General features: G+C 71.7%; 53 protein-coding genes. 33 read left to right on the top strand and 20 right to left on the bottom strand.

The window, feature by feature from the left end; genetic code table 11:
• The first annotated feature begins 65 nt into the window (after positions 1 to 65).
• On the top strand, positions 66 to 1,181 hold the full coding sequence (locus RCO28_RS35815; RefSeq protein ID WP_308945547.1) for an alpha/beta hydrolase-fold protein: 1,116 nt from the start codon (positions 66 to 68) through the stop codon (positions 1,179 to 1,181).
• 54 nt (positions 1,182 to 1,235) lie between these two features.
• Here RCO28_RS35815 and RCO28_RS35810 read toward each other — a convergent pair whose 3' ends face one another.
• Positions 1,236 to 2,399, bottom strand: coding sequence for a betaine/proline/choline family ABC transporter ATP-binding protein (locus RCO28_RS35810; protein ID WP_308945546.1), 1,164 nt, complete (start codon positions 2,397 to 2,399; stop codon positions 1,236 to 1,238).
• A 191-nt stretch (positions 2,400 to 2,590) separates the two neighbouring features.
• On the opposite strand from RCO28_RS35810, the gene RCO28_RS35805 reads away from it, so the two are divergent.
• From RCO28_RS35805 to RCO28_RS35790, 4 genes are all read left to right on the top strand, one after another.
• Positions 2,591 to 3,307, top strand: coding sequence for an ABC transporter permease (locus RCO28_RS35805; RefSeq protein ID WP_308945545.1), 717 nt, complete (start codon positions 2,591 to 2,593; stop codon positions 3,305 to 3,307).
• Positions 3,304 to 3,978 carry an ABC transporter permease gene (locus RCO28_RS35800; protein WP_308945544.1) on the top strand — a complete coding sequence of 225 codons (675 nt, stop codon included), beginning with the start codon at positions 3,304 to 3,306 and terminating at the stop codon, positions 3,976 to 3,978. Before RCO28_RS35805 ends, RCO28_RS35800 begins: the two co-directional genes overlap by 4 nt.
• Before the next feature lie 90 nt (positions 3,979 to 4,068).
• Positions 4,069 to 5,043, top strand: coding sequence for an ABC transporter substrate-binding protein (locus RCO28_RS35795; protein ID WP_308945543.1), 975 nt, complete (start codon positions 4,069 to 4,071; stop codon positions 5,041 to 5,043).
• Between the two features lie 143 nt (positions 5,044 to 5,186).
• Positions 5,187 to 6,443: a hypothetical protein gene (locus RCO28_RS35790; protein WP_308945542.1), complete on the top strand. Its 1,257-nt coding sequence runs from the start codon at positions 5,187 to 5,189 to the stop codon at positions 6,441 to 6,443.
• Positions 6,444 to 6,554: 111 nt separating this feature from the next.
• On the opposite strand, the gene RCO28_RS35785 is transcribed toward RCO28_RS35790, so the two are convergent.
• Together RCO28_RS35785 and RCO28_RS35780 are read right to left on the bottom strand one after the other, a co-directional pair.
• Positions 6,555 to 7,883: a PH domain-containing protein gene (locus RCO28_RS35785; RefSeq protein WP_308945565.1), complete on the bottom strand. Its 1,329-nt coding sequence runs from the start codon at positions 7,881 to 7,883 to the stop codon at positions 6,555 to 6,557.
• A gap of 5 nt (positions 7,884 to 7,888) precedes the next feature.
• A complete protein-coding gene (locus tag RCO28_RS35780; RefSeq protein ID WP_308945541.1) occupies positions 7,889 to 8,461 on the bottom strand; it encodes a PH domain-containing protein in 573 nt (190 codons plus the stop codon).
• Between the two features lie 121 nt (positions 8,462 to 8,582).
• Here RCO28_RS35780 and RCO28_RS35775 point away from each other — a divergent pair, with 121 nt between their 5' ends.
• Complete coding sequence (locus RCO28_RS35775) at positions 8,583 to 9,743, top strand: NADH-quinone oxidoreductase subunit D (protein WP_308945540.1); 1,161 nt, start codon at positions 8,583 to 8,585, stop codon at positions 9,741 to 9,743.
• Here RCO28_RS35775 and RCO28_RS35770 read toward each other — a convergent pair.
• On the bottom strand, positions 9,708 to 10,814 hold the full coding sequence (locus RCO28_RS35770; RefSeq protein ID WP_374991314.1) for an SAM-dependent methyltransferase: 1,107 nt from the start codon (positions 10,812 to 10,814) through the stop codon (positions 9,708 to 9,710). The genes RCO28_RS35775 and RCO28_RS35770 overlap by 36 nt on opposite strands.
• Positions 10,815 to 11,015: 201 nt before the next feature.
• Between RCO28_RS35770 and RCO28_RS35765 the strand changes: the two genes are divergently transcribed.
• Positions 11,016 to 12,218: a sensor histidine kinase gene (locus tag RCO28_RS35765; protein ID WP_308945539.1), complete on the top strand. Its 1,203-nt coding sequence runs from the start codon at positions 11,016 to 11,018 to the stop codon at positions 12,216 to 12,218.
• A gap of 51 nt (positions 12,219 to 12,269) precedes the next feature.
• Positions 12,270 to 12,935 (top strand): response regulator transcription factor, encoded by a 666-nt coding sequence (locus RCO28_RS35760; RefSeq protein ID WP_308945538.1) that lies wholly within the window; start codon positions 12,270 to 12,272, stop codon positions 12,933 to 12,935.
• A 93-nt stretch (positions 12,936 to 13,028) separates the two neighbouring features.
• On the opposite strand, the gene RCO28_RS35755 is transcribed toward RCO28_RS35760, so the two are convergent.
• The gene (locus RCO28_RS35755; RefSeq protein WP_308945537.1) at positions 13,029 to 14,135 is read right to left on the bottom strand and encodes a DUF5937 family protein; all 1,107 of its coding nucleotides are present in this window, start codon (positions 14,133 to 14,135) and stop codon (positions 13,029 to 13,031) included.
• A gap of 177 nt (positions 14,136 to 14,312) precedes the next feature.
• Here RCO28_RS35755 and RCO28_RS35750 point away from each other — a divergent pair, with 177 nt between their 5' ends.
• The gene (locus RCO28_RS35750) at positions 14,313 to 14,525 is read left to right on the top strand and encodes a hypothetical protein (RefSeq protein ID WP_308945536.1); all 213 of its coding nucleotides are present in this window, start codon (positions 14,313 to 14,315) and stop codon (positions 14,523 to 14,525) included.
• 60 nt (positions 14,526 to 14,585) lie between these two features.
• Here the strand turns inward: RCO28_RS35750 and RCO28_RS35745 are convergent, their stop codons facing one another.
• Positions 14,586 to 15,854 carry a beta-eliminating lyase-related protein gene (locus tag RCO28_RS35745; protein WP_308945535.1) on the bottom strand — a complete coding sequence of 423 codons (1,269 nt, stop codon included), beginning with the start codon at positions 15,852 to 15,854 and terminating at the stop codon, positions 14,586 to 14,588.
• Positions 15,855 to 16,062: 208 nt separating this feature from the next.
• On the opposite strand from RCO28_RS35745, the gene RCO28_RS35740 reads away from it, so the two are divergent.
• Entirely contained in the window at positions 16,063 to 17,019 is a 957-nt protein-coding gene (locus RCO28_RS35740) for a DUF2520 domain-containing protein (RefSeq protein ID WP_308945534.1), read from the top strand.
• Here the strand turns inward: RCO28_RS35740 and RCO28_RS35735 are convergent.
• Positions 16,980 to 17,240: a hypothetical protein gene (locus RCO28_RS35735; protein ID WP_308945570.1), complete on the bottom strand. Its 261-nt coding sequence runs from the start codon at positions 17,238 to 17,240 to the stop codon at positions 16,980 to 16,982. The two genes, RCO28_RS35740 and RCO28_RS35735, sit on opposite strands and share 40 nt — an antisense overlap.
• Between RCO28_RS35735 and panC the strand changes: the two genes are divergently transcribed.
• From panC to RCO28_RS35690, 9 genes are all read left to right on the top strand, one after another.
• Entirely contained in the window at positions 17,211 to 18,206 is a 996-nt protein-coding gene (gene panC, locus RCO28_RS35730) for a pantoate--beta-alanine ligase (RefSeq protein ID WP_374991313.1), read from the top strand. The two genes, RCO28_RS35735 and panC, sit on opposite strands and share 30 nt — an antisense overlap.
• A complete protein-coding gene (locus RCO28_RS35725; protein WP_308945533.1) occupies positions 18,203 to 19,939 on the top strand; it encodes an L-aspartate oxidase in 1,737 nt (578 codons plus the stop codon). The genes panC and RCO28_RS35725 overlap by 4 nt, the downstream gene beginning before the upstream one ends.
• 5 nt (positions 19,940 to 19,944) lie before the next feature.
• Complete coding sequence (gene nadC, locus RCO28_RS35720; RefSeq protein WP_308945532.1) at positions 19,945 to 20,952, top strand: carboxylating nicotinate-nucleotide diphosphorylase; 1,008 nt, start codon at positions 19,945 to 19,947, stop codon at positions 20,950 to 20,952.
• Positions 20,952 to 21,749: a type III pantothenate kinase gene (locus RCO28_RS35715; RefSeq protein ID WP_308945531.1), complete on the top strand. Its 798-nt coding sequence runs from the start codon at positions 20,952 to 20,954 to the stop codon at positions 21,747 to 21,749. Before nadC ends, RCO28_RS35715 begins: the two co-directional genes overlap by 1 nt.
• 109 nt (positions 21,750 to 21,858) lie before the next feature.
• On the top strand, positions 21,859 to 22,488 hold the full coding sequence (locus tag RCO28_RS35710) for a hypothetical protein (RefSeq protein ID WP_308945530.1): 630 nt from the start codon (positions 21,859 to 21,861) through the stop codon (positions 22,486 to 22,488).
• Between the two features lie 14 nt (positions 22,489 to 22,502).
• Entirely contained in the window at positions 22,503 to 22,694 is a 192-nt protein-coding gene (locus RCO28_RS35705) for a hypothetical protein (RefSeq protein ID WP_308945529.1), read from the top strand.
• Positions 22,695 to 22,793: 99 nt separating this feature from the next.
• Positions 22,794 to 23,192, top strand: a complete 399-nt coding sequence (locus tag RCO28_RS35700; RefSeq protein ID WP_308945528.1) for a BlaI/MecI/CopY family transcriptional regulator — start codon at positions 22,794 to 22,796, stop codon at positions 23,190 to 23,192.
• Positions 23,193 to 23,201: 9 nt separating this feature from the next.
• Positions 23,202 to 23,744, top strand: coding sequence for an amino-acid N-acetyltransferase (locus RCO28_RS35695; protein WP_308945527.1), 543 nt, complete (start codon positions 23,202 to 23,204; stop codon positions 23,742 to 23,744).
• Between the two features lie 232 nt (positions 23,745 to 23,976).
• Complete coding sequence (locus RCO28_RS35690) at positions 23,977 to 24,312, top strand: Lsr2 family protein (RefSeq protein WP_308945526.1); 336 nt, start codon at positions 23,977 to 23,979, stop codon at positions 24,310 to 24,312.
• Here RCO28_RS35690 and RCO28_RS35685 read toward each other — a convergent pair.
• A complete protein-coding gene (locus RCO28_RS35685; protein ID WP_308945525.1) occupies positions 24,291 to 24,866 on the bottom strand; it encodes an SCO3374 family protein in 576 nt (191 codons plus the stop codon). The genes RCO28_RS35690 and RCO28_RS35685 overlap by 22 nt on opposite strands.
• A 441-nt stretch (positions 24,867 to 25,307) precedes the next feature.
• Between RCO28_RS35685 and RCO28_RS35680 the strand changes: the two genes are divergently transcribed.
• Positions 25,308 to 27,830 (top strand): ATP-dependent Clp protease ATP-binding subunit, encoded by a 2,523-nt coding sequence (locus tag RCO28_RS35680; RefSeq protein ID WP_308945524.1) that lies wholly within the window; start codon positions 25,308 to 25,310, stop codon positions 27,828 to 27,830.
• 611 nt (positions 27,831 to 28,441) lie between these two features.
• Positions 28,442 to 29,140: a M23 family metallopeptidase gene (locus RCO28_RS35675; RefSeq protein WP_308945523.1), complete on the top strand. Its 699-nt coding sequence runs from the start codon at positions 28,442 to 28,444 to the stop codon at positions 29,138 to 29,140.
• A 22-nt stretch (positions 29,141 to 29,162) separates the two neighbouring features.
• On the opposite strand, the gene RCO28_RS35670 is transcribed toward RCO28_RS35675, so the two are convergent.
• Positions 29,163 to 29,753 (bottom strand): helix-turn-helix domain-containing protein, encoded by a 591-nt coding sequence (locus RCO28_RS35670; protein ID WP_308945522.1) that lies wholly within the window; start codon positions 29,751 to 29,753, stop codon positions 29,163 to 29,165.
• Between the two features lie 135 nt (positions 29,754 to 29,888).
• Between RCO28_RS35670 and RCO28_RS35665 the strand changes: the two genes are divergently transcribed.
• Positions 29,889 to 31,454: an MDR family MFS transporter gene (locus RCO28_RS35665; RefSeq protein WP_308945521.1), complete on the top strand. Its 1,566-nt coding sequence runs from the start codon at positions 29,889 to 29,891 to the stop codon at positions 31,452 to 31,454.
• Between the two features lie 173 nt (positions 31,455 to 31,627).
• Here the strand turns inward: RCO28_RS35665 and cseC are convergent, their stop codons facing one another.
• The 6 genes from cseC to RCO28_RS35635 all read right to left on the bottom strand — a co-directional run bounded on the left by cseC (position 31,628) and on the right by RCO28_RS35635 (position 36,974).
• Positions 31,628 to 33,016 carry a two-component system sensor histidine kinase CseC gene (cseC, locus tag RCO28_RS35660; protein ID WP_308945520.1) on the bottom strand — a complete coding sequence of 463 codons (1,389 nt, stop codon included), beginning with the start codon at positions 33,014 to 33,016 and terminating at the stop codon, positions 31,628 to 31,630.
• A 10-nt stretch (positions 33,017 to 33,026) separates the two neighbouring features.
• Positions 33,027 to 33,746 carry a two-component system response regulator CseB gene (cseB, locus tag RCO28_RS35655; RefSeq protein WP_308945519.1) on the bottom strand — a complete coding sequence of 240 codons (720 nt, stop codon included), beginning with the start codon at positions 33,744 to 33,746 and terminating at the stop codon, positions 33,027 to 33,029.
• 10 nt (positions 33,747 to 33,756) lie between these two features.
• Complete coding sequence (locus RCO28_RS35650) at positions 33,757 to 34,401, bottom strand: hypothetical protein (RefSeq protein WP_308945518.1); 645 nt, start codon at positions 34,399 to 34,401, stop codon at positions 33,757 to 33,759.
• Entirely contained in the window at positions 34,389 to 34,937 is a 549-nt protein-coding gene (locus RCO28_RS35645; protein ID WP_308945517.1) for a SigE family RNA polymerase sigma factor, read from the bottom strand. The genes RCO28_RS35650 and RCO28_RS35645 overlap by 13 nt, the downstream gene beginning before the upstream one ends.
• A gap of 341 nt (positions 34,938 to 35,278) precedes the next feature.
• Positions 35,279 to 36,199 carry an A/G-specific adenine glycosylase gene (locus RCO28_RS35640; protein ID WP_308945516.1) on the bottom strand — a complete coding sequence of 307 codons (921 nt, stop codon included), beginning with the start codon at positions 36,197 to 36,199 and terminating at the stop codon, positions 35,279 to 35,281.
• A 76-nt stretch (positions 36,200 to 36,275) separates the two neighbouring features.
• On the bottom strand, positions 36,276 to 36,974 hold the full coding sequence (locus tag RCO28_RS35635) for a phosphatase PAP2 family protein (RefSeq protein ID WP_308945515.1): 699 nt from the start codon (positions 36,972 to 36,974) through the stop codon (positions 36,276 to 36,278).
• A 192-nt stretch (positions 36,975 to 37,166) separates the two neighbouring features.
• Here RCO28_RS35635 and RCO28_RS35630 point away from each other — a divergent pair, with 192 nt between their 5' ends.
• Positions 37,167 to 37,973 (top strand): hypothetical protein, encoded by an 807-nt coding sequence (locus RCO28_RS35630; protein ID WP_308945514.1) that lies wholly within the window; start codon positions 37,167 to 37,169, stop codon positions 37,971 to 37,973.
• 117 nt (positions 37,974 to 38,090) lie between these two features.
• Here RCO28_RS35630 and disA read toward each other — a convergent pair whose 3' ends face one another.
• Together disA and radA are read right to left on the bottom strand one after the other, a co-directional pair.
• Positions 38,091 to 39,215 carry a DNA integrity scanning diadenylate cyclase DisA gene (gene disA / locus RCO28_RS35625; RefSeq protein WP_308945513.1) on the bottom strand — a complete coding sequence of 375 codons (1,125 nt, stop codon included), beginning with the start codon at positions 39,213 to 39,215 and terminating at the stop codon, positions 38,091 to 38,093.
• Between the two features lie 236 nt (positions 39,216 to 39,451).
• Positions 39,452 to 40,846, bottom strand: coding sequence for a DNA repair protein RadA (radA, locus tag RCO28_RS35620; protein ID WP_308945512.1), 1,395 nt, complete (start codon positions 40,844 to 40,846; stop codon positions 39,452 to 39,454).
• Positions 40,847 to 41,067: 221 nt separating this feature from the next.
• Here radA and RCO28_RS35615 point away from each other — a divergent pair, with 221 nt between their 5' ends.
• Positions 41,068 to 42,780, top strand: a complete 1,713-nt coding sequence (locus tag RCO28_RS35615; protein ID WP_308945511.1) for a hypothetical protein — start codon at positions 41,068 to 41,070, stop codon at positions 42,778 to 42,780.
• A 78-nt stretch (positions 42,781 to 42,858) separates the two neighbouring features.
• Here RCO28_RS35615 and RCO28_RS35610 read toward each other — a convergent pair whose 3' ends face one another.
• The gene (locus RCO28_RS35610; protein ID WP_308945510.1) at positions 42,859 to 43,716 is read right to left on the bottom strand and encodes a hypothetical protein; all 858 of its coding nucleotides are present in this window, start codon (positions 43,714 to 43,716) and stop codon (positions 42,859 to 42,861) included.
• Positions 43,717 to 43,787: 71 nt separating this feature from the next.
• Here RCO28_RS35610 and RCO28_RS35605 point away from each other — a divergent pair, with 71 nt between their 5' ends.
• From RCO28_RS35605 to RCO28_RS35585, 5 genes are all read left to right on the top strand, one after another.
• On the top strand, positions 43,788 to 44,756 hold the full coding sequence (locus RCO28_RS35605; protein WP_308945509.1) for a Ppx/GppA phosphatase family protein: 969 nt from the start codon (positions 43,788 to 43,790) through the stop codon (positions 44,754 to 44,756).
• A 110-nt stretch (positions 44,757 to 44,866) separates the two neighbouring features.
• Positions 44,867 to 45,715 (top strand): sugar phosphate isomerase/epimerase, encoded by an 849-nt coding sequence (locus RCO28_RS35600; RefSeq protein WP_308945508.1) that lies wholly within the window; start codon positions 44,867 to 44,869, stop codon positions 45,713 to 45,715.
• Positions 45,712 to 46,320, top strand: a complete 609-nt coding sequence (locus tag RCO28_RS35595; protein ID WP_308945507.1) for a TetR family transcriptional regulator — start codon at positions 45,712 to 45,714, stop codon at positions 46,318 to 46,320. The genes RCO28_RS35600 and RCO28_RS35595 overlap by 4 nt, the downstream gene beginning before the upstream one ends.
• Positions 46,321 to 46,523: 203 nt before the next feature.
• A complete protein-coding gene (ilvD, locus tag RCO28_RS35590) occupies positions 46,524 to 48,377 on the top strand; it encodes a dihydroxy-acid dehydratase (RefSeq protein ID WP_308945506.1) in 1,854 nt (617 codons plus the stop codon).
• Between the two features lie 112 nt (positions 48,378 to 48,489).
• Complete coding sequence (locus RCO28_RS35585; RefSeq protein WP_374991312.1) at positions 48,490 to 48,789, top strand: SH3 domain-containing protein; 300 nt, start codon at positions 48,490 to 48,492, stop codon at positions 48,787 to 48,789.
• Between the two features lie 205 nt (positions 48,790 to 48,994).
• On the opposite strand, the gene RCO28_RS35580 is transcribed toward RCO28_RS35585, so the two are convergent.
• Positions 48,995 to 51,397, bottom strand: a complete 2,403-nt coding sequence (locus tag RCO28_RS35580; RefSeq protein WP_308945505.1) for a protein kinase — start codon at positions 51,395 to 51,397, stop codon at positions 48,995 to 48,997.
• 139 nt (positions 51,398 to 51,536) lie between these two features.
• Here RCO28_RS35580 and RCO28_RS35575 point away from each other — a divergent pair, with 139 nt between their 5' ends.
• The 4 genes from RCO28_RS35575 to proC all read left to right on the top strand — a co-directional run bounded on the left by RCO28_RS35575 (position 51,537) and on the right by proC (position 54,662).
• Positions 51,537 to 52,058: an EamA/RhaT family transporter gene (locus tag RCO28_RS35575; RefSeq protein WP_308945504.1), complete on the top strand. Its 522-nt coding sequence runs from the start codon at positions 51,537 to 51,539 to the stop codon at positions 52,056 to 52,058.
• Between the two features lie 79 nt (positions 52,059 to 52,137).
• On the top strand, positions 52,138 to 52,950 hold the full coding sequence (locus tag RCO28_RS35570; RefSeq protein WP_308945561.1) for an ABC transporter ATP-binding protein: 813 nt from the start codon (positions 52,138 to 52,140) through the stop codon (positions 52,948 to 52,950).
• Positions 52,947 to 53,747, top strand: a complete 801-nt coding sequence (locus tag RCO28_RS35565) for an ABC transporter permease (protein WP_308945503.1) — start codon at positions 52,947 to 52,949, stop codon at positions 53,745 to 53,747. Before RCO28_RS35570 ends, RCO28_RS35565 begins: the two co-directional genes overlap by 4 nt.
• A gap of 105 nt (positions 53,748 to 53,852) precedes the next feature.
• Positions 53,853 to 54,662, top strand: coding sequence for a pyrroline-5-carboxylate reductase (gene proC, locus RCO28_RS35560; protein ID WP_308945502.1), 810 nt, complete (start codon positions 53,853 to 53,855; stop codon positions 54,660 to 54,662).
• A 44-nt stretch (positions 54,663 to 54,706) separates the two neighbouring features.
• On the opposite strand, the gene trpS is transcribed toward proC, so the two are convergent.
• Complete coding sequence (gene trpS / locus RCO28_RS35555) at positions 54,707 to 55,717, bottom strand: tryptophan--tRNA ligase (protein WP_308945501.1); 1,011 nt, start codon at positions 55,715 to 55,717, stop codon at positions 54,707 to 54,709.
• Positions 55,718 to 56,342: the final 625 nt, after the last annotated feature.

Genomic DNA, 56,342 nt, shown 5'->3' with positions numbered 1-56,342 from the left:
TCCGCGAAGGATCGGAGTCCGGGCAGGCGCGCCGCGCCCGGAGAAAGCGCAGGCAGGAACACCCCATGGGTCTCAAGAGCAACCTCGTCCTTGCCTCGGCCGCCCTGCTGGCCGTGCTGCTGTTCTTCGGCACGGTCCGGCTCTGGCCGAAGCTGGCGGGGCGCAACCGGCGCGCGGTGCTCGGACGTGTACTGGCGCTCGGGGCAACGCAGTTGATGCTCTTCGCGACGTTCGGCCTGGCCGCCAACCGGTCCTTCGAGTTCTACGCGTCCTGGGCCGACCTCTTCGGCCAGGAGCAGGAGATGGGCGTGGTCGTGGAGCACGGCGCGGGCGGCGCGAACCGCGCCCTCAAGGTGCTCGGCACCCAGCCGGTGAACGGGGTGGCGGGCGGCTCCACGCCCACCGTGGGTGGCCAGATCCAGCGCGTGGAGGTGACCGGTGAGCGGTCCGGCATAAGGTCGCCCGCGTACGTCTACCTGCCGCCGGAGTACTTCGAGGACAAGCGGCGTACGTTCCCCACGGCGATCGTGATCACCGGGTACCCGGGCACCGCCGAGAACCTGCTCAACGGCCTGCGCTACCCGGCCACCGCGCACAACCAGGCCAAGCGCGGGAAGATGCAGCCGATGATCCTGGTCATGCTGCGGCCGACCGTGGTGCCGCCGCGCGACACCGAGTGCGTGGACGTGCCGCACGGACCGCAGACCGAGACGTTCTTCGCGAAGGACCTGCCCGCCGCGGTCGCCGGCCACTACCGGGTCGGTGAGGAACCGGGCAGCTGGGGCGTCATCGGCAACTCCACCGGTGGCTACTGCGCGTTGAAGATCGCTCAGAAGCACCCGGACCGGTTCGCCGCCGGAGCGGGGCTCTCCGCCAACTACCAGGCGCCCATCGACGCCACCACGGGCGACCTCTTCCAGGGCGACAAGCGGGTCGAGCGGGAGTCCGACCTGATGTGGCTGCTCGACCACCGGCCGCCCCCGGAGGTCTCCCTGCTGGCGACCAGCAGCAAGCAGGGGGAGGGGAACTACGCCGACACCGAGAGGTTCCTGGACAAGGGCCGGGCGCCCACGCGGATGTTCTCGATCATCCTCGACAGCGGCGGCCACAACTTCAACACGTGGCGGCGGGAGATTCCGCCGGCGCTGGTGTGGATGAGTGAGCGGCTTTCGGTCAAGTGACGCTTCCCTTAGGGGAGTCGGTTTTTGGCGGCGGCTCAACCTGGGAGGGCAGGCTCAGCGGACCGTGACCGTCTCCAGATCGACCTCCGCGCGGGAGATGTCCCGGGCGTCCGCCGTGGTCGAGCGGCGCAGGGCCTCGTGCAGGGTCGCGGGGGTCAGGACGCCGAGGAAGCGGCCCGCGGAGTCCTCGTCGATGACGGCGATCCAGCCCGCGTCGTGCTGCAGCATCGTGGCGAACGCCTGCTTCAGGGACGCGCCGACGGGCAGCCAGGCCTCCATCCGGCGGGCCTGATCGCGCACCGTGCCCTTGCTGCCGGTGTGCTCGGCGGAGATCCAGCCGTGCAGGTTGCCCTCCGCGTCCAGGACGACGGCCCAGTGGGCGCCCTCACCGCGCAGCTGCTCGGCGGCGCGGTCGAGGGGGTCGTCGAGCCGTACGACCGGGGGCTGCTGCAGGTCGCCCTCCTCGATCGGCGTGACCGAGAGACGCTTCAACCCCCGGTCGGCGCCCACGAATTCGGCGACGTATGGAGTGGCGGGAGCACCGAGGACGGCGGCCGGGGCGTCGTACTGCTCGATGCTTCCTGAGCCGTAGACGGCGATGCGGTCGCCGAGGCGTACGGCCTCCTCGATGTCGTGCGTGACGAACAGCACCGTCTTGCGTACGGCGGCCTGGAGCTTCAGGAACTCGTTCTGCAGATGCTCGCGGACCACCGGGTCGACCGCTCCGAACGGCTCGTCCATCAGGAGCACCGGCGGGTCGGCGGCAAGCGCGCGGGCCACGCCGACGCGCTGGCGCTGGCCGCCGGAGAGCTGCTCCGGGTAGCGCGCGCCGTGCACCGAGGGGTCGAGGCCGACGAGTTCGAGGAGCTCGGCGGCCCGCTCGCGGGCCTTGGCGCGCTTGACGCCGAGGAGGTGCGGGACGGTCGCGGTGTTGTCCAGGACCGTCTTGTGCGGGAACAGGCCGACCTGCTGGATGACATAGCCGATGCGGCGGCGCAGCTCGACCGGGTCGACGCCGGATATGTCCTCGCCGTCGAGCAGGATCCGGCCCGAGGTGGGCTCGATCAGCCGGTTCACCATCTTCATCGTCGTGGTCTTGCCGCAGCCCGACGGGCCCACGAGCGTGACGAGTTCACCGCCCGCGACCTCGAACGACAGGTCGTCCACGGCCGTGGTGCCGTCCGCGTACCGCTTGGTGACGTGCTCGAACCGGATCATGGCTCCCCATTGTGGTGGGCGTTCTGTGAACCTCATGTTGCGGCAGAACTACGACTCTCGGCGATTGTCAGTGCTGGGGTTTAGGGTCGCCGACAGAACAGTTTGCGGCAGACGGATGTTCGGGGATTCACACGCTCGGGGCAGGGGTTCGGGGCGGAGTTCCGTCGGGGTTGCGGGGGAGGTGGGGCCGGGTGGACGGACAGAACTGCCTGGTCGAGAACGACTGGGTGTGCGCGGAGTATGTCCGCACGCGCAGCCAGGAGTTGATCGACGCCACGGTTCAACACGTGGGCATCACGGCCGCCTCGATCCTCATAGGGCTCGCCGTCGCCCTGCCGCTCGCCCTGCTCGCGCGCCGCAGCAAGGCGTTCGCGGGCCCGGTGCTCGGCCTCACCACGGCGCTCTACTCGGTGCCTTCGCTCGCGATGTTCTCGCTGCTGCTCCCGCTGTTCGGGCTCTCGGCGGCCCTGGTCGTGACGGGTCTCGTCCTCTATTCCTTGACGGTCCTCGTGCGGAACATCCTGGCGGGGCTGGAAGCCGTCCCGGAGGAGGCCCGCGAGGCCGCGCGCGGGATGGGGTACGGGCCGGTGCGGCAGCTGTGGGAGGTCGAACTCCCGCTGGCGCTCCCGGCGTTGCTCGCGGGTGTGCGGATAGCCACGGTCGCGACGGTCGCCCTGACCACGGTCGGCGCCATCGTGGACTACGGCGGTCTGGGCGGCCTGATCATGTCCGGCCTGCGCAGCGACTTCAAGGCGCAGGTGCTCACCGCCTCGGTGCTCTGTGTGCTCCTCGCCGTCGTCGCCGACCTGCTGCTGCTCGCCCTGCAGCGGTGGCTCACGCCCTGGACGCGCATACGGTCGGGGCGCGTGCCCGGCACCCGTACGGCAAAGGTGGTCGAGCCCGCATGAACGTGCTGTCGGAGGCCTTCACCTGGCTCACCACCGCCGCCAACTGGCAGGGGGAGAAGGGGATAGGGCACCGCCTCGCCGAGCACCTGTACTTCAGCGGCACGTGCCTGGCCGTCGCCTGCCTGATCGCGCTGCCCCTCGCCCTGTGGCTCGGCCACCTCGGCAAGGGCGGTGCGCTCGCGGTCAACATCTCCAACGTGGGCCGCGCGGTGCCGACGCTCGCGGTGCTCGTGCTGCTGACGCTCACCCCGCTCGGCCGGTACGGCGACCTGCCGACGCTGATCGCCCTGGTGCTGTTCGCGGTGCCGCCGCTGCTGACCAACGCGTACATCGGGATGCGCGAGGTCGACCGGGCGGTGGTGGAGGCCGCGCGGGGCATGGGGATGAGCGGGCGCCAGCTGTTCCTGAGGGTGGAACTCCCGCTGGCCTACCCGCTGATCATGACGGGGCTGCGCTCGGCGGCGGTCCAGGTGGTCGCCACGGCGACGCTCGCCGCGATGGCCGGGGAGGGTGGCCTCGGCCGGATCATCACGGCCGGGTTCAACCTCCAGGACACCGCGCAGGTGGTGGCGGGCGCGGTCCTGGTGGCGGCACTCGCGCTGCTTGTGGAAGGGGTCCTCGTGGCCCTCGGCAAGGTGCTCGACCCGATGCGGGGCAGAGCGCTCCCGTAGGACGACTGATTTCTCGTACGGCAGCTGACTTGTGACGGCAGCTGACTTGTGTACGGCAACGGCCATGACGACATTGATTGGTGATTCCCCATGAAGCACTTCGCGCAGGGCATCCGCAGGGCGGCGGCGACGGTGGCCGTGGTCGGCCTGGCCGCGGGGCTCACCGCCTGCGGCGGCAAGAGCCTGGAGGAGGACAAGGGCGCGGGCGGCGAGGGCGGCGCCGGCAAGAAGGGCTCGCTGGTGGTGGGTTCGGCCGGATTCACCGAGTCGAAGGTCCTCGCCGAGCTCTACGCCCAGGTGCTGAAAGACGCGGGATACAGCACGTCGATCAAGACGGTGGAGAACCGCGAGCTTTACGAACCGTCCCTGGAGAAGGGCGACATCGACGTCGTCCCGGAATACGCCGCGACGCTCGCTGAATTCCTGAACACCGAGAAGAACGGCCCGAAGGCGAAGCCCATCGCGTCGAGCGATGTGGAAGACACCGTGGCCGCTCTGGAGAAGCTCGCCGAACCGCGCGGCCTGAAGGTGCTTCCCGCCGGGGCCGCGGTGGACCAGAACGCCTTCGCGGTCAGCAAGGAATACGCGCAGAAGAACAAGCTCAAGACGCTTTCAGACCTGGGCCGCGCGAAGGTGAAGGTGAAGATCGCGGCCGGTGACGAATGCGAGGTCCGGCCGTTCTGCGCACCGGGGTTGAAGAAGACGTACGGCATAGACGTGACGGGAGTCGACCCCAAGGGCGTCGGCACGCCGCAGGCCAAGCAGGCCGTCAAGGACGGGGAGGACCAGCTGGTCCTGACCACCACGACGGACGCCACGCTGGAGAACTTCGACCTGGTCCTGCTGAAGGACGACAAGAAGCTGCAGAACGCCGACAACATCCTTCCCGTGGTGAACGCCGAGGAGGCGGGCGACAAGGCGATAGCGGACGCGCTCGCGAAGCTCACCGAGACGCTGACGACGCAGGACCTCGTGGAACTCAACCGCAAGGTCGACGCGGAGCGCGTGAAGGAGGCCGACGCGGCGAAGGAGTACCTGGAGGCAAAGGGCCTGCTCAAGAAATGATCTTGAGTTCGCCTCAACTGGCGGGGAACGGGAGCGGGTTACCGGTGGTTGCTGTTTGAACCGAATGGTGCGTACGTAACCACAAGGGAACAGATTCCCGGGCGGGGGTTCGCCCGTCGTGCACGCGCGGTAAGTTTCTGGCCATGCCACGTGGACGTCACCGCCATTCCCCACCCCTGCACAGGCTGCTTCCCCCCTCGACGGTCGCCGGTGTCTCGCTGGTCTGCGCCGCCGCAGCTTGGCTGGTCGCGGAACCCGTGGTGCTCCGCGGCCTGGTCGGCGCCGCCGCTGCAGCGGCCGTCGTCGGCTCGGTCGTCATGCGCCGATGGGACCGGCTCGCCGGCAAGCGCGTCGCGGAACTGACCCGGGCCAGAGCGAGCGACGAGTGGAAGCACGAGGAGCGCACCGCCGAGCTGGAGTCCGACCTCGAGGAGTCGCGCGAGCTGCGCACCAAGCTGGAGGCCAAACTCCGTTCCAAGCGCACCGAGCTGGCCGCCCTGCGGTCCGAACACGCGGCCCTGCTGCGCCGGTACGCCACGGCGGAGACGGAGCGGGCCAGCGCGCTTGAGGGCCGCAGGCGCCTCGCGATCGAGGCGTCCGCGCCCGCGAGGGCGCTGCCCGCGGGCACCGGCACCGGCACGGGCCTCAGCACCGGCACCGGCACCGGCCTCAGCACCGGCATGGGCACCAGCACCGGCAGCAACGCCGCCCGCAGTGGCGTCAGGACCTCGGCCACCCGCGTCCCGAGCCCCGCGCTCTACCGCCAGGCCAACGCCGCGCTCGACCACCTGGCACGCGGCGGAGCGCGGGCCGGGCGGGACGCGGCGGTCGAGCGGGTCCGTGAGGGGGCGGAGGCGGCCCAGGGGAAGTCCGGGGCGGTCGGCGCACATCTGCGTACGGCCGCCGCGCCCCCGGCTCCGCGTCACTACCCCGTACCCGCCGCGGCCGCGGCGGCGGTCGTCCCGTACACCCCGGTGCGGCGCACCATCGGCGGCTTCGACTTCTTCGGCACGCAGGCCACACCGGGCACGCAGGCCACGCCGGGCCCGCAGGCCGAAGAGAGCGGTCAGGCCGAAGAGAGCCGTCAGGCCGAACAGAGCGGTCAGGCTGAACAGAGCGGTCACGCCGATCAGAGCAAGCAGGCCGTACGGGACGAGGTCAGGGCGATCGAGAACAACGACCTCGCGGACGTGGTGGGCGAGGAGGCCCTCGCCCTGCACCGGGCCGAGGCGCAGGCCGCGAAGCGAACCGAGCCCGCGGAGGCCGAAGTGACCGCCCCCGAAACCGAGTTCACCGCCGCGGACGCCGATGCCCCGGCCGTCGGCGAGGTCATCGACCTGACCGCGCACGACGACACGGAACAGCTCGACGTGGCGGATCTGCGCAGCGCGATCTCGTAGGCGGCCGGTCCGCACCCGCACGAGCACATCACCCGGTACGCACGAAGGGGGCCACGGTCGGACGACCGTGGCCCCCTTCGTACGTACAGAGCCCCTCGCACGTACCGGCACCTACGTAGCCATCCACCGATCCGGCCGAGCCGTCCTGCGCCCCGTGCGTGAGCGGTCCGCCTGGGCCTGGAGCAGGAGTTCGGCCTCCGCCGCGTCCCGGAGACGGGCGGCGACGGTGGTGTTGGCGCCGGTCTCCACATGGACGTCGGCCACACCGTTACGGCGCTCCCACGGCCCCTGAGTGAGCCGTACGCTCTGCACCTTCGCGTGCGGGACGAGGGTGAGCGTGCGCTTGAGCAGCCCGTGCCGGGTGGTGAACACCGCGTCCGTGACCGCGAGTCCGTGGCCGCGCCACCACACCGGCACGCACCACTTCGAGCGCTCGGGCGGCCGGGACAGCGCCTCCGCCTCGGGCACCGTCACCCCCGGCAGGATCCGGGCGACCACCGCGACCGCCAGCTCGCGCGGCGCGACCGGCACGAGCACGCTGTTCGACGACCCGGCGACGTCCAGCTCCACCCGCACCCAGCCGCGCCGCCGCCACAGCAGCGGCTCCACGATCCGTACGGTCTGGACCCGGCCGGGCGGCACCGTCTCGTGCTCCTTGTCGAGCAGCCCGTGGTCGAGCCGCAGCCCGTCCGGGGATTCGCCGACCCGCCAGTCGTACTCCTTCACGAACTTCCCCACGCTGCTCGCGCCCGCGGCGCCGAGCAGGGGCAGGCCGGTGCCGATCACCAGGCCGGGGCTGTGCGTGGTCAGCCAGAGCACCGGCGGCACGGCGAGCGCGGCGATGAGCAGCACCCAGGTCGAACCGGTCAGGAGCAGGGAGACGGCGAGCTGTTTCGGCGGTACGTGGACGAGGTTCGCGACCGGTGCCTCACCGACGTCCTGGGCCGTCTCGGGCGCGAACCCGGCCGCGCGGGCGAGGAGTTCGGCCCGCAGCGCGGCGGCGTCCTTCTCGCTCAGGTAGGCCAGCTCGTCCTTGGAGTCGGTGCCGATGACGTCCATCTTCAGCTTGGCGACGCCGGCGATGCGAGCGAGCAGCGGCTGGTTGACGTCGACGGCCTGCAGCCGGTCGAGGCGGATGTGGGCCGTGCGCCGGAAGAGCAGGCCGGTGCGGATGCGCAGCTCCGTGTCGGTCACCGCGAAGTGCGTGAACCACCAGCTGAGGAAGCCGTACAGGGCGGCCGCGATGACCAGGCCGCCACCGGCGAGCAGCAGCACCCATACGGCCAGGTCCGTGACCTGCCGGTACGCGCCGTCCGGATCGTGCACCGCCCAGCCCGCCCCGACCGCGACGGGCGCCCAGGCGCGGCGCAAGGGCGTGACGGGGTGCAGCCGCCGCTCCCGCACGCCCCCGTCGGGAGCTGCCGCCGCTGCCGCGTCCATGGGCTTCACAGGCCCGCCGATCGTGCCTCGCCCAGCTCGGTGAGCCGGTCGCGGAGGCGTTCGGCCTCGCGCGGGTCGAGTCCCGGGATGGTCGCGTCGGTCGCGGCGGCGGCGGTGTGCAGTTGCAGGCTCGCAAGGCCGAACTTCCGCTGCAGCGGCCCCGATTCGACCTCGACGAGCTGCATCCGGCCGTACGGGACGACGGTCTCCTCGCGCCACAGCACCCCGCGCTGGATGAGCAGGTCGTCGGCGCGCTCCGCGTACCGCCAGGACCGCCAGTTGCGGCCGAGCAGCGGCCACCCCCACAGCAGCAGCGCGAGCGGCAGCGCGGCGAAGGCCGCCCAGACCGGGCCCACGAGCAGTCCGAGGAGCAGTCCGGCGGCCACGGCCAGCGGCACCATCCACACCACGAGAAGGAGGCGGCGCAGCGTGAGCATGGACTGCGGCAGGCTCCGCCAGACGGGCTCGGGGCCCGCCGTTTCTCGTGGAGGCGCGGCCGCCGCGCTCTCCGCCGTCCCGTACCCGGACCCGTCGCCGCTCTCCGCCGTCCCGTACCCGTCGCCGGGCTCCTGCGTCATGCCGGTCTCCGTCCCGAGCTCATCGAAGCTCCCCTCATCCCTGCCCGTTTCCTGCCTGTCGTCGCACGCGCACCGGTCCCCGTCTCGATCGATGTCGGTCCCGTACGAGAGACTGTGTGCCATGAGCCCGAAGACGGATCCGCAGATCAGGACTGTCGGTGTCGGCGGAGCCGCCGAGAGCACCGACATGGTGCTCAACATCGGCCCCCAGCACCCGTCCACCCATGGCGTCCTGCGCCTGCGCCTGGTGCTCGACGGCGAGCGCATCCAGCACGCCGAGCCGGTGATCGGCTATATGCACCGCGGCGCCGAGAAGCTCTTCGAAGCGCGGGACTACCGGCAGATCGTGATGCTGGCCAACCGCCACGACTGGCTCTCCGCCTTCTCGAACGAGCTGGGCGTGGTCCTCGCCGTCGAGCGGATGCTCGGCATGGAGGTGCCCGAACGCGCGGTGTGGACGCGCACGCTGCTCGCGGAGCTGAACCGCGTCCTCAACCATCTGATGTTCCTTGGTTCGTACCCGCTCGAACTGGGTGGAATCACCCCCGTCTTCCACGCCTTCCGGGAGCGGGAGGAGCTCCAGAACGTCATGGAGGAGGTCTCCGGCGGCCGGATGCACTACATGTTCAACCGCGTCGGCGGCCTCAAGGAGGACCTTCCGCTCGGTTGGACGTCGCGCGCCCGCCAGGGGGTTGCCTCGGTCCGCTCGCGGATGGACGTCTACGACCGCCTGGTCCTCGGCAACGAGATCTTCCGCGGCCGCACCCGCGGCGTCGGCGTCCTGACCCCCGAGGCGGTGCACGCGTACGGGGTGAGCGGACCGATCGCCCGCGCCTCCGGGGTCGACTTCGACCTGCGCAGGGACGAGCCGTATCTCGCGTACGGGGAGCTGCAGCGGGAGCTGAAGGTGGTGACGCGGCAGGAGGGCGACTGCCTGGCCCGCTTCGAGGTCCTCCTGGAGCAGACGCACATCGCCCTCGACCTCGCCGACGCCTGCCTCGACCGGATCGCGGAGCTCGAGCCGGGCCCCATCAACCAGCGCCTGCCGAAGGTCCTCAAGGCGCCCGAGGGGCACACGTACGCCTGGACGGAGAACCCGCTCGGCATCAACGGCTACTACCTGGTGTCCAAGGGCGAGAAGACCCCGTACCGCCTCAAGCTGCGCTCCGCCTCGTACAACAACATCCAGGCGCTGACCGAGCTGCTGCCCGGGACGCTCGTCGCCGACATGGTGGCGATTCTGGGCTCACTGTTCTTCGTCGTCGGCGACATCGACAAGTAGCGCCCGCAGGGGTACGTCCACGGCCTGGAGCAGCCAGCCGAAGTCGCCGAGCCCGCCCTGTGCGGTGAGCTCGGCGGCCTCGCCCGCGTGCGCGAGGGCATGGACGTACGCGGTCGGGTCGGTGCTCGCCAGGACCAGCGGGGGCCGGGCGCCCGAGACGCCGAGTGCGGTGAGCGCGGTGCGCTGGTCGGTCAGCTTCGCGCCGGGCAGCGCGCAGGCGTCGAGCGCCACATGGGCGGTCAGGTCGCAGGAGCCGTCGGGCACGGGCCGGCACTCGCGGCCCTCGCGGAACCCGGTCAGCGTGCCGAACTCGGGCCGCTTCCCGCGCGTGTGGTGGTAGTCGACGGCCACCGCGAGGCCCCGCTCCAGAGCGCCGACGGCCGCCGCCCAGGCCGCGTCGCGCGGACCGCCGGGTTCCGCGCGCAGTCCGGGTGCTGCGCGCAGTCCGGGCTCCGCGCGCCGTTCGTGTTCTGCTGGCCGCAGTGGCCACCAGCGCTCCAGCCACTGGGCGTCCGCGCCGGACGGCTCGGGCCCGAGGGTCTCGGTGCCGTCCGCGTCGACGAGCACCAGGCGCGCCGCCCCGTCGGCGTCGACCTCGACGACGTCCACGGGCACGTTGTCCAGCCACTCGTTGGCGAACAGCAACCCGCTGACGCCGTACGGCACTTGGGCCGTCCACACGATGCGGGGGTCGTCGAAGCCTTCAGGACGGGGCGCGCGCTCCACCGCGTACGCCCGCACGCGCGCCGCCACCTCCGCGGGCAGCGCGCGCAGCACCCCGGCCGTCAGCTCGCCCCGCCCGGCGCCGACGTCGACGAACGCGAGCTCCGCCGGGCCGCCGAGCGCGGCGTCGACCCGGCACAGCAGCCGCGCCACGGCCTCGGCGAAGAGCGGCGAGGCGTGCACGGACGTACGGAAGTGGCCCGCGGGCCCCTCGGGCCGCAGATAGAAGCCGTCCGGCCGCCCGTACAGCGCGTCCTCGGCGGCCTCGCGCCAGCCGCGCGGCCACGACGCACCAGTACCGGCGACCTCGCCCGCACCACCCGCCACACCGCACCCCGTCCTGCTCACCCGTTCACGACTCCCTCACCCGTTCACAACTCCCTCGCCTGTTCATGATTCCCTCGCCCGTTCACGACTCCCTCACCTGTTCACGACTCCCCGTCGAGACGCCAAGGCTATGCGCCTCCACCTTGGGGAGTACGAGGTGTCGTACGGGATCGAACCTGCGGTTGACCCCCGCACGAGTGGCGCGTACCTACGCTGGGTTATGTGCAGCGCCTCTATGAATTCCTCCGCAGACACCCCACGGGCGTCGACACCTTCTGGGCTGTCGTGCTCCTGATGGTGGCGTTCGTGGGCCTTGCGTCGCAGGGCAACGGCCAGGGGCGCATTCCGGAGATCCCCGCCGTCGCGGTCTCCCTCCTCCTGAGCCTCGCCGTGGCGCTGCGCCGCAAGTGGCCGGAGAAGATGCTGCTGCTCAGCGCCGGGGTCGGCGTCGTCCAGCTGGTCACCGACGTGAGCGTGCTGCCCGCGGACTTCGCGATGCTGGTGCTGATCTACACCGTGGCGGCCGAAGGGGCGGACTGGGCGCGGCGGTTCGCGCTCGTCGGCGGGCTCTGCGCGGCGCCGATCTCGCAGCTCGCCTGGCCGAACGAGTACAGCGGCGTCGGGGGCAACATCCTCATCGCGGGCTTCACGATGGTGCCGTTCGCGCTCGCCTGGACCCTCGGCGACTCGATCCGCACCCGACGCGCGTACTTCGCCCAGCTCGAGGAGCGCGCGACCCGGCTCGAGCAGGAGCGCGAGGCGCAGGCCAAGGTCGCCGTCGCGGCCGAGCGCGCCCGGATCGCCCGCGAGCTGCACGACGTGGTCGCGCACAACGTCTCGGTCATGGTGGTGCAGGCGGACGGCGCCGCGTACGTCATGGACACCGCGCCCGACCAGGCCAGGAAGGCCCTGGAGACGATCTCCGGCACGGGTCGGCAGGCGCTCGCCGAGATGCGCCGGCTGCTCGGCGTGCTGCGCACCGGGGAGCAGCAGGAGAGCGGCGAGTACGTCCCGCAGCCCGACGTCCGGCAGATCGACGAGCTGGTCGAGCAGGTCCGCGGCTCCGGCCTCACCGTCGACTTCAAGATCGAGGGCACCCCGCGCCCGCTGCCCAGCGGCGTCGAGCTGACCGCGTACCGCATCGTGCAGGAGGCGCTCACCAACACGCGCAAGCACGGCGGCGACAACGCCGGGGCCAGCGTCCGGATCGTCTACTTCGACGACGGGCTCGGCCTGCTCGTCGAGGACGACGGCCAGGGCGCCCCGCACGAGCTGTACGAGGACGGGGGCGCGGACGGCCGCGGCCACGGACTCATCGGGATGCGGGAGCGCGTCGGTATGGTCGGCGGCACCCTGGACGCGGGGCCGCGGCCCGGCGGCGGGTTCCGGATCAGTGCCCTGCTGCCGCTCAAACCCGCCCATTGACGCCCGCTGACACCTGTCAGCCACTCGCCGTGCCCTTGGAGGGAACCGGAAATGCCGATCCGCGTGATGCTCGTCGACGACCAGGTGCTGCTGCGCACCGGGTTCCGCATGGTGCTCGCCGCCCAGCCGGACATGGAGGTCGTCGCGGAGGCCGGTGACGGCGCCGAGGCCCTGGAGGTGCTGCGCTCGACGGCGGTCGACGTGGTGCTCATGGACGTACGGATGCCGCGCCTCGACGGTGTGGAGGCCACGGCGCGCATCTGCTCGGCGCCGAACCCGCCGAAGGTGCTGATCCTGACCACGTTCGACCTGGACGAGTACGCCTTCTCCGGGCTGAAGGCCGGCGCCTCCGGCTTCCTGCTCAAGGACGTGCCGCCCGGCGAACTCCTCGGTGCCATCCGCTCCGTGCACAGCGGCGACGCGGTCGTCGCGCCCTCGACGACCCGGCGCCTGCTCGACCGGTTCGCGCCGATGCTGCCGCAGACCGGCGGGGAACCGCAGCACAAGGAGCTGGAGCGGCTCACCGACCGCGAGCGCGAGGTGATGGTCCTGGTCGCCCAGGGCCTCTCGAACGGCGAGATCGCCGCCCGCCTGGTCCTCTCCGAGGCCACGGTGAAGACCCACGTGGGGCGCATCCTCACCAAACTCGCCCTACGCGACCGCGTCCAGGTCGTGGTCCTCGCGTACGAGACGGGGCTGGTGCGGGCGGGCGGATGAATTCAGCCCGTCCGGCGCTTGAGGACGAGCGCGGAGCGCGATGGACGGCATCCGAGCCGACGGTGCGCAAACGTGCCGGGAACAAGCGGCCCCCTACCGCAGCACCCCCTCGATGAAATCGCTGCCGAGCCGCGCGACCGCGGTCAGGTCCAGCTGATGCAGGACGTAGCGGCCGCGCCGACGCGCCGTGAGCAGCCCGGCCTTCTTCAGGACGGTGAGATGCCGGGAGATCTCCGGCGCCGTCATGCCGTGCGCGTCCACCAGCTCGCTGGTCGTGTACGCGCCGCGCGCCAGGTGACGGCAGAGCCGCATCCGCACCGGGTGGGCCAGCGCCTCCATGCGGCGCGTCAGCTCCTCGACGGAGGCCGGTGTGCTGGGGCGCGGGGCGCCCACGGGGTACGTGATGGCGGGCTGCCACCCGTACCGGTGCAGCACGAACAGGTGCGGCCAGCCCAGGCTGGTGGGCACCAGGACCAGGCCGCCGTCCCCCGTCGCCGTACGCCCCTCGGACAGCTTGTCCACGGTGATGCGCTCGGCCCGCTCTTCCAGCGAGACCGCCGCCGACACCGCGCTCAGCGTCTCCTTGAGGCCCTTGTGGCGCAGCAGTTCCGTCTTGTGCCGGGCGTCGGCCGCCAGCTGGTGCTCGAGGCGTCCCCAGATGTCCGCGAAGAACGCCTCCTCGCAGTCCTCCATCAACTGCCGGAACCAGGTCCGGATCTGTGGCGGGTCGTCCAACAGGCGCTTGGTGAAACGGACTTGGTGCACGCCGCGCGTCGCCGCGAGATCGAGGGCCCGCTTACGCACCGCAGCGTCGTTCAACGGGTCCGGCGTCACCGTGTCGTACGTCAGCTGGCAGGTGAACTCCAGGGCGATGTCGACGAACGTCTCGTCGCTCAACGTGTCGAGCAGGTCCAGCTCGGCGGCGAGCGTGCTGCCTGGCAGCGACCTGCCGCCCGGTATCCCGGCGAAGGGGGCGAAGACGTCCGAGAACGTCGTACGCCACAGGAAGTCCGCCTCGCACAGCCGGTCGGCGAGACATGCGTCAAGGCTTGCCGAGACGGCGGTGACCCAGCCCTGCAGGCCCGGGTGGTGGCCCGGTTCGCTCAGCGCGTGCAGCGCCATGCCCAGCTCCGCGAGGGGAGACGGCACGACGGAGATCCGCTCCGGCGGGAGGCCGGCGATGTCGATGGTCACGCTCATGTCCCCATGGTGCACGCCGGGTCTGACAACGCCCCGGTCGATTGACGGCTCCCGTCAATCGACGCGACAGCCGCGCCCGGCCCGACCACTCTGGAGCCGTCGACAAGATCCGGGCTTTCCGCGGGGCCCTCTCCTCCACCCGAACTCTGTGCGCAGCATCCCGAGAGGCGACCTGTCATGAGCATCACCCAGCAGTACCTGCTCGACTCCTACCGCGCCGCCCAGCACGGCACTCCGCAGCCGCCGGCCCCCGGCCGCCACGACTGGCACGTGGTGCGCGAACTGCGCGACCACCGCCGCTCCGAGGCCGTGGCGCACGAACGCCCGGCCCGCGGCCGCCTGCGTCTGGCCCTGTCCCGCCTGTTCGGGGTGGGCGGGGCGGCGCACTGAGCCGAGGGTTCCGTAAAGCCGGGGTGGCGCACTGAACCGAGGGTTCCGTAACGAAGAGGCTCAGAGCCGCCGTACGAAATCCCGCACCCCCTTCCGTACGTCCTCCGCCGTCCACTCCAGACCCGGGCCCGCCACCGTCACCTCGGTCACGGACAGCCCGGGCGGGCCTTCCGCGAACCACGGGCGGAACAGCGCGTTCCCCGTCTCCTCGGCCTGCTCGGCGGCCGCGGTGGTGAGCACGTCCGCGTCGTACGGCAGCCAGACCTGGAACTGGTGCGTATGAGGCACCTCGGGGTGCACCTGGAACCACGGCACCCCCGCCTCCACGAATCCGGCGCGCAGCGCATCCGCCACCACGCGCGCGTGCGCGACGTACGAGGGCAGGCGCGGCAGTTCGCGGGTCAGGCCGAGCAGCGCGGACAGGGCCGTGGGGAACTGCTGGAACACCTGGCCGCCGTAGCGGTGGCGCCAGGCGCGGGCCTCCGCCACGAAGGAGCCGGGTCCCACGAGGGCAGCGCCCCCGAGCCCGCCGAGCGACTTGTAGAACGACACGTACACGCTGTCCGCGAGCTGCGCGATCTCCTCAAGGGGGCGGCCGAAGTGCGTCGTGCACTCCCACAGCCGGGCCCCGTCGAAGTGCACGACTGCGTCCCGTTCACGCGCCGCCTCGACGACCTCGACCAGCTCCTCCCAGGAGGGCAGCGCGAAACCCGCGTCCCGCAGGGGCAGTTCGAGCATCAGCGCCCCGAACGGTTCGTCGAGGTCCCGCACTTCCTCGGCGGTCGGAAGGCGCCGCTCGCTCGTCGGATGCACCGTGCGCAGACCGCTGACGACGGGGAACGCCCCGCGTTCGTGCCGCTCGGGGTGGGACAGCGGGTGCAGGGCCACCGTGGCGTTGCCGGTGCGGCCCGCCCAGCAGCGCAGCGCCACCTGCTGCGCCATCGTGCCGGTCGGGAAGAACGCGGCGTCCTCCGCGCCGAGCAGCTCGGCGACCCGGCCTTCGAGCTCGGCGACGACCCCGTTCCCGTACATGTCGGCCGGTTCGCCGAGGTCGTACACCTCGCCCGCGTCCGCCGCGAGCCGGGTCAGCCGCTCGCCGACCGTCGCGTCGATCGCGGGGCGCGCGAGTGTCCGCCGGGCGCCGCGCAGAGCGGTACGCAACCGCTCCCGCGCGCTCTGCGCGTGGCCGCGGTCGTGGTCGTCCGGCTCGTCCTGCTCGTCCTGCTCGTCCGGGTCGTTGGGCCCGTCCTGCTTTTTCGGCTCATCAGGCTCATCAGGCTCATCCGGCTCGTACGGCTCGTCCGTGTGGTCCCGCCCGCTGTCGCTCATCCACAGATCGTCGCGCACCCGTCTCGTACGGGCATGCGGTTTTCCCACACCCTGTGGACAACCGTCGGCCTGTGGACAACGGCCGCCGCACCAGTCGTACGAACCGCACAGCCTGTGGACAGCCGGCGACCGCGGAAACCCCCTCGCGTTAGCATGACGAGAAATCGTCCGGTACCCCGAGCGGACTGGAACGGAAGGCGCTCGTCGAGTGAACACACCGCATGCGGAACCCCAGAATCCAGCGGATCGACCGGCCCGGCTGGCAGTCGGCGTGGTCGGAGCCGGCCGCGTAGGACCCGCCCTCGCGGCCTCGCTGCAGCTCGCCGGACACCGCCCGGTGGCCGTGTCCGGAGTCTCCGACGCCTCGGTGCGCCGGGCCGCGGCGCTCCTCCCCGACGTGCCGGTCGTCTCGCCCGCCGACGTGCTCGCCCGCTCCGAGCTGGTCCTGCTCACCGTTCCCGACGACGCCCTGCCGGGCCTGGTCGAAGGGCTCGCCGAGACCGGCGCCGTCCGTCCCGGCCAGCTGATCGTGCACACCTCGGGGCGGTACGGCGTGGGCGTGCTCGAACCCGCGCTCCGCGCCGGCGGCCTGCCGCTCGCCCTGCACCCCGCCATGACGTTCACCGGCACCCCCGTGGACGTGCAGCGGCTCGCCGGGTGCTCGTTCGGGGTGACGGCGCCCGAGGAGCTGCGGCTCGCCGCCGAGGCCCTGGTCATCGAGATGGGCGGCGAGCCCGAGTGGATCGAGGAGTCGGCCCGCCCGCTCTACCACGCGGCGCTCGCGCTCGGGGCGAACCACCTGGTCACCCTGGTCGCCGAGGCCATGGAGCTGCTGCGCCAGGCGGGCGTCGGCGCCCCTGACCGCATGCTCGGCCCGCTGCTCGGCGCGGCCCTCGACAACGCCCTGCGGTCCGGGGACGCGGCGCTCACAGGCCCGGTCGCGCGCGGGGACGCGGGCACGGTCGCGGCGCATGTCGCCGAGCTCCGCAAGCACGCGCCCGGCACCGTCGCCGGGTACCTGGCGATGGCCCGCGCCACCGCCGACCGCGCCCTGGCCCACGGCATGCTCAAGCCGGAGCTCGCCGAGGAGCTCCTGGGCGTGCTCGCCGCCGAGACCGGCCCGGCTCAGGGCCCGACGACCGGCACGGACGGGGACTCCCGATGACAGAACAGCCGCAGCAGGCGCAGCAGACAGAACAGCCGGAGCAGACGCGACCGACGCAACAGCCGCCGCAGACACAGCAGCCGCAACACCCGCAACACCCGCGACAGCCGCAAAAGAAGCGTCAGCCGCGGCTCCTGCACAGCGCCGCCGAACTCCGCGCGCTCACCCACGAAGGCGATCGCGCGGTCGTCATGACCATGGGTGCCCTGCACGAGGGCCACGCGACGCTCGTCCGGCACGCGCGCGATGTGGCGGGCCCGCACGGCCAGGTCGTCGTCACGGTCTTCGTGAACCCCCTCCAGTTCGGCGCCGGCGAGGACCTCGACCGCTACCCGCGCACCCTCGAAGCCGACCTCAAGGTGGCCGAACAGGCAGGCGCGGACGTGGTGTTCGCCCCTGGCGTGGACGAGGTCTACCCGGGCGGCGAACCGCAGGTGCGGATCAGCGCGGGCCCGATGGGGGAGCGCCTCGAAGGCGCCGCGCGCCCCGGCCACTTCGACGGCATGCTCACCGTCGTCGCCAAACTCCTGCACCTCACGGCGCCCGACCTCGCCCTGTACGGCGAGAAGGACGCCCAGCAACTCGCCCTGATCCGGCGCATGGTGCGGGACCTGAACTTCCCGGTCGAGATCGTCGGCGTACCGACGGTGCGCGAGCCGGACGGACTGGCCCTGTCCAGCCGCAACCGCTACCTCGCGGCGGGCGAGCGGCGCACGGCACTCGCCCTGTCCACGGCCCTGTTCGCGGGCCGGGAGCGGCTCGCCGCGCAGCAGGCACTCTCCGCGCGCGCCCAGGCGGCCCCCGCCTCACGCGCGCGTGCCGATGCCCTGACCGCGCTCGGCGAGGCCCGCGCCGCCGCCGACGCGCACGCGGTGTCCCAGGCCGCGCTCCGCTGCCCGAGCGCCGTGCGCACCGCCGCCCGCGCGGTGCTCGACGACGCCGCGCGGCTGCGGCCCCCGCTGGTCCTGGACTATCTGGCGCTCGTCGACCCGTCCGACTTCACCGAGGTACCGGACGGGTTCACCGGCGAAGCCGTCCTCGCGGTCGCCGCGCGGGTGGGCACGACCCGCCTGATCGACAACGTGCCCCTGACGTTCGCCCCCGAGGACACCTCTGAGGAAAGCCCCCGGGACACCCCATCGCCCACCCCCGCAGGAACCGACGAGGCCCCCGGAGCCGCCGTATGACCGCCCCCGCAACCACCGGCATACGGCTGCACGCGCCGGCCCCCGGCTGGGCCCGCGCGGCCGACGTGATCGTGGTCGGCTCCGGCGTGGCCGGGCTGACGGCGGCCCTGCGCTGCGCGGCGAGCGGTCTGCGTACCGTCGTCGTCACCAAGGCCCGCCTGGACGACGGCTCCACGCGCTGGGCCCAGGGCGGCATCGCGGCGGCGCTCGGCGAGGGCGACAGCCCCGAACAGCACCTGGACGACACCCTGGTGGCGGGCGCGGGCCTGTGCGACGAGGAGGCCGTGCGCACGCTGGTGACCGAAGGCCCGGACGCGGTGCGGCGGTTGATCGAGACCGGCGCCGACTTCGACAAGGCCGACGGAGGCGAGATCGCCCTCACGCGCGAGGGCGGCCACCACCGCCGCCGCATCGCACACGCGGGCGGCGACGCCACCGGCGCGGAGATCTCCCGCGCCCTGGTCGAGGCGGTACGCGCGCGGGGCATCGAAACCATCGAGAACGCCCTCGTACTGGACCTGTTGACGGACGCCGACGGCCACGCGGCCGGCGTCACCCTGCACGTCATGGGCGAGGGCCAGCACGACGGCGTGGGCGCGGTGCACGCGCGCGCGGTGGTCCTCGCGACCGGCGGCATGGGCCAGGTCTTCTCGGCGACGACCAACCCCGCGGTGTCGACCGGGGACGGCGTGGCCCTGGCGCTGCGCGCGGGCGCCGAGGTCAGCGACCTGGAGTTCGTCCAGTTCCACCCCACGGTGCTGTTCCTCGGCCCGGACGCGGAGGGTCAGCAGCCCCTGGTCTCCGAGGCGGTGCGCGGCGAGGGCGCCCACCTCGTGGACGCGGACGGCGTGCGCTTCATGGTGGGGCAGCACGAGCTGGCCGAGCTGGCGCCGCGGGACATCGTGGCGAAGGGCATCATGCGCCGCATGCAGGAAGTGGGCGCCGAGCACATGTACTTGGACGCCAGGCACTTCGGCGCCGACATGTGGGCGAGCCGGTTCCCGACGATCCTCGCCGCCTGCCGCGCCCACGGCATCGACCCGGTCACCCAGCCCATCCCGGTCGCCCCCGCCGCGCACTACGCCTCCGGCGGCGTCCGCACCGACCGGCACGGCCGTACGACGGTCCCGGGCCTGTACGCCTGCGGCGAGGTCGCCTGCACCGGCGTGCATGGAGCCAACCGGCTGGCCTCCAACTCCCTGCTTGAGGGCCTGGTCTACGCCGAGAGCATCGCCGCCGACATCGCCCGCGACACCCCGGCGAGCCGCGTCCCCGCGCCCGTGCCGCAGGCCGAGCCGCCCGCGCACCCGCTGCTGCCGTCCGAGGCCCGCCTCACCATCCAGCGGATCATGACCCGGGGCGCCGGAGTGCTGCGCTCCGCCGACTCCCTCAAGGAGGCGGCCGAGCAGCTCGACGCGGTCCACGCGGCCGCCCGGGACGCGCTCGCCGAGCACGGCAAGACCGCCGAGCCCGGCACCGACACCTGGGAGGCCACCAACCTCCTGTGCGTCGCGCGCGTGCTGGTCGCCGCAGCCCTGCGCCGTGAGGAGACCCGCGGCTGCCACTGGCGCGAGGACCACGCCGACCGCGACGACACCGACTGGCGCCGCCACCTCGTCGTACGCCTCCGCCCCGACCGCACCCTCGCGGTGCACCGCACCGAGACCGCGGACTTCCCGCCGACCGGGCCGTTCCCGACCCGGCCGCAGCCGACCCCTCCCCAGGAGCAGTGACCGAAGTGAGCACCCCCGACCTCCCCCTCGCCGAGACCGGCGGCTGCGGCGACTCCTGCGGCTGTTCGGCGGACGCCGACGAGGCAGTCATGGAGTGCGGCCTCGACCCCGCGCTCGCCGCCCTCATCGTCCAGGACGGCCTCGACCCCGTCCTCGTAGAGGACATCGCCCACATGGCGCTCGCCGAGGACCTCGACGGCGGCGTGGACGTCACCTCGGTCGCCACCATCCCCGAGGAGGCCGTCGCCACCGGTGACTTCACCGCCCGCGAGGACGGCGTCGTGGCGGGCCTCAGGGTCGCCGAGGCGGTCCTCTCGGTGGTCTGCACGGAGGCCTTCGAGGTCGAGCGGCACGTCGAGGACGGCGACCGCGTCCAGGCCGGCCAGAAGCTGCTCAGCGTCACCACCCGCACCCGCGACCTGCTGACCGGCGAGCGCAGCGCCCTGAACATCCTGTGCCGCCTCTCCGGCATCGCCACCGCCACGCGCGCGTGGGCGGACGTTCTGGACGGTACGAAGGCCAAGGTGCGGGACACCCGCAAGACCACCCCCGGTCTGCGCGCCCTGGAGAAGTTCGCGGTGCGCTGCGGCGGCGGCGTCAACCACCGGATGTCCCTCTCGGACGCCGCCCTGGTCAAGGACAACCACGTGGTCGCGGCCGGCGGCGTGGCCCAGGCCTTCACCGCCGTACGCGAGCGCTTCCCCGAGCTGCCGATCGAGGTGGAGGTCGACACCCTGCACCAGCTGCGCGAGGTGCTCGACGCGGGCGCGGACCTGATCCTCCTGGACAACTTCACGCCCGCCGAGACCGAGGAGGCCGTCGCCCTGGTGGCCGGCCGCGCGCTCCTGGAGTCCTCCGGCCGCCTGGCCCTGGACAACGCCCGCACGTACGCGGAGACGGGCGTCGACTACCTGGCGGTGGGCGCCCTCACGCACTCGTCGCGCATCCTCGACATCGGCCTCGACCTGCGCGAGGCCGACGCGGAGGAGCACAGCGCGGGGGAGACCGCCTGATGCTGCTGACCATCGACGTGGGCAACACCCACACCGTGCTCGGCCTCTTCGACGGCGAGGAGATCGTCGAGCACTGGCGCATCTCCACCGACGCCCGCCGCACCGCCGACGAACTCGCCGTCCTGCTCAACGGCCTCATGGGCATGCACCCACTGCTCGGCGAGGAGCTCGGCGACGGCATCGACGGCATCGCGATCTGCGCCACCGTCCCCTCGGTCCTGCACGAGCTGCGCGAGGTCACCCGCCGCTACTACGGCGACGTCCCGGCCGTCCTGGTCGAGCCCGGCATCAAGACCGGCGTGCCGATCCTGATGGACAACCCCAAGGAGGTCGGCGCGGACCGCATCATCAACGCGGTCGCGGCCGTCGAGCTCTACGGCGGCCCGGCGATCGTCGTCGACTTCGGCACGGCGACGACGTTCGACGCGGTCTCCGCGCGCGGGGAGTACGCGGGCGGCGCGATCGCCCCCGGCATCGAGATCTCCGTCGACGCCCTCGGGGTGCGCGGCGCCCAGCTCCGCAAGATCGAGCTGGCCCGCCCGCGCAGCGTGATCGGCAAGAACACCGTCGAGGCGATGCAGTCCGGCATCCTCTACGGCTTCGCGGGCCAGGTCGACGGCGTCGTCAACCGCATGGCCCGCGAGCTGGCCGACGACCCCGAGGACGTCACCGTGATCGCCACCGGCGGCCTGGCCCCGATGGTCCTCGGCGAGTCCACGGTGATCGACGAGCACGAGCCGTGGCTGACTCTGATCGGCCTCCGCCTGGTCCACGAGCGCAACGTCGCGCGCAGCTGAGGCACAGGCGCGAGACACGGTCGTACGGGCGCGCGCGGCACACGTGCGCGCCCGGCGCGCCACCTCACCATTTAGTCGATTTTGTCCGATTAGCGCGTATCGTCGGCCCATGCCCACGCCATACGGATCCCACGGCGGCATGGCGTTCAGCGCGGACGAGCTGCGTGTGCTCCGACGCGCCCTCGCCGTCGCCCTCCATCCCAGCAAGGCCGCCTCCGTCGCCGACGTCCAGGACTGCCTGGACCTCTCCGACGGCATCAACGAGGCCATCGACGAGGCGGTCCGGCTGCGCGCCTTCCTCCTCGCCGACCTCGGCCGCTACCGCGCCGCACTCCCCGGCACCGCCGCCGGCTATCTCCAGCTCCTCGCCGACGCCCTCGCGGCCGGCCACCGCCCGGAGGTGGACGACCTGGCCGCCCTGCGCGCCCTGCGCGGCAACCCCCTCGCCGCCGCCCTCCTCGACCGCTGCCGCGCCCTCGCGGAGCACGACGTACGCACGGAGCCGGTGGCAACCCCGCGGGTGCCGGCCTCGCGCAGACGGCTGCTCGCCCTGCCCGGCGGGCGCGCCGAGGACGGCAAGCCCGCCGCGGACCCGAAGAAGCCGGCGCCGCCGCAGCGCACCAACCCGCCCCGTCCCGTACCCACCCCCGCCGAGGTCTTCCCGCCCAAGCGCCGCCCTGCGGCACCCGGCGAGAGCGACGAACCGGCCTCCCCGCCGCAGAAGCTCGCCGCCGGATAGCTACGCTGGGGGGCATGGACTACGTCTCCGCGCTCCTGCCCCCCGTAGTGATGGCGGTCTTCTTCGCCGCTCTCATCGTGACGATCGTCAAGACCCAGGGCGGCGCCAACAAGGCCAAGGAGGACGAGGCCGTGGACGCCGCGGTCGCCCGCGCCGAGAGTGTCCGCCAGGCGCAGCAGGCCACCCCGAAGACCGGCGACGCCTGACCGTCCCCCAGCAGCATCCCGTGCGTACGGCTCACTTATTTTCGAGCCGTACGCCCTTTTTGCTCCCGAAATCGGGACAACTCCCACTATTCTTCAGGTGTGCCTCGCCCCTTGGGAGAACTCGAAGACGTCGTGATGACGCGGGTTTGGAAGTGGAACCGCCCGGTCACGGTTCGAGAAGTCCTGGAAGACCTTCAGCAGGAACGGTCCATCGCCTACACGACGGTCATGACCGTATTGGACAATCTCCATCAGAAGGGCTGGGTTCGGCGAGAAGCGGAAGGCCGCGCCTATCGATATGAGGCGGTCTCCACACGTGCCGCCTACTCCGCCGCCCTGATGAACGACGCCTGGTCGCAGAGCGACAACCCCGCAGCCGCGCTCGTCGCCTTCTTCGGCATGATGTCGCCGGAACAGCGCGAGGCCCTCAACGACGCCGTTCGCATGGTGCAGGGACCGGAGAACCCCGGCGCGGCAGAGGGTGGCACAGGGCGATAGCGTCCGGACATGCCAGCAGAGATCCCCGCGTATCCCGATGCACCCGCAAAACCCGTCACCATCCGCAGGGCACGTACCAGCGATGTCCCCGCCGTGCGTGACCTCATCGACTCCTACTCGGGCGACGGCATCCTCCTCGACAAAGCCACGGTGACGCTTTACGAGGACATCCAGGAGTTCTGGGTCGCGGAACGCGACGACAACGCACAGGTCGTCGGCTGCGGTGCGCTGCACGTGATGTGGGAAGACCTCGCCGAAGTACGCACGCTCGCCGTGAACTCCGATGTCAAGGGTTCCGGCGTGGGGCATCAACTGCTCGGCAAGTTGGTGCAGACCGCCCGCTGGCTCGGTGTGCGCAAGGTTTTCTGTCTCACCTTCGAAGTGGACTTCTTCGTCAAGCACGGCTTCGTGGAGATCGGTGAGACTCCGGTCGACACAGATGTCTACAGCGAGCTGCTTCGGTCCTATGACGAAGGCGTCGCGGAGTTCCTCGGTCTCGAACGAGTGAAACCCAACACCTTGGGGAACAGCCGCATGCTTCTGCACCTCTGAGCATGCGCCTCGGTTTATACGGGCCGTTGAGATCACTACCGGTCTGCGGCGGTGCTATGTCCGAAACGCGCACGTTTCAAGGGCTCTTGAGGTCTCGGTCTCAACCGGGGGTTTGTGTTTTTCCGGCAAAAGCGGTTTGCTTTCCGACGTACTCCATATAACCGGGCCCGGGAAACTGCGGCGGACGCGCTGACGGTAGCGGGACCTGAAGTTATCGATGAAAGGAAATCCGGTGGCACAGAAGGTTCAGGTCCTTCTTGTCGACGACCTCGACGGCGGCGAGGCGGACGAGACCGTGACGTTCGCTCTGGACGGCAAGCAGTACGAGATTGACCTCACCACCGCCAACGCGGACAAGCTCCGGGGTCTCCTCGAGCCCTACGTGAAGGGTGGCCGTCGCACCGGAGGCCGTTCCGCGGGCGGCCGCGGCAAGGCGCGCGCCGCTTCCGGCGGTAGCGAGAACACCGCACAGATCCGCGCGTGGGCGAAGGAGAACGGCTACGAGGTCAACGACCGCGGCCGCGTCCCCGCCTCGATCCGTGAGGCCTACGAGAAGGCCAACGGCTGAGCGCTCGCGCGCAGCAACCGGAGCCGGTGGCACTGAGTCGCCGCCGTATCCACGAGTCGTACGAGATCGGGAGTGCCCGCACCCTTCCCGAGACCGGTGAGAGCCGACAGTGTCGGCAGGGTCGGCTCCACCTCGCGCCCCGGACCGGGGGGCCGCAGCCAGACGGCGGCTTCCCGGGGGCCGGGCCGGCCGGGCGGCAGCGGTGCGGGCACCAGGCAGCCCGCCCCCACGGCCCGCAGATCCCTCGCGAGGCCGCCCCACTCGAGCCATTCGAGCAGCCCCGGCAGCTCGTCCGCGCTGCCCGCGGCGACCAGGAACCGCACCGTGTTCCCGTCGAGCGCCACCGGACCCGTCGCGGCCTTGGCGCCGAGCCGCCGCAGGACGGCGAAGCCCGCGTCGGCCGGGACCTCGAGGACGTCGAAGCGCAGCCCCGCCACCAGCTGAGCCGGCGGCCCCGCGGCCGTCGCCCAGCCGAGCTCGTTCTCGTACCACTGCTGCACCGGATCGCCGGGAGCGGCGGCCGGTTCGCGCGGGAGCGGGATCGCGGGCGACATGCCTGGAGCAACTCTCAAGAGCGCCTTGGGTTACGCAGCGTGCGTGACTGGCTGCTTACTGTGCCCGAATTCGGGGCGCTCGCAGAGCTAAGGGGGCGCAAGGGTGTTCGCCCGTAGCGGAGGGAACCGGTGCGCGCCGCATGGAGTGTCAGTCCCTACGGGTAAGACATCCCTAGTGGGGAGGGGCGACACGCAGGCTCGGACGTCTCACGTTCGCCATCGGCGTACTGGCGATGGGGGTAACTGCCTGGCCTGCGGGAACATCGTCTCGCACCATCGGGTTGGAGCAGATGTCGGCGTTCGTGGCAGGAGATCCTCCGGGAAGTAGGGCCGGGTGTCGGCAGTTGGAATGAGCGGTCCCCGCTTGCGGGACTAAGCTGCGGAAGGACAGGGAGGGGACCGACCCCTCTACTGCCTGACCGCTCTGAGGAGCGATTAACGATGTTCGAGAGGTTCACCGACCGCGCGCGGCGGGTTGTCGTCCTGGCTCAGGAAGAAGCCCGGATGCTCAACCACAATTACATCGGCACCGAGCACATCCTCCTGGGCCTGATCCACGAGGGTGAGGGTGTCGCCGCTAAGGCCCTGGAGAGCCTCGGGATTTCGCTCGAGGCGGTCCGCCAGCAGGTGGAGGAGATCATCGGCCAGGGCCAGCAGGCCCCGTCCGGGCACATCCCCTTCACCCCTCGTGCCAAGAAGGTCCTGGAGCTGTCGCTCCGCGAGGCTCTTCAGCTGGGCCACAACTACATCGGCACGGAGCACATCCTGCTCGGCCTGATCCGCGAGGGCGAGGGCGTCGCCGCCCAGGTCCTCGTGAAGCTGGGCGCCGATCTCAACCGGGTGCGGCAGCAGGTCATCCAGCTGCTCTCCGGTTACCAGGGCAAGGAGACCGCCACCGCCGGCGGTCCTGCCGAGGGCACGCCCTCCACGTCCCTGGTCCTCGACCAGTTCGGCCGGAACCTCACCCAGGCCGCTCGTGAGTCCAAGCTCGACCCGGTCATCGGGCGCGAGAAGGAGATCGAGCGGGTCATGCAGGTGCTGTCCCGCCGTACGAAGAACAACCCGGTCCTGATCGGTGAGCCCGGCGTCGGCAAGACCGCCGTCGTCGAGGGCCTCGCCCAGGCCATCGTCAAGGGCGAGGTGCCCGAGACCCTCAAGGACAAGCACCTCTACACCCTCGACCTGGGCGCGCTGGTCGCGGGCTCCCGCTACCGCGGTGACTTCGAGGAGCGCCTGAAGAAGGTCCTCAAGGAGATCCGCACCCGCGGCGACATCATCCTGTTCATCGACGAGCTGCACACGCTCGTGGGTGCGGGTGCCGCCGAGGGCGCCATCGACGCCGCCAGCATCCTCAAGCCGATGCTGGCCCGCGGTGAGCTGCAGACCATCGGTGCGACGACGCTCGACGAGTACCGCAAGTACCTGGAGAAGGACGCCGCGCTCGAGCGCCGCTTCCAGCCGATCCAGGTCGCGGAGCCGTCGCTGCCGCACACCATCGAGATCCTCAAGGGCCTGCGCGACCGGTACGAGGCGCACCACCGTGTGTCCATCACCGACGAGGCCCTCGTCCAGGCCGCGACCCTGGCCGACCGGTACATCTCGGACCGCTTCCTGCCGGACAAGGCGATCGACCTGATCGACGAGGCCGGTTCCCGGATGCGCATCCGCCGGATGACCGCGCCGCCGGACCTCCGCGAGTTCGACGAGAAGATCGCCGGAGTCCGCCGCGACAAGGAGTCCGCGATCGACTCGCAGGACTTCGAGAAGGCCGCCTCGCTGCGGGACAAGGAGAAGCAGCTCCTGTCCGCCAAGGCCAAGCGGGAGAAGGAGTGGAAGGCCGGCGACATGGACGTCGTCGCCGAGGTCGACGGCGATCTGATCGCCGAGGTCCTCGCGACCGCCACCGGCATCCCGGTCTTCAAGCTGACCGAGGAGGAGTCCTCGCGTCTGCTGCGCATGGAGGACGAGCTGCACAAGCGCGTCATCGGCCAGAACGACGCGGTCAAGGCGCTCTCCAAGGCCATCCGGCGTACGCGCGCGGGCCTCAAGGACCCGAAGCGCCCCGGCGGTTCGTTCATCTTCGCCGGCCCGTCCGGTGTCGGTAAGACCGAGCTGTCCAAGGCGCTCGCCGAGTTCCTCTTCGGCGACGAGGACGCGATGATCTCCCTCGACATGTCGGAGTTCAGCGAGAAGCACACGGTCTCGCGCCTCTTCGGCTCGCCCCCCGGCTACGTCGGGTACGAAGAGGGCGGCCAGCTCACCGAGAAGGTGCGCCGCAAGCCGTTCTCCGTGGTCCTCTTCGACGAGGTCGAGAAGGCCCACCCGGACATCTTCAACTCGCTCCTGCAGATCCTGGAGGACGGTCGCCTGACCGACTCCCAGGGCCGGGTCGTCGACTTCAAGAACACGGTCATCATCATGACGACCAACCTCGGCACCCGTGACATCTCCAAGGGCTTCAACCTGGGCTTCGCGGCGCAGGGCGACACGAAGTCCAACTACGAGCGCATGAAGAACAAGGTCTCGGACGAGCTCAAGCAGCACTTCCGCCCCGAGTTCCTCAACCGTGTCGACGACGTCGTCGTCTTCCCGCAGCTCAGCCAGGCCGACATCCTGCGGATCGTCGACCTGATGATCGACAAGGTGGACGAGCGCCTGAAGGACCGGGACATGGGCATCGAGCTCTCCCAGTCCGCGAAGGAGCTCCTCGCCAAGAAGGGTTACGACCCGGTCCTGGGCGCACGGCCGCTGCGCCGCACGATCCAGCGCGAGGTCGAGGACAGCCTGTCGGAGAAGATCCTCTTCGGCGAGCTGCGCCCCGGTCACATCGTGGTCGTGGACACGGAGGGCGAGGGCGAGCAGCAGACCTTCACCTTCCGCGGCGAGGAGAAGTCGCCGCTGCCGGACGTGCCGCCGGTGGACGCCGCCGCGGGCGGCTCCGGCCCGGACCTGACCAAGGGCTGAGTCGGCTGTAGCCAGCAGGCAGCAAGGGGCCGGCCCCGAACCGAGACATCGGTTCGGGGCCGGCCCCTTTTTTGCTGGCAGTCGGCCGGCCCCTTTTTTGCTGGCCTTCGGCCGCTCGCACCGAGCCCCGAGCCCCTCTCCGCCCCCCCCTGTACGAGTAGCCCCGGTCACATCCCGGCAGGGTTCGATCTTGCCCCGCGGTGACATGACGCACAGGCGTTTCGAGGGGTACTAGCCGGAATAGTCGACGCCGGTCCCGGGGGGTGGGGGACCTTCGGCAGGCAACCTTCGGGACTAAAGTCCCGAATCGGGCGAGTCGGGGGCAACTAGGGCGTTCATGTCCCTCAATAAGCTACTGAAGTGGGGCTAAACACCACTTCCAGGATGATTTCCAAAGGTCTCCGGAAGGGCGCCCAAAGAGCGTCAAGAGGCCATCGTTCCCCTGCCTCCATACGAGCTTTGGTAGTAGATGGGCTGTTTGAGCCCGGCGGTGGGGGCGGGTTACCAAGGTGGGGCAGCCCGGTCGCAGAGGTTCGTCGGCCGGGTCCGCCCATGTCTTTGCTCCGGACGCCGATGTCCGGACCGCCCCCACCCCCTGGAGGTCATCCGTGATGTCGAAGCGCGCCGAGTCCCACATATCCAAGTCGTCGCTGTTCCGTACCCGGGCGACCGTTCTCGCCGCTGGTGTCGGCGTGGCGGCGACGCTCGGCGCGGGGGTTGCCATGGCCGCCGAGCAGAGCTCGGGCGGTGGCTTCACCGGTGCGTCCGCCTCTGTCGAGGCGCAGGCCGTCAAGGCGCAGGCCGAGGCTCAGGCCCAGGCCGCCACGAAGAAGGCCGAGGCCGCCGCGAAGAAGAAGGCCGAGGCCAAGGCCGCCGCGAAGAAGAAGGCGACCGGCTGGGGCAACCCGGTCAAGAACTACACGCTGAGCGCCAGCTACGCCCAGGCCGGCGGCATGTGGTCGAGCAAGCACTCCGGCCAGGACTTCGCCGTGCCCGTCGGCACCAAGGTCGCCGCCGTGCACAACGGCACCGTCGTCAAGGCCGGCCCCAACGGCGCCGGTGACGGTCCCGCGTACGGCAACGCCGTGGTGATCAAGCACGACAACGGCCGCTACTCGCAGTACGCGCACCTGTCCAAGGTCGGCGTCAAGATCGGCCAGAAGGTGAAGACCGGCCAGGAGATCGCCCGCTCCGGCAACACCGGCAACTCCAGCGGTCCGCACCTGCACTTCGAGATCCGTACGGCCGCGAACTACGGCACGGCGATCAACCCCGCCAGCTTCATGCGCTCCCTCGGCGTGAACTTCTGAGGCGTCTGCGCGCGCCCGCTCCTCAGCGGGATTCCCGGCCCGAGTGGGCCTGGGTGACCAGATCGGTGGCGACCTCGAGGATGGCCCTGCGCTTCTCCTCGGGGTCGCCTTCGACGTCCTTGAGGGCGAACATCCCGGCGTGCATCGAGAACAGCGCGCTGAAGCAGCGGACCTGGTCGGTGAGCGGGGCGTCCGGTTCGCGCAGGACGTCGAGCAGGCGCAGCATGCGGGCCTTGAACTCCTCGCCGGTCTGCAGCTCCCGCATCGTCGCCTGGTTCTCCTGCATGAACCGGAAGAGGCGTTCCGCTCCGGCGAGCGCCTCGCTGTAGCGGCGCAGGATCTCCTGCTTGGTCTCCAGCGTGCGCGGCTGCTCGCCGGCCCACTCGATCAGCTCGTCGATCGGCCGCGTCAGGTCCTCGAAGAGGCTGCCGAGGATGTCTTCCTTGGTCTTGAAGTGGTAGTAGAGCGCCGCTTTGGTGACCTCGAGCCGTTCCGCGATCTCCCGCAGCGAGGTCTTCTCGTACCCGCGCTCGGCGAAGAGCTCCAGGGCGACGTCCTGGATCCGCTGCCGCGTATTGCCCCGGCGGGGGCGGGCGCCTGCGTTGCTGCTCATCGTGTTCTCCTGCGGCTGCGCTCGGCCGTCGTCGTACGCGAACTGAACTTACTTGACGCCCGGCTAGTTTACGGTCTACCTTCCCTCATAGTAGCCAACTAGCCGGGCGGCAAGTAAGTACGGGGAGTGATCTCGATGGCGATATCCGAGGCCGCGGTGGCGGCCGAGCCGGAGAAGCAGGCGGCCGAACCGCCGAAGCGCAGCGTGCGGGTGGTGCTGCTTGCGCTGATGATCGCGATGTTGCTCGCGATGCTGGACAACATGATCATCGGCACTGCGATGCCGACGATCGTGGGCGAGCTGGGCGGCCTTGAGCACCTGTCCTGGGTGGTCACCGCCTATACGCTCGCCACCGCCGCGTCCACCCCGATCTGGGGCAAGCTCGGCGACATGTACGGGCGGAAGGGCATCTTCCTCACCTCGATCGTGATCTTCCTGATCGGCTCCGCGCTCTCCGGAATGGCCCAGGACATGGGCCAGTTGATCGGCTTCCGCGCGGTCCAGGGCCTCGGCGCCGGCGGTCTGATGGTCGGCGTGATGGCGATCATCGGCGACCTGATCCCGCCCCGCGAGCGCGGCCGCTACCAGGGCATGATGGCCGGCGTGATGGCGCTCGCCATGATCGGCGGGCCCCTGGTCGGCGGCACCATCACCGACAACTGGGGCTGGCGCTGGTCCTTCTACATCAACCTGCCGCTCGGCGTGATCGCCCTCGCCATGGTCACGATCGTCCTGCACCTGCCGAAGAAGCGCTCGCAGGCCCGGATCGACTATCTCGGCGCGGCCCTCCTGACCATCGGCATCACCGCGATCGTCCTGGTCACGACCTGGGGCGGTACGGAGTACGCCTGGGGCTCGGCCATGATCGTCGGCCTCTCCGTGCTCGGCGTGGTGGCGCTCGGCACGTTCCTGTACTCGCAGACGCGGGCGGCCGACCCGATCATGCCGCTGCACATCTTCCGCAGCCGCAACTTCACGCTGATGTCCGTGATCGGCTTCATCACCGGCTTCGTGATGTTCGGAGCGGTGCTCTTCCTGCCGCTCTACCAGCAGTCCGTGCAGGGCGCCTCGGCCACCAACTCCGGCCTCCTGCTGCTGCCGATGCTGCTCTCGATGATGGTGGTCTCGCTGATCGCGGGCCGGGTCACGACCAACAGCGGCAAGTACAAGATCTTCCCCATCGCGGGTGGCGCCCTGATGGTGACGGGCCTGTTCCTGCTCGCCCAGATGGACACCGGCACGTCCCAGCTGACCTCCGGCATCTACATGGCGGTGCTCGGCGCGGGCATGGGCTTCCTGATGCAGATCACCATGCTGGTGGCGCAGAACAGCGTCGAGATGAAGGACATGGGCGTCGCCTCCTCCTCGACCACCCTGTTCCGTACGCTCGGCAGCTCCTTCGGCGTCGCCGTCATGGGCGCCCTGTTCAACAACCGCGTCGCCCACGAGATGGCGGAGCGGGTCCCCGGTGGCGGCGGCGCGCTGCCCAACGCCCAGCTGGACGCGGCGAGCCTGGCGAAGCTGCCGGACGCGATGCGGGAGGCCTACCAGTTCGCGGTGTCGTCCGGCACGCACGGGGCGTTCCTGCTCGGCTCGGCGATCGCGGTCCTGGCGTTCCTCGCGGCGCTGTTCGTCAAGGAGGTGCCGCTCAAGGGAGCGGGCCCCCAGAAGAAGTCCGAGCCGGCGGCCGAGTCCGCCTGAGTGCCCGGTCGCCCGGCGGTACGTCGAGGCCCCTGGAGCTGCGTGCTCCGGGGGCCTCGGCGCGTGTGCGGGCGGGGTGGATCGGCAGGGGCGGATCGTCAGGTGGGGCGTGCCGGCATCGGAGGCGTGCACCCCGTGGACGCCGTTGAGCCTGTCGAAAGGACCCCGAGCCCTCAGCTCACCCCGAGGCTCCCCAGCTCCGGCATCGGATAGCTGCCCGTGCTCGTCGGCGCGTGCTCCGGCAGCCACAGCACGGCCACCGCGCCCTCCGCCGGACCGTTCCCGTGCTCAGGGCCGACGTTGCGGAAGGTGAGCCGGGCGCCGAGGACGCGGGCCTGGCCTGCGGCGATGGTCAGGCCGAGACCGTGACCGTGGCCCGCTCGGTCCGTCGAGCCGGTGCGGAAGCGGCTGGGCCCGTCGGCCAGGAGGTCCTCGGGGAAGCCGGTGCCGTGATCGCGTACCCGGATCACCCGGCCCTCCACGGAGATCTCGATGGGCGCCTGGCCGTGCTTGGTGGCGTTGGCGAGGAGGTTGCCGACGATGCGCTCCAGGCGGCGCGGGTCGGTCGTCACCTCGGACTCGTGCACCACCCGCACCTCCACGTCCGGGTACATGGCCCGCACCCGGCGCGAGATGAACTCGCCGAGCGTGATGTCCTGCAGCTCGGCCCGCTCGGACGCGCCGTCCAGGCGGGCGACTTCGAGCACGTCCTCGACCAGGGTGCGCAGCGCCTGCGCCCGGTCCTTGACCAGCTCGCTGGGGCGCCCCTCCGGCAGCAGCTCGGCCGCCGTGAGCAGTCCGGTGACCGGGGTGCGCAGCTCGTGCGCGATATCGGCGGTGACCCGGCGCTCCGCCTCGTACCGCAGCTTCAGGGCGTCGGCCATGGCGTCCACGGCGCGGGCCAGATCGTCGGTCTCGTCGCGTACGACACCGCCGATGGCGTCCCGCACCCGGACCTCGGTCTGGCCCTGGGCGACCATGTGCGCGGCGGCCGCGGCCTCGCGCAGGCGGCGGGAGAGCTGGCCGCCGATCAGCACGCCGAGGGCGCATCCGCCGAAGACGACCGCGATCGAGCCGATGATCAGGGCCTGGTCGAGGTCCTTCATCACGGTGGCGCTGCGGTCGGTGAAACGGGAGTGCAGGGAGAGGATGTGGCCGCCGCTCACCGGGGTCGCGGCCCATATGTCGGGGGCGCCGTCGGTCTCCTGGACGTAGGTGGCGCGGCGGCCGGCCTCGGCCTTGGCGCGCAGCTCGGGCGGCAGCTCGGGGTCGTCGATCTTGCTCTGCAGGCGCGGGCTCTTCGAGGACTCGTACAGCCGCTGGGCCATCTGGAGCTGGGTGTCCTGCAGGTCGCGGGCGTTGTCCAGCATCGAGACCCGCGCGGCGTTGTGGACGACGAGGCTGAGCGCGACCGCCACCAGGGCGCCGACCAGCGCGATCGCCGCGCTGAGCTTCCAGCGCAGGCCCGTGCGCAGCCCCTTGGGCAGTTCGGTGAGGCGCAGCCCGGACAGCCTCCGCCCGATCCGCCCCCGCCCGCTCAGCCGCACCCCGGTCCGCCTCATCGCCTGCGCGTCATCCCTTGAGCTTGTAGCCGAAGCCGCGGACGGTCTCGATCCGGTCCTGGCCGATCTTGGTGCGCAGCCGCTGCACATGGACGTCGACGACGCGGGTGTCCCCGCCCCAGCCGTAGTCCCACACCCGCTCCAGGAGCTTGTCGCGGGAGAGGACCGTGCCGGGCGCCGCCGAGAACTCCAGGAGCAGGCGCATCTCGGTGGGCGTCAGGGCGACGTGCGCACCGCCGCGCCGCACCTCCATGCCCTCCGTGTCCACCTCCAGGTCGCCGAAGGCGAGCACGCCCCCGCTCACCTGCCCGGCACCCTCGTCCCCGGCACCGCCCGAGCCGTTGCCCGGGCCGCCCGCGTGCCCGAACCGGCGCAGCACGGCGCGGATACGGGCGACGAGCACAGCGCCGTCGAACGGCTTCGTCACGTAGTCGTCGGCGCCGGCCTCCAGGCCGAGGACCACGTCGATGGAGTCGGCCCGCGCCGACAGCATGATCACCGGCACCGTGGACTCGTCCCGGATGCGCCGGCACAGCGAGACGCCGTCGAGCCCCGGCACCATCACGTCGAGCAGGGCGATGTCCGGCTGGTTCGACCGGAACGCCTCCAGGCCCGACAGGCCGTCCGGCATGGCGGTGACCACGAAGCCGTCGCGCTCAAGGGCGAGCTGCGTCGCTTCGCGGATGACGTCGTCGTCCTCGACGAACAGGACATGGGTCTGCTCGGCCATCCGCTCGCTCTCAGTTCTCCTCGGGCGCGGGTCTGACGTCGCCGCCCGCGCTGCCGTATCGGTTGGTCCAGTGCCTGGTCTGCACGAAGGCGTCGTCACGCCATTCGTAGAGGGTGATGTCCTCACCGGAGGGCAAGGCCACCGAGTCGTCCTTCTCGTACGTCTGCCGCGTGACGGTCAGTCCGTCCCGGTCGATCTCCGCGTACGACGCGGGCTGCTCGGTGCGGAACACATTCTCGTACGCACCCCCCTTGGCGCGATAGACGTACGCCCCGATGCCGATGGCGTCACCGCAGGTCAGGACGTTCACCACGACGTCGTTGCGGGATCCGCCGGTCAGGTTCCCGTAGCTGACGTCGACCGGGTACGAGTCGCCCGCGCACGGCTTCAGATCGGCCTTGACCGCCTTGCTGACCTGGGGGTCCTCGCGCACGAGGCGCACCGGGTCGACCGCGTGCTCCTTGCCGGGCCTGGCGGACGGGGCGGGGGAGCCCTGCGCCAGCTGGTCGCTGCGGGCCGGGCCCTCGTCACGCGTGCCGGTGCCGCCCGTGCTGCAGGAGACGAGGGTGGCCAGGCAAAGGCCGAGGGCGGCGAGCGCCGCCGCACTCCCCGCCTTGGGTCCTCTGGGTCCGCCGAGCCGTTTCAGGCCGTGCAACGCTCCCGCTCCTTAACTCCGAGCACGCCGCCGGGGCCGGTCTCGGCGTTGCGGCTCTCCAGCTCCTGGCGGAGGCGGGCGAGCGCCCGGTGCAGCGTGCTCTTGACCGTACCGGCCGACATTCCGAGGGCGGCAGCCGTCTCCTCGGTCGACATCTGCTCCCAGTGTCGCAGTACGACCACGCTGCGCTGCTTGGGGGCGAGGACCTTGAGCACGTCCATCAGGAGGGCGCGGTCGGCGTGCTGCTCGGTGGAGTCGTCGACGCTGGCGTCCGGCAGCTGCTCGGTGGGCACCTCCTCAAGGCGCCGGGCCCGCCACCACTCGGTCCGCGTATTGATCATCACGCGGCGGAGGTAGGCGTCCGCGAGCCGCTTGTCGGCGATCCCGTCCCAGCGGTGGTACGTCCGCACGAGCGCTGTCTGCAGCAGGTCCTGGGCGTCCACCGGGTCGGGCACGAGGCGGCGGGCGCTGCGCAGCAGGGCGTCCTGCCGCGTACGGACGTACTCCTCGAATTCGAGCACCTCGCCGTGCGCCATTCTCAACCGCCTCCGTTCTCACACCTGCATCCGAACTGGAACCGGATCTCTCTCCGGTACATCTCCGAAGCTACGGAGGCGGTGTAACGGCGCTTCGCGAAGCAGCCTGCGGCAGGCGCACGGCTACCCCTCGGTTGTGTAACAGGGGTAAGCGGCCCCTGAAAATCCCCGGTGGTATGCCTGATCAGCCCGGATTCGCACGGTGTAGGGACGGCGTAGGGAAAGGATTTCCAGGCGTACGCGCCACACGGACCCCAAGGCAAAGGCCCGCGCGACCGGAGTCGTGCGGGCCTCGAAGGGGCAGAGCGTACGGGTCAGTTCACGCGCGGTGGTTACGGGGCTCAGCTCAGCGGCAGCCGGTACAGACCGCCCGGCAGCGGCTCGACCAGGCCGTCCGCCACCAGACCGTCCAGGGCGCGGGCCCGCTGCACCGGCTCGTCCCACACCCGGTCGAGCGTGGCCTGCGGCACCGGGGCCACGGCCTCCCGCAGCACGGCGAGCAGCTTGCCGCGCACCTGCCGGTCGGTGCCCGCGTACGTCTGGCCGCGCCGGGCGGGGCCTTCGTGCGGGGGCTTTCCGGCGAGGCGCCAGGCGCACTGGCCGGCGATCGGGCAGCGCGCGCAGTCCTCGTTCTTCGCCGTGCAGACCAGCGCGCCCAGCTCCATGGAGGCGGCCGCCCAGCGCGCGGCCGTCGACTCGTCCTCGGGCAGCAGCGCGCGGGCCAGCTTGCGCTCGGCGGCGGTGGTGGCGTTCGGCGGGTACTGCACGCCGGTCGCCGCCCGCGCGAACACCCGGCGCACGTTCGTGTCGAGCACCGCATGCCGCTGCCCGTACGCGAAGGAGGCCACGGCCGCCGCCGTGTACTCCCCGATGCCGGGCAGCGCGAGCAGCTGCGCGTGTCTGCGCGGTACGTCGCCGCCGTGCCGTTCCGTTATCGCCACGGCGGCGCCGTGCAGCCGCAGTGCGCGGCGCGGGTAGCCGAGCCGGCCCCAGGCGCGGACCGCCTCACCGGGCGGCTCCTTGGCCAGGTCGGCGGGGCGCGGCCAGCGCGCGAGCCACTGCTCGTACACCGGCAGGACCCGGCTGACCGGGGTCTGCTGCAGCATGAACTCGCTGACCATCACGCCCCACGGGCCCGCGTCGGGGCGGCGCCAGGGCAGGTCGCGTGCGTGCGCCTCGAACCACGCGATGACGGGCGTGTGGAGCGAGTGCGACGCGTCGGGAGCGTCGGGTGCTTGAGGTGTGGAAGCGGTCGCAGTCATGGCACGGCGAGTCTGCCACGGGCGAGTTGACGGCGGGGACATCGCCGTGCCGTACACCGTCCGCCGCCCTGTCGCCTCAGGGGGTCCGCTCGCCCTGGTGCGCGCCGGGCTGCGGGGCCGCAGACACGTACGCACCGCCTGCGTCACCGCGTACGGCGGCGTCACCGGGACCGGCGAACCAGCGCACCACGCCCGTTGACGAACCGCGCATCGCCACGACGACCCGCGCGCCGGGACGGGCGCCGACGCGGACCACGAGGAACGCCACGAGCGCGCCGAGCAGCAGGCCGACCGCCACGTCGTGCGGGTAGTGCACGCCGACGAAGACCCGGGAGAAGGCCATCAGGACCGCCATCGGCAGCGTCAGCCAGGCAAGCGAGCGCCAGGCGAGGACCAGGGCGACGGCGGCGGCGCCCGCGATCGTGGAGTGGTTGCTGGGGAAGGACCAGTCGCCCACCGGCGGACACTCCACCAGGGACGCCGCCGCACCCGCGACGGCCCGGCACGGCCGCTCCTCGTCCACCACCGACTTGGACAACTCGCTGACCACATAGGCGAAAGCGGTGCCGAGCGGCGCCAGGACCGATATCGCCAGGGCGCGCGGATCGCCGCGCCGCGCACGCCACCAGGCCACCACGAAGAGCACGCCGAAGAGCAACAGCCCGGCCTCGGTCCACACTTCGGCCACGGTCTGCAGCCAGGTCGGGGTGTCGTGGGCGAAGCCGGTGATGTCGCGATAGAGGTCGGAGGTGTCGACCGGAGTGTTGCTTTCCATGCCATCCATGGTCGTGGACGCTACGGGCCGCTCCGACCAGCCACATCCCGCGAACGACCAGGAACGCACCCTACGAAAGTCATGTTCCGGGCCGGCCGAGGGGGCCCTCCGGGCTGATGATCCGTAAAAGTCCGGGCCCAGGGCGGCGGGTGGGGGCGGGAGTTGGGGCCGATCTCTCGTAAGGTTTGGGCCGTGGGATCTCTGCGCAATCCGATCGGGCCGCTTCCCTCCTCCATCTACTGGCGACGGAGGGCGGTTCTGCTGTCCATGGTCGCGGTGCTCGCGCTGCTCGCCGTCTGGGCCGTCACGGGCGGGGGCGGCAGCGGCGCCGGCGGATCGGGCACGCCGGACGGCAAGGGACCCGCGCCCTCCATCACTCCCGGACCTTCCGGTTCCGGCCCCGCCATCAGTGAACAGCCGGGCGGGCGCGATGAGTCGGGCGAGAGCGGCGGTTCGGGCGGCGGTTCCGGTTCCGGTTCGGGCTCCGGTTCGGGTGCGGGCGGGGACTCGGGCGGCGCCGGCGGCGCCACGGGCGACGTGGGGGAGAACGGCGTCGCTGACGGTTCCGGTACGCGGGTTCCCGCGGGCGCGGCGCTCGCCAACTGCACGCCGGCCCAGGTGATGTGGACCCTGCGCAGTGTCCGCAACGAGTACGAGCCGGGCGAGAAGCCGAAGTTCGAGCTGATCGCCGAGAACACCTCGGCCAGCCACTGCAAGGTCGATGTCGGTCCCGAGGGAACGATCCTGACGATCACTCAGGCCGACGGCGGCGACGTCCTGTGGGCCTCGGACGACTGCCCGGTCGGCCCCGCCCATGTGTTCCTGAAGGTGGCCCAGGGCGGCAAGTTCACACACGCCGTCGAGTGGGACCGCAAGCCGAGCGAGAAGGAGTGCGCCACGCCGCGCCCCGGATCGGCCGAGCCCGGCACGTACTTGGTCGAGGCGAAGACGCCGGGTCTGCCCACGGCGCGGGCTTCGTTCGTGCTCAAGGAGGCGTGAGGCTCGCGCCGGCCCTACGTGGGCCGCGCGCGACTGCACGTACCGCTACACGTACCGCTACACGTACCGCTACACGTACCGCTACACGTACCGCTACACGTACCGCTACACGTACCGCTACACGTACCGCTCAAGAATCGAGGACTCCGCGAGCCGGGACAGCCCCTCGCGGACGCTTCGCGCGCGGGCCTCGCCGACGCCGTCCACCGCCTGCAGGTCGTCCACGCTCGCCGCGAGCAGCTTCTGCAGGCCGCCGAAGTGCTCCACCAGGCGGTCGATGATCGCGCCGGGCAGCCGCGGCACCTTCGCGAGGAGCCGGAAGCCGCGCGGCGAGACCGCCGCGTCGAGCGTTTCGGGTGACCCCGTGTATCCCAACGCCCTTGCCACGGTGGACAGTTCGAGCAGCTCGGGGTGGGTGAGCTCGTTCAGTTCGTGCAGCGCTTCCTCGACCGTGCGGGAGCGCTTCGCGGTCGGCGCGGGGACGTAGTCCCGTACGACGAGTTCGCGCTCCGGCTCGACGCCCGCGATCAACTCGTCCAGCTGCAGGGCGAGAAGCCGGCCGTCGGTGCCGAGCTCCACCACGTACTCGGCGATCTCCGTGGCGATGCGGCGGACCATCTCCAGGCGCTGGGCGACCGCCGTCACGTCCCGGACCGTCACCAGGTCCTCGATCTCCAGGGCGGAGAGCGTGCCCGCGACCTCGTCCAGGCGGAGCTTGTACCGCTCGAGCGTGGCCAGGGCCTGGTTGGCGCGGGACAGGATCGCGGCGGAGTCCTCCAGGACGCGGCGCTGCCCGTCGACGTACAGCGCGATCAGGCGCATCGACTGGGAGACCGAGACCACCGGGAACCCGACCTGCTTGCTGACCCGGTCCGCGGTGCGGTGCCGGGTGCCGGTCTCCTCGGTGGGGATCGTCGGGTCCGGTACGAGCTGGACGCCGGCCCGCAGGATCTTGGAGAGGTCCGACGAGACGACGATGCCGCCGTCGAGCTTGCAGAGCTCGCGCAGTCGCGTCGCGGTGAACTCCACGTCGAGGACGAAGCCGCCCGTGCACATCGTCTCGACGGTCTTGTCCGAGCCGAGCACGATGAGTCCGCCGGTGTTGCCGCGGAGGATGCGCTCCAGGCCGTCGCGCAGCCCGGTGCCGGGCGCGACCGCGCTCAGCGAGGCGCGCATCAGCCCATCGGAGCCGGAGCTCCCGCCCGACTTGCCGGGAGCTGCCGCCCGGTCATTGGCTGCCACTGCACTCCTCCGGTCGCGGTTTCCTTGCCCTCGGTGGGTACGAACACCTGGTCCGCGGTGCCGTACGCCCCTTGCTCGTACGGCCCCTGGTTCGTACGGATGGGCGAGACCGGGGCAAAGTCTACCGGCGGTCCCAGGCCATGTCCGCAGAGTCCTTCCCCCACCCTCCGGGCCCGAGTCGCCCGGCACACACGCCGGACGCGGGGGCGGGGTGCGTCTACCCGGGTGGTGAGGGTCTAGCCCTCCTTGGGCTCTCTGCGGCGGGTCCTCGGCAGGACTCGCAGTGCGTCCCCCATGTCGGCGACCTCGGTGACCTTCATGCCGGCCGGGACCTTGCCCGGGTCGCTCGGCACGAGCGCGTGCGTGAAGCCCAGGCGGTGGGCCTCGGTCAGTCTGCGCTGGACGCCCGTGACCCTGCGGACCTCGCCCGCCAGGCCGACCTCGCCGATCGCGACCAGGTTCTTCGGCAGCGGGGTGTCGCTCGCGGCGCTCGCCAGGGCGAGGGCCACCGCGAGGTCGGCGGCGGGCTCGGAGAGCTTCACTCCGCCGACCGTCGCGCTGTAGATGTCGCGTTTGCCCAGGGCGCTGATCCGGCCGCGCTGTTCGAGCACGGCGAGCATCATCGAGACCCGGGAGGTCTCCAGGCCGGACGTCGTACGCCGGGGGGAGGGGATCTGCGAGTCGACCGTCAGGGCCTGGACCTCGGCGACCAGCGGGCGGCGGCCTTCCAGGGTGACGGTCAGGCAGGTGCCGGGGACCGGCTCGGCGCGGCGGGTGAGGAACAGGCCGCTGGGGTCGGCGAGTCCGGTGATGCCCTCGTCGTGCAGTTCGAAGCAGCCGACCTCGTCCGTCGCCCCGTAACGGTTCTTGACGCCGCGGACCAGGCGCAGGCGCGCGTGCCGGTCGCCCTCGAAGGACAGCACCACGTCCACCAGGTGCTCCAGGAGGCGGGGGCCCGCGATGTTGCCGTCCTTCGTGACGTGGCCGACGAGGAGCGTGGACATGCCGCGTTCCTTGGAGGCGCGGATCAGGGCGCCCGCGACCTCGCGCACCTGGGCCATGCCGCCGGGGGCGCCGTCGATCTCCGGCGAGGCGACCGTCTGCACCGAGTCCAGGATCAGCAGGGAGGGCTTGACCGCGTCCAAGTGCCCGAGGACGGCGGAGAGATCGGTCTCGGCGGCCAGATACAGGTGGTCGTCCAGGGCGTTGATGCGGTCGGCGCGCAGCCGGACCTGGCTCGCGGACTCCTCGCCCGTCACATAGAGCGTGCGGTGCTCGTCGCTCGCCGCCTTCGCCGCGACGTCGAGCAGCAGGGTGGACTTGCCGACGCCGGGCTCGCCCGCGAGCAGCACCACGGCGCCGGGCACGAGGCCGCCGCCGAGGACGCGGTCCAGCTCGTCCACACCGGTGGAGCGGGCTGTGGCCTGGCGGCCGTCGACCTGGCCGATGGGCAGGGCGGAGTTGGTGACGCGGCCGGGGGCGGTGGTGCGGACCGCGGGCGCGCCGTACTCCTCGACCGTGCCCCAGGCCTGGCATTCGGGGCAGCGGCCGAGCCACTTGGCCGTCTGCCAGCCGCACTCCGTGCAGCGGTACGACGGACGGTCCTTGGTGGATTTCGCACGGGCAGCCATGTGCGAAACCGTAGCGGGGGCCACTGACAATCCGGCCCGGGGGCGGCCGTGAGCGTCCGTGCGGTACCTGTGCACCGGGGCGTGCTTCTGTGCGCCCCTGCCCTGCCGCTGCGACGGAATGAGGGGTTCCTGTCCCCTTTCGAGGGATCTGTTCACCCGTAAGGATTAAAGGTGCTGAAGGGGGCGGACCGCCCCGGTCCATGGCCCCTACGGTCGCACGCGTGACGACCAGTAGCCCGGAGCATCCCACGAAGACCACCGGCGCACACCGGGCGCACCGTCGTGCGCCCAGGACCGTCCCGCAGGAGCCGTCGGCGCGCCACGAGCCTTATCTGGACGGCCTGTTCACGTACTGCCTGTCGGTGCTGTGCGACCACGACGCCGCGACCGCCGCGCTCGGCGACGTCCTCGCGCTCGCCGAACGGCGCTCGTCACGCGCCCCCGAGAAAGGGACCGCACGTCGCGCGTGGCTGTACGCGCTGGCGCGCTGGGCCTGTCTGCGCAGGCTCGCCGAGGCCAAGCGGAAGCGGCAAGGCGGCGCCCATGTGGCGGGCCGGGCCCCGCAGAGCGGCGGCGGAGCGGCCGTGCCCGACGCGGTCGACGGCGAGCGGCGCCGCCAACTCGCCCTGCTGGCCTGGCCGGAGGCGGCCGGCACCACCCCCGAGCAGCGCGAGGCGCTTGAACTCGCGGTCCGGCACGGCCTGTCGGCCGGCGAGGTCGGCGCGGTGCTCGGCCTCGAAGGCGACGCCGCGCGTGAGCTGCTCGCCGCCGCGGCCTGCGAGGTGGAGCGCACCAGGGCCGCGCTCGCCGTGGTCGAGACCGGCACGTGCCCGAGCATCGTCCGGCTCACCGGCGACAAGCAGGTGTTCCTGGGTGCGGCCCTGCGCCGTGAGCTCGTCCGGCACGTCGACGACTGCCCGCGCTGCCGCCGTACCGCCGAGCGCGCCGGGGCCGCCGCCTGGCCGGGCACCGCGGCCGCGCCCGCCGCGCTGCCCGTGGTCCCGGCGCCGCGCGACGCCGTGCACGGCGCGATGGCGCGGGCACCACGCGCGCGTGCGCAGGCTCCCCGGTTCGACCGGCGGGGCTTCCCGATGGACCCCAAGGACCACGCCGCCCGGCGGGACCGGATGCGCGCCCGCGCGGTGACGACGACGGTCGTCGCCACCGTCGTCGCGGCCCCCGTGCTCGCCCTGTGGGCGGCGTACCGGGGCGCGCCGCTCACCGGAGAGGCCATGGGCGGCCCCTCGGTCACCGCGAGCGAGGACGGCCCCACCGGCCTCGACGGCGGCCGCGCGGACCACTACGAGAACGCGGGCAACGCGCGCACCGAGCCCGACTCCCGGTTCACGGTCGACGGCCGGCCGCCGGACGTCTCGGTCGAGGTGATCAGCCCCGGCGAGGCCCCCACCCGCACGGGAGTGGGACCGGGGCGCCTCACCGTGGACGCGCAGCCCAGCGGGGGTTCGACGCTGATCACGCTGACCGCGTCCGGGGGTGCGCCGGTGCACTGGTCGGCGTACGAGGGCGCGTCCTGGCTGTGGCTGAGCCGGACGTCCGGCGTGCTCGAACCGGGCCAGTCCACGACGGTCCGGGTGTACGTCGACGAGAGCAGGGAGCCCGCGGGCAGGTGGCACGCGCGCGTGCGGATCGGTCCCGGAGACTCGGTGGTGGTGATCGACGGTCGTGGCGCGGGTTCTCCCTCGCCCAGTGATCCGGGTCGGCCCACTTCGCCGACGCCCACGGACCCGACGCCCACCGATCCCACGCCCACGGACCCCACGCCGACCGACCCGACGCCCACGGACCCCAGCCCCACCGACCCGTCACCGACGGATCCGAGCCCGACGGACCCCACGCCGACACCCACCGACCCGTCGCCCACGGACCCGACGACGAGCCCTTCCGGCACGGGCTCACCGAGCCGACCGGGCTGAGCGGATTCCCACGGAACGCATCTGCTGAACCGTCACTGCTGGGCCGTTCCGGTGCTCCCGGGACGGCCCGGTCGCAGGTCAGACGGCCGGGTCCGCCGGGTGCGGGGCCACCAGCGGGAGCTGGGACGCGAGCCGCTCCTCGCACAGCTCCGCGAGCCGCTCGTACCCCTCCTTGCCCATCAGCTCGATCAGCTCCGGGCGGTACGACTCGTACACCGCCTTGCCCGCGCCGTGCGCCGACGTCGCCGAGGTGCACCACCAGTGCAGGTCGTGGCCGCCCGGGCCCCAGCCCCTGCGGTCGTACTCGCCGATGGAGATCTGCAGCACCCGGGTGTCGTCGGGCCGGTCGATCCACTCGTACGTCCTGCGGACCGGGAGCTGCCAGCAGACGTCCGGCTTCGTCTCCAGGGGCTCGCGGCCCTCGCGCAGCGCCAGGATGTGCAGCGAGCAGCCCGCGCCGCCCGCGAAGCCCGGACGGTTCTGGAAGATGCAGGAGCCCTCGAAGCGGCGGGTCTGGCGCTCGCCGTCCTCGTCCTCCTGGATCCAGCCCGTCTGCGCACCGACATCGTGGTGCTGCCAGATCTCCGGGGTGAGCTTGGCCACATGCCCCGCGACGCGCTTCTCGTCGTCCTCGTCGGAGAAGTGCGCCCCGAGCGTGCAGCAGCCGTCGTCGGCGCGGCCCGCCTGGATGCCCTGGCAGCCGCTGCCGAAGATGCACGTCCAGCGCGAGGTGAGCCAGGTCAGGTCGCAGCGGAAGACCTGCTCGTCGTCGGCCGGATCGGGGAACTCGACCCAGGCGCGGGCGAAGTCGAGGCCCTGCTCGTCCGGCACGGCGGCACCGGCCTTCTTGCCGTCCTTGCCGTCCTTGCCGTGCTTGCCGATCTTCTTCGGCGCCTTGGAAGGTTTGTCGGTCTTCGCCTTTTTCGTCTTGGCCACGAATCCAGGGTATGCGTGCGGACCTGGTGGAGTGGACCGGCGGGCCTGCGGAGGGCAGTAGCGTTTTCCGTATGAGACTCGGTGTCCTCGACGTGGGTTCGAACACGGTGCATCTGCTGGTGGTCGACGCCCACCCCGGCGCGCGACCGCTGCCCGCGCACTCGCACAAGGTGGAGCTGCGGCTCGCCCAACTTCTCGACCCCGCGGGCGCGATCGGCCCCGAGGGCGTCGACCGGCTGATCGCGATCGTCCGGGAGGCCCTGGAGGCCGCCGAGGACAAGGGCTGCGAGGAGGTGCTCTCCTTCGCCACCTCGGCGGTGCGCGAGGCGAGCAACGCCGACGCGGTGCTGCGCGCGGTCAAGGAGGCCACCGGCGTCGAGCTGCAGGTGCTCAGCGGCGAGGACGAGGCGCGGCTCACGTTCCTCGCGGCCCGCCGCTGGTTCGGCTGGTCCGCGGGCAAGCTGCTCGTCCTCGACATCGGCGGCGGCTCCCTGGAGATCGCGTACGGCATCGACGAGGACCCCGACGCCGCGGTCTCGCTGCCGCTCGGCGCCGGCCGGCTCACCTCGGCCTGGCTGCCCGACGACCCGGCCGACCCGCAGGACATCAAGGCGCTGCGCCGGCACGTGCGCGCCCAGATCGCCCGTACCGTCGGCGAGTTCAGCCGCTTCGGCTCGCCGGACCATGTGGTCGCCACGTCCAAGACGTTCAAGCAGCTGGCCAGGCTGGCCGGAGCCGCGCGGTCCGCCGAGGGGCTCTACGTCCAGCGGGAGCTGAAGCGGAAGTCCCTGGAGGACTGGGTTCCGCAGCTGGCCGCGATGACCGTGGACGAGCGCGGCGAGCTGCCCGGGGTGTCCGAGGGCCGCGCGGCCCAGCTGCTCGCGGGCGCGCTCGTGGCCGAGGGGGCCATGGACCTGTTCGGTGTCGAGACCCTGGAGATCTGCCCCTGGGCGCTGCGCGAGGGCGTCATCCTGCGCCGTCTCGACCACCTCCCGGAGGGCGCGCAGCTGGACGAGAGCGCCGCGACGACAACGGGCTGATCCGGCGAAGCGGAACCCCGGCCGACCCTCTGACGGAGGGCCTGCCGACTCCGGCGACAGGACCCAGGTCGCCTGCCGGGCGGGGCGCCGTGGCCCGTACCCTGTCCTTCGTGGCAGAACCAGTGGTGCGCATCCCGGATGCGAAGGTCGCCCTGTCGACGGCCTCGGTCTATCCGGAGTCGACGGCGACGGCGTTCGAGATCGCCGCGCGCCTCGGGTACGACGGCGTCGAGGTCATGGTCTGGACGGACCCCGTCAGCCAGGACATCGAGGCCCTGCGCCGCCTCTCCGACTACCACGGCATCCCGGTCCTCGCCGTGCACGCGCCCTGCCTGCTGATCACTCAGCGGGTGTGGTCCACCGACCCGTGGACGAAGCTGCAGCGCGCCCGGGCCGCCGCCGAGAAGCTGGGTGCGTCCACCGTCGTCGTGCACCCGCCGTTCCGCTGGCAGCGGCAGTACGCGCGTGACTTCGTCACCGGCCTGTGGCGGATGGCGGACGAAACGGATGTGCGGTTCGCCGTCGAGAACATGTACCCGTGGCGCTACCGCGACCGCGAGATGCTCGCGTACGCCCCCGAGTGGGACGTCACCAAGGACGACTACCGGCACTTCACCGTCGACCTCTCGCACACCGCGACCGCCCGCACCGAGGCCCTGGAGATGGTGGACCGCATGGGCGACCGGCTCGCGCACATCCACCTCGCGGACGGCAACGGCTCCGCCAAGGACGAGCACCTGGTCCCAGGTCGCGGCACCCAGCCCTGCGCCGAACTGCTCGAACGGCTCGCGCTCGGCGGTTTCGACGGCCATGTGGTGATCGAGGTCAACACCCGCCGCGCGATGTCCAGCGCGGAGCGGGAGGCCGACCTCGCCGAGGCCCTCGCGTTCACCCGGCTCCACCTCGCGTCCGCCCTGAACCGGGCGGCCTCCGGCCGGGCCTCGTCGGAGCGCGCGTGAGCACCGAGCCGCCGCGCCGCCGCGGCCGGCCCGCGCGCGCGGAGCAGGACCAGAAGCCCGCCCGCGAGCGCATCCTGGAAGCCGCCCGCTCCGAGTTCGCCGCGCGTGGCTACGACAAGACGTCCGTACGCGGCATCGCCAAGGTCGCGGGCGTCGACGCGGCGCTCGTGCACCACTACTTCGGCAGCAAGGACGAGGTCTTCGCCGCCGCGATCGAGGTCAGCTTCGAGCCCGCCCTGGTCGTCCCCGCCGTACTCGCCGAAGGGCCCGAGCAGGTCGGTGAGCGGCTCGCCCGGTTCTTCTTCTCGGTGTGGGAGAACCCGGCGACGCGCGCCCCGCTGCTCGCCGTGATCCGCTCGGCGGTGACGCACGAGGCGGCCGCCAAGGCGTTGCGTACGTTCGTACTGCGCCGGCTCCTGGAGCGCGTCGCGGACGATCTGGACGTGCCGGAGCCCAAGTTCCGCGCGGAGCTCGCCGCCTCGCACATGATCGGGATCGCCTTCGTGCGGTACGTGATCAAGGTCGAGCCGCTGGCGTCCGCGGACCAGGAGGAGATCATCGCCCTGGTCGCGCCGACGCTGCAGCGGTATCTGACGCAGGCCTGAGCGCTCAGGCCCGCGCGCACGGCGGTCGCCCGAGTGCCCGGTACGCCCGGTACGCGGGCCGGGTGCCCGGTAAGTGAGCCAGGTGTCCCGTAATGCGGACAGGCTGTCCGGATCTTGGATCCTGGGCGTACTCTCGAAGGCAGTCTGACCCTTAGTAGGCCCTGGCGAGCAGTCGCAGGGCCTGGAGTAGGAAGCGAGCGGCGATGCCCGAGCTGAGGTCGCGCACAGTCACCCACGGCCGCAACATGGCGGGCGCCCGCGCCCTTATGCGGGCCTCCGGTGTACCCGGCGCGGACATCGGCCGGAAGCCGGTCATCGCCGTCGCCAACTCCTTCACGGAGTTCGTGCCCGGCCACACCCACCTGCAGCCCGTCGGCCGGATCGTCTCCGAGGCGATCAAGGAAGCGGGCGGCATCCCGCGCGAGTTCAACACCATCGCCGTGGACGACGGCATCGCGATGGGCCACGGCGGCATGCTCTATTCGCTGCCGTCCCGCGACCTGATCGCGGACAGCGTGGAGTACATGGTCGAGGCGCACTGCGCGGACGCCCTGATCTGCATCTCCAACTGCGACAAGATCACGCCGGGCATGCTCAACGCCGCCCTGCGCCTGAACATCCCGACGGTCTTCGTCTCCGGCGGCCCGATGGAGTCCGGCCGCGCCACCCTCGTCGACGGCACGGTCCGCACGCTCGACCTGGTCGACGCGATGTCGGAGGCGGTCAACGACAAGATCTCCGACGAGGACATGCTCCGCATCGAGGAGAACGCCTGCCCGACCTGCGGCTCCTGTTCCGGCATGTTCACGGCCAACTCCATGAACTGCCTGACCGAGGCCATCGGCCTGTCCCTGCCGGGCAACGGCTCCGTCCTCGCCACGCACACGGCCCGCAAGGACCTGTACGAGCGCGCGGGCCGCACGGTCGTCGAGCTCACCGAGCGGTACTACGGCCAGGACGACGCGTCCGTCCTGCCGCGCAACATCGCCACGTTCCAGGCCTTCGAGAACGCCATGGCCCTCGACATCGCCATGGGCGGCTCCACCAACACGATCCTGCACCTGCTGGCCGCCGCGCAGGAGGCCGAGGTGCCCTTCGGGCTCGACGCCATCGACGCGGTCTCGCGCCGGGTGCCGTGCCTCTCCAAGGTCGCCCCGAACGTCGCGGGCAGCAAGACGTACTACATGGAGGACGTGCACCGCGCCGGCGGCATCCCCGCCCTGCTCGGCGAGCTGCACCGCGGCGGGCTGCTCAACAAGGACGTGCACTCCGTCCACTCCGACGACCTCGACAGCTGGCTGGCCGAGTGGGACGTCCGCTCCGGCGCCACGTCCGCCCAGGCCGAGGAGCTGTGGCACGCGGCGCCCGGCTGCAAGCGCACCGCCGAGGCCTTCTCGCAGTCCGAGCGCTGGGACTCCCTGGACACGGACGCCGAGGGCGGCTGCATCCGCTCCGTCGCCCACGCCTACTCGGCGGACGGCGGCCTCGCGGTCCTCAAGGGCAACCTGGCGGTGGACGGCTGCGTCGTGAAGACGGCGGGCGTCGACGAGTCGATCTGGACGTTCGAGGGCCCGGCCGTGGTCTGCGAGTCCCAGGAGCAGGCCGTCGAGAAGATCCTCACCCAGCAGGTCAAGGAGGGCGACGTCGTCGTCATCCGCTACGAGGGCCCCAAGGGCGGCCCCGGCATGCAGGAGATGCTCTACCCGACCTCGTACCTGAAGGGCCGCGGCCTCGGCAAGGCCTGCGCCCTGATCACCGACGGCCGCTTCTCCGGCGGCACTTCGGGCCTGTCCATCGGCCACGCCTCGCCCGAGGCGGCCTCCGGCGGCACGATCGCCCTGGTCCAGGACGGCGACCGCATCCGCATCGACATCCCGGGCCGCCAGATCGAACTCCTCGTGGACGAGGACGAGTTGAGCCGTCGTGCGGCGGCGCTCGGCGGCTCGTACGTCCCGAAGGGCCGCGAGCGCAAGGTCTCGGCCGCGCTGCGGGCGTACGCGGCGATGGCGACCAGCGCGGACAAGGGCGCGGTGCGGGACGTCTCCAAGCTCGGCTGAGTCCGACTGCGTCGCAGCGGGCCCCCGTCCAGGGAACTGGCGGGGGCCCGCTGTTCGTCCTGATGGGTGACGGCGCCCGCGACGGGGCGCCGCGGACACGGGGGAGAGCAGCATGAGTGAGCAGGTCACGATCAGAGACTCGGTCTCGGCGATGCAGACCGCGGCCGCCGGCACGCGGACGTACACGGTCGTCGCCGACGTCAACGTCCGCTCGGGCCCCGGCACTTCGTATGCCAAGGTCGGCCGCATCGAGGCGGGCACCCGCGTCACCCTCCACTGCCAGACCCCGGGCCAGACGATCACGGGCCCGACCGGCACAACCCGCATCTGGGACCGCATAGGCTCCGGCCGCTACGTCTCGGACGCGTACGTACGAACGGGCAGCGACGGGTACGTGGCACCGCGCTGCTGAGAGTTTCGTACGGCGGTGGGCTGGGGGGCGCCCCGATGGGGGGCGCCCCGAAAGGGGCGCGGGGCTGTGACATTTGCGGCTTCGCCGCGTGGGCGCGACCAGCCACGACGGACGGTCAGTCGCTGATGAGGCGGACGCACCACGACGGGTACGTGCGGAAGTTGGGGCCCGGCCCACCGGGAGGCGAGGGGGAGGGGGACAACCCTCACCCTTCCGACGGCGGCCGCTCCCCATCGAACCCGAACACCGTGTTCCCACCCGCGGAAACAATCACCACGCGACCGGCCACCACCACCCGAGCCGTAGCCCCCATCTCGCTCCCAGGGCTCTCGACCCGCGGCGGCGAAGCCCACCGCAGCTCGCCCTCGCGCGCGTCAAGCGCGGCGACGCGGCCGCTGGCCGAGCCGAAGTACAGCACCCCGTCGGAGGCGACGGGCGCCGAGGCCCACTCGACGCCCGTCTGCCGGGACCACCGCACCCGCCCGCTCGCCGGATCCACGGAGTGCACCCGCCCGCTCCGCTCCACGAAGTGCAGCGCGCCCGCGACGACCGTGGGGTCCGCACCCTCCGTCACCGCGACGGCACCACCGGACGCCCCGCGCAGCGCGTGCTCGTCGACCTTGCCGGTCCGCGGGTCGAACAGCGCCACCGCCGAGAACCCGGCGAAGTCGAGCCCTTCCATCCGCTCCTTGACGAGGACGAGCTTCCCGTCCGCCTCACCGACGGGACGCCACTGCCCCTTCAGCCGGACCGGCTCGCCGAGCCGCCCGTCCGCCGGATCGAGCAGCCGCAGCGTCGGGCGGCTGACCTGCAAGGATTCCACCTCCGCTGCCGACGCGCAGAGGGCGTAGAGCCGGGCCGCGCGCGGATTCGGCGCGTACGGCGCGCACTGCGTACCGGGCGGGAAGGGGCGGGACCAGCGCACGCTGCCGTCGCCACCCGCCCGCCGCGCCTCGATCCGCGTACCCGCCGGGTCGACGGACAGCACGTCCCCGCGGTGCAGGACCGCACTCTGCGTACGCCCGGTGAGCAGCGTCGACTCCCCGCCCAGCGGCGCGGACCAGCGCTCCTTGCCGCCCTCGGTCAGGGCGACCGCCTGGGGCGATCCGGCACCGTCGGGAATGCGGTAGCCGACGACGGTCGGGCCCTCGGCCTCCGCCGAGCCAGCCGACGACCCCGTGCCCGTGCCCGCACCCGCACCCGTGTCTGTGCCCGCACCCGCACCCGTGCCCGTGCTCGCGCCCGTGACGCCGACGAAGTGCATCCCGTTCGCCGGTACGCCCGGGCTCCGCACCGTCCACAGCCGCTTGCCGTCGGCCGCGCGCAGCCGGGTGGCGACGACCCCGCCGCCCCCGCAGTACACGTCGGCGCCGCGCGGCACGCAGCGCAACTCGTCGGGGATGTCCTTCCCGCCCCGTACCGACACCTCCCAGGGCGCGAAGCCCTCGGGCAGCGGCTTTCCGGGGGAGCCGGCCTCCGGCTGCTCGCCCTGCGCCGTGTTCTGTGCGTCCGCGCCGCGGTCCGGGCCGAGCAGGGCGACGCCGCCCGCGATGGCCGCCACCGCGACGGCCGCGGCGAGCACGGACCGCCACCGTCTGCGCAGGCCGGGCCCGATGCCAGTGAGCGTACGAGAGCTGGTGCGAGGCTCCAGCTGCTCCCCGTGCTCCACCTGCTCGGGCCGCGTCAAACGCTCCGGCCGCTCCGGCCCGGAGGCCTCTCCCCGCGCGCCCCCGCCCAGCACCCGCGTCGCGGAGTCCACCGGCCCACCGGCGGACGCGCCCGAGCCCGCACCCACGGGAAAGTCCCCGGGAAGCGCGAGGAGTTGAGCGAGCAGCTCGTCCGTGGACGGCCGCACGCCCGGGTCCTTCGCGAGGCACGGCTCGACCACGGCCCGCAGCGCCGCCGGCGCGGCGCTCAACCTCGGCTCCTCGTGCACCACTTGGTACGCCGTGAGGTACGGGCTGTCCGCGTCGAACGGCCCCTGCCCCGTCGCCGCGAACACGAGCAGCGTGGCCAGGGAGAACACGTCCGACTCGGGGCCCACGTCGCGCGGCGCCTGCAACTGCTCGGGCGACATGAAGGGCGGTGTGCCGATGACCCGCCCCGTCATCGTCAGCGTCTGGTGGTCGGCGGCGCGCGAGATGCCGAAGTCGATCACCCGGGGGCCCTCCGCCGAGAGCACGACGTTGGACGGCTTGAGGTCGCGGTGCACCACGCCGACCCGGTGGATGTCGCGCAGCGCCTCGGCCAGGCCGACGGCGAGCGTGCGCAGCTCGGCTCCGTCCAACGGGCCGCCCGACTCGATCCGTTCGGAGAGCGTGGGGCCCTCGATGTACGCCGTGGCCATCCACGGGTGCGCACCCTCGGGGTCGGCGTCGACCACGGCCGCCGTGAACGCCCCGCTGACCCGCCGGGCCGCCGAGACCTCCTGTCGGAACCGGGTCCTGAACTCCTCGTCGTCCGCGAACTGTTGATGGATCAGCTTGATCGCGACCCGCCGCCCCGACGCCGTACGCGCCAGATAGACGGTGCCCATGCCGCCCGCCCCGAGCCGCCGCTCCAGCGGGTAGCCGCCGATCGTCTCCGGATCACCTGACCGCAGCCGCACTGCGCCGACCTCCCCCAGTCGCCCCCGGCCGTCGCGCCCGGCCGTCCGACCAAACTAGCGCGCCCCACCGACAGAAGGCGGCCTCGGGGGCGGTAGCACCCACTCCGTATCGGGCCCGCCGCGCGCGATAATCGGCACCGTGAGCGATGCATCCCACGCGGAACCCCATACCCCTGACGGCCAGGACAGCCCGGGCGGCCCCGAACCCGAGCCCATCCGCTTCTTCGGCACGCACTGGCTCGACCACACCGGCAAGTACGGGCTGCGCCGCGCCGCCGTGGCCCTCGGCTCGATCTCGGCCGCGTTCGGCGGCTGCCTGCTCCTCCGGTTCGCGTACGAGGGACTGGAGATCGCCCAGGTCGGCGCCTTCGTCGACCTGCTCGTCGTGGCGGTCTTCGCTGTCTGCAGCGCGCTCGCGTTCCGCCGTACCTGGGACGCGTACAGCAGGCGCCCCGACCCGCAGACGCAGGCGTCCCTGCGCTCCATGACGGCCATCGGCTTCGTCGGCGCCCTGCTCGCGTACTTCCTCCGCTCGCTGTCCGAGGCCCCCGGCGAAAAGCTCCGCCGCGCGGAGTACGAAGCGGCCGTCAAGCAGTACGAACGCCGCACGTCCCGCCGCGCGGGCAACCCGGCGAACCGCGTCAAGAAGAAGCGCAAGTAGCCGGCCCGCCCGAGCCCGCCGGCGCCCAACGCCCCACGCCTTGACGCGCACCCCACCCAGGAGGATTATTCATCACGTGATGAATTACTCGTCCGGAAGGGGCGCAGCCGTGCACACCGCCATCCACGCCGCCGACCTCTCCGTCGTACGAGGCGGCCGCCCCGTAGTGCGCAGCCTCGGCTTCGACGTGCCGCGCGGCCAGGTCACCGGCCTCCTCGGTCCCTCCGGCTGCGGCAAGACCACCCTGATGCGCGCCATCGTCGGCACCCAGGCCAGGGTCACCGGCACGCTCCGGGTCCTCGGCCACCCGGCCGGCGCCCCCGAACTCCGCTCCCGCATCGGGTACGTGACCCAGGACCCGTCCGTCTACGACGACCTGACGGTCCGCCAGAACCTCGACTACTTCGCCGCGATCCTCGACCCGGGCCGCGCGGCCGCCACCCGCCGCCGCGCCGACGTCACCCGCGTCATCGCCGACGTCGACCTCACCTCGCACACCGACGCCCTCGCCGGCACCCTCTCCGGCGGCCAGCGCAGCCGCGTCTCGCTCGCCGTCGCCCTGCTCGGCAGCCCCGAACTCCTCGTCCTCGACGAACCCACCGTCGGCCTCGACCCGGTGCTCCGCCGCGACCTGTGGAACCTCTTCCACACCATCGCCGGGCGCGGCACCACCCTCCTCGTCTCCTCGCACGTCATGGACGAGGCCGAGCGCTGCCACCGCCTCCTCCTCATGCGCGAGGGCGAGATCCTCGCCGACGACACCCCGGACGCCCTGCGCGGCACCTCCGGAACCGTCGAGTCCGCCTTCCTCCGGCTGGTCGACGACGCCAACGCCCGCGCGCACGCCGACCGCGCCACCACCGACGACGACCGACAGGAGCCGGCGCGATGACCACCCCCGCAACCGACACCGCCACGGCCCCGGCCCCCACCCCGACCCGCGCCCCCGCCTTCTCCGCACCCCGCACACTCGCCACCACCGCGCGCGTGCTGCGCCAACTCCGGCACGACCCGCGCTCGATCGCCCTGATGCTGTTCGTCCCGTGCGTGATGCTGCTCCTGCTGCGCTACGTCTTCGACGGCAGCCAGCGCACCTTCGACACCATCGGCGCCTCGCTGCTCGGCATCTTCCCGCTGATCACGATGTTCCTGGTGACGTCCATCGCCACCCTCCGCGAGCGCACCTCCGGCACCCTGGAACGCCTCCTCGCCATGCCCCTCGGCAAGGCCGACCTGATCCTCGGGTACGCCCTCGCCTTCGGCCTGCTCGCCGTCGTCCAGTCCGCCCTCGCCACCGGCCTCGCCCTGTGGGTCCTCGGCCTCGACGTCATCGGCTCACCCTGGCTGCTGCTCCTGGTAGCCCTCCTGGACGCCCTCCTCGGCACCGCCCTCGGCCTCTTCGTCTCCGCCTTCGCGGCCTCCGAGTTCCAGGCCGTCCAGTTCATGCCGGCGGTGATCTTCCCCCAGCTCCTCCTCTGCGGCCTCTTCGCCCCGCGCGACACCATGCACCCCGTCCTGGAGGCGATCTCGAACGTCCTCCCCATGTCGTACGCCGTCGACGGCATGAACGAAGTCCTCCAGCACACCGACGTCACCGCCGACTTCCTCCGCGACATCCTCGTCGTAGCCGCCTGCGCCCTCCTGGTCCTCGCCCTCGGCGCCGCCACCCTCCGCCGCCGCACGCCCTGATCCCGTACGTACGGGAGTGCCGTACCGCCCATCGGACACGCGCACCGCCGCCCACGGCCCCGATGCGAGGATGACCGTGGACGACTCACCGGAAGGCACCCGCTCATGACCCAGAAAGTCGCAGTCCTCGGCACCGGAAAGATCGGCGAGGCCCTGCTCAGCGGAATGATCCGGGCCGGCTGGGCCCCCGCCGACCTCCTGGTCACCACCCGCCGCGCCGAACGAGCCGAGGAACTCCGCACCCGCTACGGCGTCGACCCGGTCACCAACGCCGAAGCCGCCAAGCACGCCGACACCCTGATCCTCGCCTGCAAGCCGCAGGACATGGGCGCACTCCTCGACGAGCTCGCCCCGAACGTCACCGCGGACCGCCTGGTCATCAGCGCGGCGGCGGGCATCACGACGGCCTTCATCGAGGAACGCCTCCCCGGCAGCACCCCGGTCGTCCGCGTCATGCCGAACACCCCGGTCCTCGTCGACGAGGGCATGTCGGTCATCTCCGCCGGCTCCCACGCCAGCGCGGCCGACCTCAGCCACGCCGAGGACATCTTCGGCGCCGTCGGCAAGACGCTCCGCGTCCCCGAGGCCCAGCAGGACGCCTGCACGGCACTCTCCGGCTCAGGACCGGCGTACTTCTACTTCCTCGTAGAGGCCATGACCGACGCCGGCATCCTCCTCGGCCTGCCCCGCGACAAGGCCCACGACCTGATCGTCCAGGCAGCCATCGGCGCCGCCGTGATGCTCCGCGACAGCGGCGAACACCCGGTCAAGCTCCGCGAGAACGTCACGTCCCCCGCCGGCACCACCATCAACGCCATCCGCGAACTGGAGAACCACGGCGTACGCGCGGCCCTCATCGCCGCCCTCGAAGCCGCCCGCGACCGCAGCCGCGAACTCGCCTCCGGCAACGGCTGACACGACTGCGGCGCCGTTCCGGAGAACGGCGCCGCACCACCCCTTCAGACCTCGCCACCCGCGGGCATCATCAGCCCCATCGCCCGGTACGCGGCATCAACCGTCGGCCGCGCCATCCCCCGCGCCTTCTCGGCCCCGGCCCGCAGCACCGCGTCGACCCGCCCCGGCTCGGCACACAACTCCCGGTGCCGCTCCCGCACCGGCCGCAGCGTTTCCACCACGGCCTCGGCGGTCGCCTTCTTCAACTCCCCGTACGAATCGAAGACCCCGCTCAACTCCTCGGGCCCGCGCCCCTCGCACGCCGCCAGAATCTCCAGCAGATTCGACACCCCGGGCTTGCCCTCCCGGTCGTACACGACCTCCCGCCCGCTGTCGGTCACGGCCCGCAGAATCTTCTTCCGTACGACCTCGGGCTCATCGAGCAGATAGACGATCCCCGCACCCGACTCATGGGACTTCCCCATCTTCGACGTCGGCTCCTGCAGATCCATCACCCGCGCGGCGACCTTCGGCGGCGTGGCCCGCGGCACCACAAAGGTGTGCCCGTACCGCTGGTTGAACCGCACGGCCAGATCCCGCGTGAGCTCCACATGCTGCGTCTGGTCCTCACCCACAGGAACCTCGTCCGCCCCATAGGCCAGGATGTCCGCCGCCATCAGCACGGGATACGTCAGCAGCGAGAGCCGCACACTCCCCCCACGCTCCCGCTCGATCACGGACTTCTCCTTGTACTGGATCATCCGCCGCATCTCCCCGTCATTGGCGACGCACTCAAGGAGGTACGAGAGCCGCGCATGCTCGTCGACATGGCTCTGCACGAACACCGCGCACCGCTCGGGATCGAGCCCGGCCGCCAGCATCAGCGTCGCCGCCTGCCTACTGAGCCTGCGCACCCGCGCCGGGTCGTGCTCCACGGTGAGCGCGTGCAGATCCACCACACAGAACAACGACTCCGCGCGGTGCTGGTCTACCTCGACCCACTGGCGCAGCGCGCCCAGGTAGTTCCCCAACGTGAGGTGGCCGGTCGGCTTGATGCCACTGAAGATCCGCGTCACTGCTTCTTCCTCCTGAGTCCTGGCCACCGCCGGTCCGCCGGCCGAGCCGCGGTCCTCAGGAAGGGGATACGCAAACGGCCGCCGAGGCGGCGGCCGTTGATGCACACGTGAGTACGGCCGCCGTCAGGCGGCCCACCACTGCTTGGTGCACGCGCGCGTAGTCATGCAGCCACCATAGCGACCCAGGCCCGAGGTTGACAGGGCCATTCGGCCTACGTAGAGTCCTGCGAGTTGTCCGACGTGAGCGCCGACTCCGGTTGGTCCCCGGACAGCCATTCAGCAAGAACCCAAGGATCGAGCCGCGCATCGTCGCGGTCTTCTTTTCGTGTGCTTTTGCGGAATGTGGAATCCGCGTTCGAAAGAACGCAACCCCGATTAGGTTCGGGGCCGGGATTCCGCTAAAGTCTCACTCGTCGGAACGGCCCAACAGCCGCAAAGACAAACCCCCGTTGACTGGGAATCAGGCCCGAAAGGATCTGATAGAGTCAACACCGCCGAAAGGCCCTGAAGGGCCGGAAAGCGCAGGGTCAATATCCCGCTAACGCGGGGCGGCCCCCGACGGAAAATCGGACACGAAAGAGTCTGATAGAGTCGGAAACGCAAGACCGAAGGGAAGCGCCCGGAG

The sequence above is a fragment of the Streptomyces sp. LHD-70 genome (assembly GCF_031157275.1).
Lineage (GTDB): Bacteria > Actinomycetota > Actinomycetes > Streptomycetales > Streptomycetaceae > Streptomyces.
Note: the sequence above shows the minus strand (reverse complement) of the source record. Positions and strands in the feature narration are given on the sequence as shown.

Coding starts and splice junctions, on each gene's coding strand:
- RCO28_RS35815 (WP_308945547.1), top strand. CDS start 66: ATGGGTCTCAAGAGCAACCTCGTCCTTGCCTCGGCCGCCCTGCTGGCC.
- RCO28_RS35810 (WP_308945546.1), bottom strand. CDS start 2,399: ATGATCCGGTTCGAGCACGTCACCAAGCGGTACGCGGACGGCACCACG.
- RCO28_RS35800 (WP_308945544.1), top strand. CDS start 3,304: ATGAACGTGCTGTCGGAGGCCTTCACCTGGCTCACCACCGCCGCCAAC.
- RCO28_RS35795 (WP_308945543.1), top strand. CDS start 4,069: ATGAAGCACTTCGCGCAGGGCATCCGCAGGGCGGCGGCGACGGTGGCC.
- RCO28_RS35790 (WP_308945542.1), top strand. CDS start 5,187: ATGCCACGTGGACGTCACCGCCATTCCCCACCCCTGCACAGGCTGCTT.
- RCO28_RS35785 (WP_308945565.1), bottom strand. CDS start 7,883: ATGGACGCGGCAGCGGCGGCAGCTCCCGACGGGGGCGTGCGGGAGCGG.
- RCO28_RS35780 (WP_308945541.1), bottom strand. CDS start 8,461: ATGACGCAGGAGCCCGGCGACGGGTACGGGACGGCGGAGAGCGGCGAC.
- RCO28_RS35775 (WP_308945540.1), top strand. CDS start 8,583: ATGAGCCCGAAGACGGATCCGCAGATCAGGACTGTCGGTGTCGGCGGA.
- RCO28_RS35760 (WP_308945538.1), top strand. CDS start 12,270: ATGCCGATCCGCGTGATGCTCGTCGACGACCAGGTGCTGCTGCGCACC.
- RCO28_RS35755 (WP_308945537.1), bottom strand. CDS start 14,135: ATGAGCGTGACCATCGACATCGCCGGCCTCCCGCCGGAGCGGATCTCC.
- RCO28_RS35750 (WP_308945536.1), top strand. CDS start 14,313: ATGAGCATCACCCAGCAGTACCTGCTCGACTCCTACCGCGCCGCCCAG.
- RCO28_RS35745 (WP_308945535.1), bottom strand. CDS start 15,854: ATGAGCGACAGCGGGCGGGACCACACGGACGAGCCGTACGAGCCGGAT.
- panC (WP_374991313.1), top strand. CDS start 17,211: ATGACCATGGGTGCCCTGCACGAGGGCCACGCGACGCTCGTCCGGCAC.
- RCO28_RS35725 (WP_308945533.1), top strand. CDS start 18,203: ATGACCGCCCCCGCAACCACCGGCATACGGCTGCACGCGCCGGCCCCC.
- RCO28_RS35715 (WP_308945531.1), top strand. CDS start 20,952: ATGCTGCTGACCATCGACGTGGGCAACACCCACACCGTGCTCGGCCTC.
- RCO28_RS35710 (WP_308945530.1), top strand. CDS start 21,859: ATGCCCACGCCATACGGATCCCACGGCGGCATGGCGTTCAGCGCGGAC.
- RCO28_RS35705 (WP_308945529.1), top strand. CDS start 22,503: ATGGACTACGTCTCCGCGCTCCTGCCCCCCGTAGTGATGGCGGTCTTC.
- RCO28_RS35695 (WP_308945527.1), top strand. CDS start 23,202: ATGCCAGCAGAGATCCCCGCGTATCCCGATGCACCCGCAAAACCCGTC.
- RCO28_RS35685 (WP_308945525.1), bottom strand. CDS start 24,866: ATGTCGCCCGCGATCCCGCTCCCGCGCGAACCGGCCGCCGCTCCCGGC.
- RCO28_RS35680 (WP_308945524.1), top strand. CDS start 25,308: ATGTTCGAGAGGTTCACCGACCGCGCGCGGCGGGTTGTCGTCCTGGCT.
- RCO28_RS35675 (WP_308945523.1), top strand. CDS start 28,442: ATGTCGAAGCGCGCCGAGTCCCACATATCCAAGTCGTCGCTGTTCCGT.
- RCO28_RS35670 (WP_308945522.1), bottom strand. CDS start 29,753: ATGAGCAGCAACGCAGGCGCCCGCCCCCGCCGGGGCAATACGCGGCAG.
- RCO28_RS35665 (WP_308945521.1), top strand. CDS start 29,889: ATGGCGATATCCGAGGCCGCGGTGGCGGCCGAGCCGGAGAAGCAGGCG.
- cseC (WP_308945520.1), bottom strand. CDS start 33,016: ATGAGGCGGACCGGGGTGCGGCTGAGCGGGCGGGGGCGGATCGGGCGG.
- cseB (WP_308945519.1), bottom strand. CDS start 33,746: ATGGCCGAGCAGACCCATGTCCTGTTCGTCGAGGACGACGACGTCATC.
- RCO28_RS35645 (WP_308945517.1), bottom strand. CDS start 34,937: ATGGCGCACGGCGAGGTGCTCGAATTCGAGGAGTACGTCCGTACGCGG.
- RCO28_RS35640 (WP_308945516.1), bottom strand. CDS start 36,199: ATGACTGCGACCGCTTCCACACCTCAAGCACCCGACGCTCCCGACGCG.
- RCO28_RS35635 (WP_308945515.1), bottom strand. CDS start 36,974: ATGGAAAGCAACACTCCGGTCGACACCTCCGACCTCTATCGCGACATC.
- radA (WP_308945512.1), bottom strand. CDS start 40,846: ATGGCTGCCCGTGCGAAATCCACCAAGGACCGTCCGTCGTACCGCTGC.
- RCO28_RS35605 (WP_308945509.1), top strand. CDS start 43,788: ATGAGACTCGGTGTCCTCGACGTGGGTTCGAACACGGTGCATCTGCTG.
- ilvD (WP_308945506.1), top strand. CDS start 46,524: ATGCCCGAGCTGAGGTCGCGCACAGTCACCCACGGCCGCAACATGGCG.
- RCO28_RS35585 (WP_374991312.1), top strand. CDS start 48,490: ATGAGTGAGCAGGTCACGATCAGAGACTCGGTCTCGGCGATGCAGACC.
- RCO28_RS35570 (WP_308945561.1), top strand. CDS start 52,138: ATGAATTACTCGTCCGGAAGGGGCGCAGCCGTGCACACCGCCATCCAC.
- RCO28_RS35565 (WP_308945503.1), top strand. CDS start 52,947: ATGACCACCCCCGCAACCGACACCGCCACGGCCCCGGCCCCCACCCCG.
- proC (WP_308945502.1), top strand. CDS start 53,853: ATGACCCAGAAAGTCGCAGTCCTCGGCACCGGAAAGATCGGCGAGGCC.